The organism is Nostoc cf. commune SO-36, from assembly GCF_023734775.1.
Lineage (GTDB): Bacteria > Cyanobacteriota > Cyanobacteriia > Cyanobacteriales > Nostocaceae > Nostoc > Nostoc commune_A.
In genome coordinates this window covers 4,104,683-4,162,353 of sequence record NZ_AP025732.1, presented here as the reverse complement: position 1 = coordinate 4,162,353, position 57,671 = coordinate 4,104,683, and the positions used below count along the sequence as shown (strand labels likewise).

Below are 57,671 nucleotides of genomic sequence, written 5' to 3'. Positions count from 1 at the left end.
GGCATCCAGGTAATTTTTATCCTGATATTCCCACCAGTGAAATTGCATCAAATCTAACGATTGTACATTCATCCTTCTCAAGGAAATATCGATATTTTCCTCGACGAGCTTTTTCGTCATTTTTCCTGGACGAGGAACCCATTTTGTAAAGGCTTGTACCTGAGATAAAGCATCTTTCCCACGAGTATCAATTAGTTGACAGCGAAACTCACCAATAAAGTCTTCTGCTGGCCCATAATGGTCTGCTAAATCCCAAGTGGTAAAGCCTGCATCTACATATTTGAACATAGTCTCAATGGCGGTTTGGGGATTGATCTGTCCGTGTGCGCCGGAGACTTGCCACATCCCATTTAAGATACGGCAAATGTTTAAATCAGGAGTGAATTGGAGACGGCTAGCTGTGGGTAAGTTCATTTTCAAGTTTAGTAGTGATAAGAGACGCGATTTATCGCGTTTATACAGGAGTTAGGTGTGAGAAGAATGAAGAATTACTGAGTTCGTAAGCATCTGATTACAACATTCCTTTACACCTTCTTAAGAATCATTTATAAGAGCGATAATCAATAACTCTTAAATCTTAGCTCTTAACTCCTAACTTTGAACTCCTAACTCCTAACTTTCTAACGCCAGCCTTTTTCAGCTTGTTCAAGAACGTAAGCAGAAACTTCTTCAATTTGCTGTTCACTGAGGCGATCTTTGTAGGCTGACATATTATTTTTACCATTGGTAACTATAGATGTAACTGCCTCTAGTGAATCCATACCATACTTTTTCAGGGCTTGTTTTTTGAGGTTTTTACCTCGCCTGATTATGTTGCTACCGTTGATATGACAACCAGCACAATGAAAACTAAAGATTTGTTCGCCGTTAACTATATCTGCTGCACTAGCAGACAAGTTAAAAGTACTTGTTAATAACAAAAATGTTACTAATATTAATGTAAATAGGTTTTTCAATTAACTTCTCCCGATTTGGACATACTGATTGCAGGTATAAGTATCAAAACCAATATTATAAGGATTCAAAGTCAGTTGTAAATCCGGCAAAATTTGCACAATCTTCTTGAAATGCTTCTGCATCACTAACATCCTCAATTTTATAAGACATGATGCGCGTACCATCTGGCATTTTTTTGGAACCAATTAATTCACCTTGATATTTCGCTGCGATCGCCTTAAAATCAACACCATAGATTTTCCATGCATCACCCGAACAAGTAATATTTACTCGCCACATATTTTACTCTCAATTACTATCACTAAACATTTATCATCTCACAAATAGGCAACATCTTACACATCACCTCTTTTGGAGTGTAATTTTCTATCTAAAGGAAGTACCGAGCTTTATCGGGCTACGCCATAATGTGGATGTAGGAACATTTCTAGAAACTTTTATCCCAATTAGTTAAATTTTACGAGTTGAAAATGCCTAACAATATCAAACAACAAATTCAAGCAGACTTACAACAAGCCAAAGAAACTGGGCAATTAAGAACTGATCGGATTCGAGAAATTGTGAAATCCGCAGTTTCTCAAGTAGCTTCTGAGTTTAAACAAGGTTCTAGTGAAGTTCGTAGCATTGTCAAAGATGCCGTTTCTGCTGTAATTGACAACTTCCAAGAAAAGGGTAGCGAACTCAAAGATGAAGTGACAGCTTCTATTGAAGGAGCGCTGGAAGGAATTAATAGCCAAAGACACCAAAACATTGCTAGAACTCAGACAGATATCAAGCGCCTACAGGCTCAACTGGATGGTGAAGAAGAACAACTCCAGCAAGAAGTTGATGTAATTTTGGCAGAGATTGAAGAGACGGGTAAGGAAAAACCTGCTAGTACCAAAACTGCCATTGATCTGCTGTCAATGCTATTAAAGATAGTGATGAAGTCGGATTGTTAAAGAAACGTTACGCGCAACTGCAAGCGCAGCTAGCTATTGTCCGAGCTAATATGGCTGCACGCTATGGCGGACGTAATATGGAGGTTCAAGATTATCTAGACGAGGCAAAACACTGGTACGATAAGGCTCGTCCTCAAGCAGAATCTATGGCTGTGCAGGTAGGAGAGAAGCGATCGCAGTTAGAAGATAAACTGGGTGAAGCTGGTACATCTCTAGCTAGAAAAGAGCGCCAAATCAAACAAACATTGAGAGAGTTACTCTTAACGGCAGCTGACTTATTCAAAGATAAGGAACCTGCTACTAAAGAGCGCGAAACTATTCATAAATAGGCTAGACTACTTTTCACAAAAACCCTGATACATATAGAATTTTAGTAGGGACACGGCATTGCCATGTCCCTACTAACGTATTTATATAATTATTAAATACTCAGCTTTCGTAGTGTGTGTTGCCATTGGCTAACGCATCACTTGATAAGCTGAAAAATATCTAAATTACTATAATCGTAGGACTATTGTTATAGCGGTTCTCGACAAGCGTGAGGTACAACTTTGACCTCTCTCCTAAAAGGAGAGAGGCTTTGAATTTCTCCCCCCCTTCCCGCTTCGGGAAGGTCTTATAACTTCTATTTATTTATGGTAGAAACAAAAATGGTGCATTACGGCTTTAGCTGTAATGCACCATACTTAAGATTCCCTAAAATTCATCTTGCGTATTAGTAAATATTTCCTTCTCTATTGAGTTGTTCATCATGCTTGGCAATAACCCAAATAGCATGAATACTACCAGGTAGCCAACCTAGAACTGTGAGCAAGATGTTAATAAATAGAGTTGGGCCAACTCCAACCGTTAGGAAAACGCCTAAAGGAGGCACTAACAAACCTAGAAGATAACGAACTAATTTCATGATTTTGCCGTATTTTTGTGATTTTCTTTAATTACATTCTGCTGAAGATTCCGAATTAGGAAATCCACCTTCGGATATTTATTTGGAGTAGAGATGTAAGAAAACTGGTATTTCTACTCCTTAGAATACTTATCTAGAAGGTAATTCACCTTGGGTTTTTACATCGCCACTGCCGGTTAACAGGTTTTTTTCAACAAAGTAGTTGTTAATGAAGGTGTTAGCAAAAGTTAGAATAACTGGCCCAAGCAGGAAACCAATAATTCCGCGAACTGCGAACCCAGGTACTAGGACTGCTGCTAACCAGAAACACAAACCGTTTACGACGAGCGAAAATGCTCCAAATGATACAAAGTTAAGTGGTAGAGAAAGAGCAGACAAAACTGGTTTAACTGAACCGTTGATTAGACCAATTACTAAAGCAGCAATCATAGCTGCGGGAAAGTTAGCAATATTAACGCCTGGAACAACTAAATCAACAATTAATAGGCTCAAAGCTGTAGCTAGGGCGGTTAATAATGGTGTTAACATTTTTTCTTACCTAATCACTAAAGATTTTTTGTAACTTCTTATATCATCTTCAACTATGTGCAGGGTTTTAACCTCTCTTGCAAGATAGAATTTGCTTCTATCCTTAGGCCGATAATTGAGAAAAATATGCCAGTTTTAATACTGCGTAGGTTTTACTTAAAAAAGCACTCCGAGGTAGGTTGGGAAGCCACTGCGCCCTTGCGGTTCCCCGACTTAAAGCACGTGGCGTTTGAGGAACGAAACCCAACATTTTCAAGCTTTGTCGGGTTTCACTACCTTGAACCCAACCTACAAATCTTCTTAAGCGATTACTATTGCGATCGCTCTGATTTTCCAGACTCAGGCTGATAATAAAGGGCTGATTTATATAAGACTTGTTCTTGATGGGTTTCTAAAGTGCAATCAGACAAAGGATAAGTTACACAAGTAACAACATAACCAGCCTGTATTTCACTTGGGCGTAGAAATTTTTGCTCGCTTTGATCGACTTCACCACTAATAAGTTTAGCAATACACGCAGAACATTCGCCTTGTTTGCACCCAGATGGGAGGCGGATACCAGCATCTTCCGCCATATCTATAATATATTGATCATCTGGGACTGGAATGGTGCGATCTAATCCAAGTGTAGGATTGATAAATTGAACTTGATAAACTACCATCTGCTGTTTCTAATTATTGTTTAACTGCTTTCATCGATAAACTAATCCGCTTCAGTTTCTCGTTGATTTCTAGCACCTGCACTTTGACTACTTGTCCAACTTTGACAACTTTGTTGGGATCGTCTACAAATCTATCAGCAAGTTGGGATATATGCACCAAGCCATCTTGATGTACGCCGATATCGACAAACGCGCCGAAGTTGGCAACATTTGTGATCATTCCCTCTAGTTCCATTCCCACTTTCAAGTCCCTGATTTCCTTAATTCCTTCTCTGAAGGTGGCATACTTAAATTCTGCACGGGGATCTCTACCTGGTTTTTCTAGTTCGCTGAGAATGTCGCGCAGTGTGGGTTCGCCGACGCTATCGGTAACGTATTTCTTCAGATTAGTCTTTTTAAGTTTTTCGGCAATTTGTGTCACCTGATTTAATGGCACATTTAGATCAGATGCGATCGCTTCTACTACAGAATAACTCTCTGGATGCACTGCTGTATTATCTAATGGGTTGTCACCGCCGCGAATCCGCAGAAAACCCGCCGCTTGTTCAAAAGCCTTCGGCCCCAATTTCGGAACTTTCAAAAGTTGGCGGCGATTTTTAAAGGCTCCATTCTGATTGCGATGGGCGACAATATTATTGGCAACTGTTGCCGTAATCCCAGAGACAGAAGTAAGAAGTTCTTTGGAGGCCATGTTCAAGTCTACGCCGACGTAGTTAACGCAGCTTTCTACAGTCTCATCCAATTTCTTTTTCAACAACTTCTGATCGACATCGTGCTGATATTGTCCCACACCAATAGATTTGGGATCGATTTTCACCAGTTCCGCCAGAGGATCTTGCAAACGGCGGCCGATGCTAATTGCACCGCGCACGGTAATATCTAAATCGGGAAACTCTTCTAACGCTACAGTACTGGCAGAATATATAGATGCACCAGACTCATTCACCATCACCTTCACTGGTTTGCGTTCTATGGTTTCCAATACTTGCGTGACAAACTCTTCTGTCTCGCGGGAGGCTGTACCGTTACCAATGGCGATTAACTCAATCTTATACTTTTCAATCAGATTTTTGACAATTTGTGCAGCTTTGGCGCGTTGTTCAGCAGCTTGGTGAGGAAAAACCGCTTGGTATTCCAAAAATTTCCCCGTTTGGTCGAGAACAGCAACTTTACACCCAGTTCTAAATCCAGGGTCTATCGCCAAGGTTGGTTTCATTCCTGCTGGTGCAGATAGCAGCAACTCTCGCAGATTAGTTTCAAATGTCTTGATAGATTCTGTGTCTGCGTAGACTTTAATCTCAGAAATTACCTCTCCCATTAGAGAGACTTTCATCAAACGGTTGAATGCATCCTTCAACATCGCCTGATAAAAATCCCGAATTGTCCGAACTTTGGTTTTAATTTCTTTCGACTCCAGATAGTAAAGTACCGTATCTTCATCAAAAGCAATTTCAAAGCTTAATACTTTCTCCGTTTCACCCCGACACAACGCCAGCATATTGTGGGGTGCAATATTTTTTACCTTAATTTGATAGTTACGGTACATCTCAAATTTGGTTGTCCCTTCAGGATAATCATCTTTGATACGGGAGACAAATACCCCTTCTTCTAGAAGATAATCGCGGATATATGCCCGTAATTCAGCTTTTTCAGCCACTTCTTCGGCTAAAATATCAGCAGCACCTTTAAGTGCTTCTTCTGCTGTTTTTACTCCCTTAGCTTCAGAAATATACTTAGCCGCTTCTTCTTCCAGAGAAGCCGTTGCAGCATTTTTTACATTTAGCGACTTGATGAACTCTGCCAGTAGTTCGAGTCCTTTTTCTCTGGCGATGGTGGCGCGAGTGCGTCGTTTTGGTCGATAGGGTAAGTATAAATCCTCAAGTTCGGTTTTTTGTAAGCAGGATGAGATTTTGGCTTTGAGTTCATCTGTAAGTTTACCTTGTTGAGCGATCGCACTTAAAATTACAGATTTTCGTTCTTCCAGTTCTGTTAAATAAGTATATCGATCAGCCAGTTCACGTAGTTGCACTTCATTCATCTCATCGGTGCGCTCTTTGCGGTAACGTGCAATAAAAGGAATTGTTGCACCCTCCGCCAAAAGTTCCAGCGCGTTTTGCACCTGATGGGGTTTGAGGTTGATTTCAGTTGCCAGTAGTTGAGGAATGTTCAGCATTAAGTGTCTAAAATGAAAATGCTACTTCTAAAGGTAATTATGCTAGATCCTTATCCTGGCATCAGACGAAAATTTTAAGCTAATTTATTAGATGATTGATCTCAAGAGCGCAATTGACGAAATAGACAAAACCCACCTATGGAAGTTTTAAACTCTATCAATCTACGTAAGTGAACGAGAGATTGTATAATATAGCGCAGCTTTAACGAGTTGGCAGAGCGGGAGAAGAATCATTACCGTAAGAGATTGTGTACTTCTAAGCACGCGTAGCATCTCGCAGCCTACTATTAAAGCTTACTAGGCGCATCATCTACCCTAGATGAAAAAGTTATTTACCAAGTTTTTAACGGTTTTACCTATCGCAACAATTAATCAAGTTAGTATAAAATAAAACATTAAATAATTTTATTTTATCTAATATTTATTTCGCTCGACTGTTGTGCCTAAAACTTGATTGGATGTAGAATTACCCACAATTCCAAAAACAATCTTAAATTTGTTTTATAAATACCACATCCTTTAGTTCAGAGCTTAGTAAGATGCCTTTGTTTTTCTTGATACCACTGTGTACTGCTTTAATTACTGCCTACTTATTTAAAAAGAGTACTGATGAAATTGCATATCTTGCAGGTATGTTTACAGCTATTAGCTTGATATTAACTCTAATACTAGCACCTTGGCAGATCCAGTTTGGATTATTAATCATTGTTTTTGTCATTACCAATAAACTTTTGCAGAAAAATGAGTCCAAACAATAGGGAAGCAGTAAAAAAAATTAATAATCCCAACACCCAAAAATTATTTTTTATCAATTTTAGACTGCTGGAGTAACTAAGTTAGCCGTCAAGCTAGTTTTGTCTAAGATATGCGAATTTAGGGATTTTTATAGATAAGAAACGATTCAGACTATTGATTGCTAGCTATCATTTTTACCCTAACCCGTGTAGCTTTTGCTTTACGATGCGCTCATTTTGGCATTGTTGTTCAAGTTTTCACTCTACTTTTATAAATTATTACTCTGCACTTATGTATTCTGATACCAAATCCCTACTTATGCAAGTTTAGTATCGAGAAAGTGCTTCATCAATGTGCAAATCCCCAAAATAAAAATTTATCTTTAATAAGGTTTTGGCTTTATGAAATTTTTGTTTAGCTATCTTATCGGCAAATGAATCTTTAATGTTGAGTTCCTAGTTAAGTAAGTCGGCGGGAAAATTTATAAGTATGTAACGAAAGTTTAACCAAAGGAGTTAAAGTTAAATTTAACACGTTGTGTACTGTAGTTTCCTTTTTCCCCTCTAGCTTGGACACCATCAATTACGGCATAAGCAAGTTCTAGCTCGTCATCAAACATTTTTCCTGCTAGTTCATCTTTTTTCAGGTGTTGCCATTCCAATTCAATTGGGTTCATTTCCGAACAATATTTCGGCAAAAAGAAAATGTACAAACCCATCTGTTCCCACTTTGACCATAATTGCTGCACTTGTTTACATCGATGTATTGGACCGTTGTCCTGTACTATGACTCTGATGCGCCCTATCTTTTGGGCATCAAGGGCTTCAAGCTCCATCATCTGGATATAAGATTTTCTGTCAACACCTCCAATCACCAGACCGTAAATAAAACTGATTATTGGCTGAAGAAACCCAATAATGCTTAATCTACGACCACGACGCTTGCTTTGTTCTAAACGTTTTTGCTCACCTCGTTGGTAATAAGTGTAACTAGGCTCGCTCCATGCACAAAACCCGGATTCGTCCAAATACTTTAGGTCTATTTCTCCAGCAGCAGCAGCTAATTCCAGCATATCTAAGTCCGCTTGCTTTTTTTCCCGTATTACAGGGTCTTGTTTTCCTTTATGACTCTTTCTGGTTCTTTTCCAAATGACCCCCTTTTTTTGAGTACCCGTCTTAATCTGTCGGGACTCAATTTAACTTGGCGATCGCTAGATAGTTTTTGAGCTAGTTGATGACTGTTGTATGTACGAGGTTCTTTTTTGAGGCATTCTTCCAAAAAAACTATGTCTTCTTCTGAGTACTTGGTTTTTCCTCCTCTACCTGGTAATTCCCAAAGCCCTTCTAGACCTAGTTTCTGCCATTTATGTAAGATTTCTCTTACTGTTTGTGGAGTCCAATTAAAATGAGCAGCTATTTTTTCTACGTACCAACCATGTGCATTCAGCCTGATTACCTCTGCTCGGTCTTTCACTTTCTGCGGTGCATCCGTAGTTCTTAGATTTAATAGAGTTTTATCCTGCTCACGAGTCAAAAATACCCTTAAACGAGCGCCCATGTCTTAGCCACCTCGGTAGATACATTCTACGTATTTACTTATCTTTACATACTTTGGTTTTTTCACGCCGACTTACTTATACAAGTTTAGTATCGAGAAAGTGCTCCATCAATATACAAATCTTCAAAATAAAAATTTATCTTTAATAAAGTTTTTGCTTTATAAAGTTTTTGTTTAAGTATATTTTCGGTAAATGAATTTTTGATGAAGTGTGGCGATAAATTTGCAACATGGTTATCTCATGGTATTCTAGTAAGTAATTATATGTAATAGTAAATTTGGAGAAAAATTATAGTTAAAATTACGAGTAACAATTAAGCAAAACAACACAACTTGTCAAACGCAATGTTATCAACCTCAACTCCGAGTTGATCAATCAAAGTTGGTTGACATTAGCAGTTTGTTTCACCAAAAGCTCTGTTTAGACATTCAGTAAAATTCCTTAGTAGTCTGTAAAGCGCATTACCGTAAAGTAATTCATTTATATACGATTTATGCAACCACGCAGACTTCTGCTATTCGTTGTTTTCTTATGTCTAAAAAGAGTACATATATACGCTCAATTTGCGTGCAAGCTTGTCTTAATTCTCAGCAGAGGTTAAAGATATGTCTGTGAGGCTGAGGAGCTCCTATGGTATATAAGTAAATTAATACACTTTCCTGAAGTAACATAGAGAACATTTATTAATCGAGCTAGGTTCTGATGTATAGGTTGACGGCTTGGGAATTCCAGTAATGTCTTTAACAAGATTTTGACAGCAGGATGCAATTGATGAAAGTTAATGTATGGATTAATCAAAAATTATGGTCATCCATTTTTATTCATTTAACTTCATCTGTTGAATATGTGGGTCGAATTCGAGTTGAGCATAAGCGATGTTTACAACAGCCTAGTCCTATGGACACTGCTAAACTTTGTCCAGAGAGAATTTGCGACAAAACCTTCAACTTAACTACATCTGTATCTTTTATAACCTAGATATTGCGATCGCAATATCATAGTTTTTAAGTAAAACTGGCTTGCCAAACAATAAAACTGCTTAAAATAATGAGTACAAAATATTACATAATTTAAAATTATATACTTTGATAATTTTGAATACTACCAGATAAAGCAACCATCCTGAAGTTTTAATAGCATTTAGTTACTAACTCTATGACATAAATTTCAAAGTTTATTTTGATACAAGTCCCTTAACATAGCCTGACTAATTTTATTGTCTATTTTATTGAAATGGAGGTCGAATTGCAGAGAAGGTGTAACCGAGAACCGAAACGTTCAAAACAACAAACTGTTTACTGTCCGGTTCATACCTACTATATAGATTGAGGCAAATGTATTATGAAATCTATGTCACAAATTTCCAACTTTAAAATAATTCCTTATGTCATTCTGTTCATCAGTATTTTGTTTAGTATTTCTGGGCAATTACTGATGAAACATACCATGAGCCATACAAATGAGGGACTATTTACTTGGGAATTTATTCAACAATTAATATTAGCTGTTGGTGTTTATTGCTTGGGTGTAGCCAATTGGATCTTAGCTCTGCGGTCTGTCAAATTGAGTATTGCTTATCCACTTACTAGCCTAAACTACGTTGGCATACTTTTCGGGTCATACTACTTTTTTAATGAGGAAATTACATTAACTCGAATAGCAGGAGTCATGACTATTTTTCTGGGTGTTCTTTTAGTGGTTATTCCACTTAAAAAATCTATCTAAGTTCGTAGTAAATTTCACAAACAAAAACTATTGAAAAATGAACGTTATTACTTGGCTACTTTTAATGATTGTAGTTTTATTAGGAACAACAGCTAACATATCACTAAAATATGCACTTTACGTTTCTAGCGCTACTAAGGAAGCAAGCACATCTATTCTAAATTTGTTATCTTCTCGTTATTTTATGATTTGGTTTATTTGCTATACATTTATGACTCTGTTGTGGCTTTATGTGTTGCGGACAATTCCTCTGAGTCAAGCATTTCCAGTTCTAGGATTAATGTATGCACTTATACCAATTGCTTCTCACTATCTTCTAAAAGAGCAGGTGAGATTTAGCCAGTGGTTAGGAATTTCCATTATCATAACTGGCGTAGTTTTGGTTGTAAACTAATAGCTGTATAGGCAATAATCCAGGTTACTAAATATTAAAAAAAGCCTTTGGCGATAAATATCAAAAACATCCCTACAAAAATCTAAATTGTATGAATATAGGCATTGTCGGCGGGGGTATAACTGGTCTAGTATTAGCCCAACGTCTTTCACACCAAGGACATAAAGTCAGTGTATTCGATAGCAACAAGCAGCTTGGTGGACTTACCACTTATCATGATTATGGATTATTTACTTGGGATCGTTTTTATCATGTTATCCTACCTTCTGATACTCATCTAATAAGTTTTATCAGAGATATTGGTCTTGGAGATAAACTGCGTTGGCATCGAAGTTTAACAGGTTTTTATGATAATCAAAAGTTTTATTCTATCAGTAATAGTATAGAATTTCTGCGCTTTCCTCTGTTTGGACTTATAGGTAAAATCAGATTAGCTTTTACCCTCCTGTATGGTTCACGACTTAATAACTGGCGGCGCTTAGAAAAGATTTTGGTTGAAGATTGGCTATTAAAACTCGGTGGTAAAAATACATACGAAAAACTCTGGAAACCCTTACTTTTATCTAAATTAGGAGAGAACTATAAACGAATATCAGCAGTTTTTATCTGGGCTTATATCAAACGATTATTTTCAGCGCGAGATTCTTCATTAAATAAAGAACAACTTGGTTATGTTTCAGGTGGTTACAAAACGGTTTTTGACCATATAGAAAAATTAATTTACGCGGCTGGAGGTCATATCCACAAAGGCATTGCGGTGGAATATATTGCCCCTCATCCAGAGGGTGGAATGTGGGTAGAATATCAGGGTAAAAAGGAGCATTTTGATAAAGTTATTTTTACTGGGCCAGTAAATATTCTGCAACAGATTGCTGCTAATCAACTAGTGAAAGTTTCAGACACTGGTGAAACAGTAGAATACCTCGGCGTAATCTGTATGGTACTTATTACTCGCAAGTCCCTAATTCCTTATTATGTAGTAAATATTGCCGATAGAAATGTTCCTTTTACCGGAGTAATCGGTATGAGTAACCTAGTTTCTTTACAAGAGACAGCAGGGTATCACATGACATTTTTACCAAAATATATACTTTCTACTGACCCGTTGTTAAAACAGCCAGATGATGAATTACGTCAAGTATTTTTCCAGGGTATACGTTTGATGTTCCCAGAATTAAAACCGGATGATATTGTGGCAGCACACATTAATCGAGCGATTAAAGTACAGCCACTGCAAGTTTTAGATTATTCAAGTATTGTTCCCAAAGTGAGTACTGAAAACAATGATTTTTTTGTTGTAAATACCTCACAGTTGGTCAATGATAGCGTCAACAATAACGCAGTTGTGCGACAGGTTGATGAATTTCTCAAAAAATCAACATTACTGAATTCTTGAAGTTTAGGTAATGGTATTCAATTTAAAAAAATATAGGAGTTACTTATGAGTCTTTTTGTTCTTTTACCCGCATATAACGAACAAGAATCAATTCGCCCCTTGTTCAAAAGATTTCAGACTTTGCAGCAAATCTCTAATATGGAGATAAAACTGATTCTTGTTGACGATGGTAGTAGTGATAAAACTGCTGAGACTGCTTTAGAAGTATCGCAATCACTGGGGATATTACTAAAATTAGTCCAACACCCCAAAAATGCTGGTTTAGGTCAAGCAATTAAAACAGGTTTTACGACTTTTTTAGAAATTTCTAAGGAAGGCGATTTTTTAGCTGCGATGGATTGTGACAACACTCAACCACCAGAATTATTGATAAAGATGTATGACACTATGATAGCTGGTAGCTATGATATTGCGATCGCATCTAGATATCGAAAAGGTTCTAAAGTCATAGGCTTATCAAAATTTAGAGAGATAATGAGCTATGGAGCCAGTTGGCTTTTTAGAATTGCAGCCCGTGTAAGAGGTGTAAGAGACTATACTTGTGGTTACAGACTGTATAACCGTACTTTCCTTAGTAAACTAGATATGTATTACGGGGACAATCTATTCACTGAAAGTGGATTTGCTTGCATGATAGATTTACTACTGAAAGCTAAAGTACTCAAACCAAAAATCGCAGAAATTCCAATGGTTTTGAGATATGATCAAAAGCCTAGTGCTAGCAAAATGAAAATTCTTAAAACTATTAATCGAACTTTAAAGGTATTGTTTAAGAATTTCACATCGCCAGCGCCAACTGCTGCTAATTTAAGTCAGATTTTCAATGAGCAAGAAACAGAAAGAATTCCACTGAAGATAGGAAATCGAAAATAAACCTGAGTCAAGTTGGAAACTCAAGGTTTTAATATGGACGAAGTTTAAATAGAGTTTCTCGCATTTCATTCCTAACTTATGACTCCTTTCGTTGAGAATAGTGCTAAGTAAATACATACAAAATGTATTCTATGTTACACTTAACTCTTCAATAAGTGAAAACTTTAAAAATTTCAGCCCGCAAAGGCGGGCTTTGTTTATTAAACGGGCATAAAACCCCTGTGCCTTGTGCCTAGGGATGTAAGCCCGGTTGATGACGAGTTGATATAGTGCCAAACTTCTAATCTACGGGCGGATTTGCCAAGGCGTTCCTGAAGAGGAGGGAAATCCACACGCTTTTCTAGCAACTGTGGCTTTTGCTCATTTGTTAGACTGAACACACCAGGATTTTTCAGTCAAATCTCTGAACTACGCCAGCAGACGAGGCTACCCATGCTTACAAGTACGCTACTTCTCTCAAATCAACTTCCCACCCTCCAATATTCCTCCACACCAGAGCGTTTCGATGAAACCTGGGAAGCCCCTCTGGCTACCCTGCTGGGACTAGGACGCGCGGCTGGTGCTGACTTCATCGAATTATTTTTAGAACGTCGCAACTATATTAGTTGTCTGGCAGAAGAAGACTCCATCACTAGTATTTCACCCAGTCTGTCTACAGGCGCGGGAGTCAGAGTATTTCGCGGTAAAGCTGACTGCTACGTTAGCACCAATGACCTTTCTTTTTCCGGTTTGAAAGCAGCTTTAGAAAAAGGTCTTTCTATCTTAGGATTGCAACTACCTACTCCTAAATCTTTCATCCCAGAAATCAATCTGGAATTATTGAGAGATTACGCCACTAAAAGAGGTAAAGATGCATGGCTACCAGTGTGTAGCTCCATCCGAGAAATGGGAGAAATCCTTCTTGATGGTACTGCTCATCTGAAGCAAAAAGCTAGCCACATCCAATCGCGCCGTGCTACCTATTTTCGAGATTGGCAAGAAGTTTTAATCGCCGCTAGTGACGGTACTTTTGCTCGTGACATCCGCCTCACGCAATCAGTAGGATTTAACCTATTGTGTGCTGATGGTGCTAATCGTACCTCAATTAGCGATCGCGCCGGCAATACTAGCGATGCCAACTTCTTGAGAACTTGGGATTCTCAGCAAGCTGCCGAAAAAATAGCAGATTCTGCTGGAAAAATGCTCTACGCAGATTATGTGGAATCGGGTACTTACCCCATAATTATGGCCAATCACTTTGGCGGCGTAATCTTTCACGAAGCTTGCGGACACCTGCTAGAAACCACCCAAATAGAACGCAATACCTCTCCCTTTGCTGACAAAAAAGGCGAAAAAATTGCCCACGAAAGTTTGACAGCTTGGGATGAAGGGCGCTCTGAAAATGCCTTCGGGACAATTGACATGGATGACGAAGGTATGCCTGCTCAAAGAACCCTATTGATTGAAAAAGGCGTTCTGAAAAACTTTTTAGCAGATAGAACAGGTTCTACACGCACCGGACACCCCAGAACTGGAAGTGGGCGCCGCCAAAATTATACCTTTGCTGCTGCCAGCCGGATGCGTAATACTTATATTGATTCTGGCGAATATACCATTGATGAATTATTTGCCTCTGTTGATAAAGGCATTTACTGTAAAAAGATGGGTGGTGGTAGCGTTGGTGCTACAGGTCAATTTAACTTTAGTGTTGATGAAGCTTATTTGATTGAAAATGGCAAAATCACCAAACCACTAAAAGGAGCAATTCTCATCGGTGAAGCCAAGGAAATTATGAATAAAATTTCTATGTGTTCCCAAGATTTAGAAATTGCACCAGGTTTCTGTGGCTCAGTCAGTGGCAGTATTTACACCACAGTTGGACAACCCCACATCAAGGTTGATTCTATTACCGTTGGCGGAAGATAACATTATCAACTTCCAGGTTCTACCTGGAAACGCCTTCTTAATTTTATCTAGGAAACAGAAGCTTTCCATTATTACACTCCCAGACTAAAGCAGGGAGCGAGAAAATCCCAAACCCAAAATTGACTATGCCGAATATCAATGAGATTGCAAATTCTGCCAAGGACAATGCTGATAAACTTGGTATTAAGAAATTCGACATTTATGGCTCAACAGTAGATGATACTAATGTGCAAGTAGACCAAGGAGAGCCAAAACAAGTCAAAGCTTCAAATCGTTCTGGTGTTATTGTTCGTGTCTGGAATGAAGATAATACAATGGGTGTCACCAGCACTACAGATGTAGACCCCAAGGGACTGGAATTAGCTTTGAAAACTGCCTACGAAGCTAGTTTTTTTGGTGTTAAAGAAAATGTTCCTGATTTTAGTCCAGACGCTACTACTCCTATCCCAAATAAACCTCAAGATAAAGCACTCCAAGCACCTGTTGCTGAACTTATAGAAAAATTGCTGGTAGCTGAAAAAGAATTACTAGCAGCTCATCCAGCGATTAAAGGTGTACCTTATAACGGTTTATCACAAAGAGATGTTGACAGATTCTATCTCAATAGCGATGGTGCAGTGAGAACTGAATCTCACTCTTTGGCATCAGTTTACCTTTATAGCAAAACTGAGGAAGAAGGAAAGAAACCGCGCAGCGCAGGTGCTTTTAGAATCAACCAGAGTTTAGATAACCTAGATATTAATGGTTGTATCAAGGAAACTGCCGAGAAAACTATCAGTCACTTGAATTATGAAAAAATTCCGACTGGTAAATATCGAGTTGTTTTCTCAGCAGAAGCTTTCTTAAGTCTGTTGGGTGGTTTTTCTAACTTGTTCAATGCCCAAAGTATTTTGGACAATCAAAGTTTATCTACTCCTGATGATTTAGGAAAGCAAATCGCTTCTCCTCTAATTTCAGTTTATGATGATGCATTGCACCCAGCTAACGTAGGTGCAGAAACTTTTGATGGTGAAGGAACTCCTACCCGTCAAATTTCATTGATTGAAAATGGTGTTTTAACAGGATTTCTCCATAGTGCGGGCACTGCTAAAAGATTAAATGCCCAGCCTACGGGTAATGCCAGTATTGGCGCAAAAGTCAGCGTCAGTCCTAATTTTTATCACGTTTTCTCAACAGCAACTCCTGAGCAAGAGTTCAGCTTAGAAACAGCTGAAAATGTGATTCTTATCGATGATTTACAAGCTCTCCATGCTGGAGTTAAATCATTACAAGGTTCTTTTTCTTTGCCGTTTGATGGTTGGCTAGTTAATAAGGGTGTGAAGACAAGTATTGAGTCGGCAACGGTGGCTGGCGATTTCTTAGAACTCTTAAAGTCAATTATTTATGTAGAAAAAGAGGCAGAGTTAACGCCGGGGGGAGTTTGCCCGAAAATCTGGGTTGATGAACTATCGATTACTGGTGAATAAAACTTAAAAAGTGCAGAGTTATGAGTTTAATATAACTCTTAACTCATCACTTGGAAATTTTTACTCACCATTAATATTCACCACCTACGCTGATGGCAGTATTAAATACATCAGCACCGCTTAAATCAATACCAGCTAAAACAGCGCCACCTACGTCAGCATTATATAAATGAGCATCACTCAAATCAGCGTTGGTAAGATTAGCATTATTTAGGGTAGTACCACTGACGAATGCTTCTGTAAGATTAGCAGACTTTAAATTAGCACCAGTTAAATCAGCACCTTCTAAGTTAGCCCCTTCAAGATTGGCTGCTTTTAAATTTGCATTTCTCAGGTCAACCCCTATCAGATGAGCGCCTTTAAGGTTTGCTCCTGTTAAGTTACATCCAAAACACTCTCTAGTTTGCAGTAAGCGGCGGATAGGGGCGGAATTTTCTGCTTTGACGGGAATAGGAGCAGCTAAAGATAGCGTGCTGAGTAAAGCTGCTGCCGTCAAAAAAATTCGTTTCATATTTACCTCCGACACTTCTAGAAGTCGTTAAATTTTTAACTTCCACCATTCCACTGTCCCAAAATTACAGAATTCTGTATTCATGCGATCGGAGGAATATATAATTTCTATGAGACTAGGTATTCTTCCGTAAGCTAGTCCGATAGGAGTAAAATTAAAAGATTCTTAGTAAGAATTTTAGATATATGAGGCTCTGGCTCCAGTCAAACACTGAGTCAAGACTTGTGTTGACACCGTAGGCTTGCGAGGCGGGGAGACAAAGTATAGCTTTGACTCTTTTCTTTTGGGTTCTTGGGTTTTAGTAGATAATCAAGCGGACATGGACTTCCAAAAAGTTCTAAGCCAGGGCAAAAATGTATCAGACTTGAATAAGTAATAAGTATTAGAGGTGGCTGTAATGCCGACGATTCATTTGGTAGATGGTGAAAAAGGTGGGGTAGGGAAATCTCTCTTTACCAGGACAATGATTCAGTATTGCCTGGATAAGAAAATCCCGTTTGTAGCAGTGGACACAGATAGGTCGAATCCAGATGTAGCAGAGGTGTATAAGCAGATATGTAAATATGCTGTGTTTAGTGAGAATGAACGACAGGCAGATAAGGCAGATAGAATATTTGAGTGGGCGATAGAGAAGCCAGTAATTGTGAATTTAGCCGCACAATCGCATAGAGCAGTACAAGGGTGGATTGATTCTAATCAATTACTTGAACTAGCAAGTTCGCAGGGAGTGATGTTTTGGCAAATGGTTTGTCTCGACAGGAGGATACGACAGCATCAACCTGTTTGCTCAGTCAGTAAATACTTATGGTGAGACAATCCCTCATATTCTGGTAAGGAATTTCGGGCTGTGTGATGATTGGGAACATATAGAGTCAGACTCAAACTTTCAGAAAATAGTAAATAAATATAAGATAAAAGTTATAGATTTTCCGAAGTTAGCATATAAAGAAAGAAACATAATTGACCAAAATCGCCTGACCTTTGCGGAGGCGAGAGAGTATAAAGAATTTGGGATAATTGGGAGACAGAGAGTAATGAATTTTCTGAAGCTTGCTTATGCTTCTTTTGAGAAAGTAGGGATTTGGTATGAAAAAGTTGAATAGCTTTGCCCTACAGAGCTTAATCATTCCAATAAATGAAAAATCTATTGGAACTCGGTTTCTACCACTTTGGTTAAAGAAGCCAATATTGACATTATTTCTTGGAAGTCCTTAGTAGCGCAAGGCGGAAGTCAAAAGTCAAGAGTAGAAAGTATTATGGAATAAACTCTTTAGGAATTTTAAATGGTTGCTCTATTTACGCGGTGGCGTACTAGAAGTATTCAAACTTAGATTATACTTAAGCCTTGCCACTACCTAATAGGTACAACAGCGCCATGCGAACGGCAACACCACTAGTAACTTGCGATTGAATAAGACTAAATTCTGGGTCATCCATCAATTCAGAACTAATTTCAACACCACGGTTGACTGGGCCTGGATGCAAAACTTTGACATTAAGTTTACAAAGTTGCAGCTTTGTGCTTGTAATGCCAAATAGCTGATGATATTCTCGCAAGCTTGGCAGTAAATGAGCCATCATCCGTTCTTTTTGCAGGCGCAAAGTCATGACAAAATCGGCATTCTCCAAAGCTGGTTCTAGCTGCCAATGTAGAAAAAGCTGGGGAGTGAGGAAGTCGGAGAATAATTCCTGACTTCTGACTTCTGACTCTTCACAGATATATTCAGCAAATAACTTAGGTAAAAGGGTTGGTGGTGCTGCCAGATGCACTTCAGCACCACTGGCAATTAAACTCCAAATATTTGATCGCGCCACGCGAGAATGGAGAATATCTCCAACAATGGCAATCTTTTTCCCCTTTAAAAGTTCCAGTCGGGGGCTAGCTGGATCAATTAGGGTAGTTATGGTAAATAAATCTAGCAGTGCTTGGGAAGGATGCTCATGTTGACCATCACCAGCATTGAGGACGCTAACTTTTACACCTAAACGATCCATTTCAGCCGCGATCGCATTTGGTACTCCTGCTTCTCGATGGCGGACTACCATAATATCAGTTCCCATCGCCAAATAGGTTTTCGCCGTGTCGAGAATTGTTTCTCCCTTAGTCATAGAGGAAGATGCTGCGGCAAAGTTCAGGGTATCTGCACTTAAGCGTTTCGCCGCGAGTTCAAAACTGCTGCGGGTGCGGGTAGAAGATTCAAAAAATAAATTCGCCACCACCTGTCCCTGCAAGGTTGGTACTTTTTTCGTCCGCCGCGATAGTACCTCTTGAAAACTGGCAGCAGTTTGCAAAACAGTATTATATTCAGCCGCCGTAAAGTCAGCTAGGGAAAGAACGTGATGACGATTCCAGGTAGTAGTAGGCATAGAATTTGGAGAGTGGAAACTGGGGATTGGGGGAGATAAGGGAGAAATAATCAATACCCAATGTCCAATCCTTTTAGGTTGGTAAATGGAAAACGTTTAAAGCTAGAGAAATTAAGCTGAGGAACGTTAAAAACCCAATTGTATCTAGCATTGTAGTCACTAAGGGGCCACTAACTAAAGCAGGGTCAAGCTTCAGCCGTGTCAAAGCCATTGGCAGTAAAGTGCCGAGTGTAACAGCCACAATTGTATTAGTTGCCATTACCATTCCGGCAATTAAAGCTACCCATCGTTCTTGGGGTCGCGCCCAAATTAAGGAAAGCAGGATCATTGTTGTGGCTAAAGCTACGGCTGTACCTAAACCAGCTAGAAGTTCCTTGCGGAGAATTTTTAAGGTATCTTTGGGTGTTACCTCGCCCACATCCTAAGCCGCGAATTGTCACCGTTAATGATTGAATCCCAACAGTACCACCCGTGTTAGAAAAAATCGGCATGATGACTGCTAGAACTGGCACTGCGGCAATTACAGATTGAAAAGGCGCGATCGCACTAGCAGCACCAATATACATTGCCATGATGCCCAACAACCAAGGTAAGCGGTTGCGGATGGTGAGTAAGGGAGAGGATAAAGCTGCTTCATCACCACTGACACCCGCCAGTTTTTGGATATCTTCTGTGGCTTCCTCTTCCAAAATATCCATGACATCATCAATGGTGACGATGCCCACTAATCGGTCTTCTCGGTCAACCACGGGGATAGCGATTAAATCGTAGCGCTGCATGATCCGCGCTACTTCTTCTTGGGGGGTTTCAGTTCTAACTTTGATGACGCGATCGCTAGCGATATCCTTAATAAATACATCGGGAAAGGTAAACAGCAATTGGCGCAGTGAAACTACTCTCACCAGCGTCCGGTTGTCATCTGTGACGTAGGCGTAGTAAATAGACTCCTTGTCTTCATCCTGACGGCGGATTTTGCTTAGGGCTTCACCGACAGTCAAGCCTTGCCGTAATCGCACATATTCGGTTGTCATCACCCGCCCAGCCGTGCCTTCTGGATAGCCGAGAATCGTTGCTGTTGCTTGCCTTTGTTCTGGACTCAGTTCTTGTAATAGCCGTTTGATTACCCCAGCAGGTAGTTCATCAAACAATTCTGCCCGTTCATCGGGACTCATCGCTTCTACAAGCTGCACTACCTGGACATCATGCAGAGAATTAATTAGTTCTTCTTGCACCTCTGTGGGCAGATATTCAAATACATCAATTGCCTGAGCTTTATTGAGTAAACGAAATGCGATCGCGCGTTCTTGTTCAGGCAATTGTGTAATGTAATCTCCCACATCCACAGGTTGCAAGCGATTTAAATCCCATTTCAACTGATTTAAATCGGTAGTATCAGTCAACAAATCACGAATATCTTGTGTGAGCATGAGATATATCTCCTAAGTCTCCCCCGCGCTGGGAGACTTCCTCGCCAGCTCAGAGGAGGTTGATACTGCCATCTGGTGGACTATTGCCCATAAAATTTCAACAATTCAATATCGATATCTAAATTAAGGCATCGCTAGTCATCATCCTAACCCGGAATAGCCCTCTCCGGTAGATACTGAGGATTTTTTGTAATTTTAGTAGCTTTATATTTATCTTTACAGCACTTCCCGGTGTTATGAGGTACAATAGCAACAATTAGTAAACCAGTTTTTTAAATGTTGAGGATTCATTAAGTCGAGTGCAACTGAGATTACTGTATCAACCATTTCTGTTGTAGTTGGAGCAAAACTGCGTAAAAAAGATTTGAGTTGTGACCACCATAACTCGATTGGATTAAAATCAGGAGAGTATGAGGATAAACAAATAACTTTCGCACCTACAGCTTCAATCATTGGTACAATTGATGCTAGTTTATGGGCAGGTAAGTTATCCATGACGACTACTGCTCCTGTCCATAAATTAGGCGCTAAAAACTTCTCAATGAATACATCAAATGCTTGGCTATCCATTGAGTTATTCATCGTCATTAACGCCACTACTTTTTTAATACTAATTGCTCCAATTACTGTGACTTTTGCACCTCTATAAAATGGTTTTTGGTCGTAAGCTCTTGTTCCTTGTTGCGAACGCGCATGAGTTCTTGCCAGACCTAATAAAACTCCTGTCTCATCTAGGAATACTAAGTTATCTGGATCTATATCTCTGACCTGTTCCCAATATTCTACTCTTACTTTTTGAACTCTTTCTGTTGCTGCTTGACTACTCCGCAATGTTTTTTTTTACGATTTAATCCTAATTTTTGTAAGGCACGACACATTGCACTTCGACCTACCCAATTACCAGTTTTGTCGTAACTGCCCAGGTAGGAAAGTCAGGGATATTCCCGTGAAGGGAGGAAAGATGGTAATGTTCAAGAATGAGTCCAGAAGAAAAAGATCAAAAAATAGAAAGGCTAGAGCTAGAGGTTAAGGCACTGCTGGAAAGGATAGCAGAGCTAGAGAGAAGTTTGGGACTAGATAGCCAAACAAGTTCAAAACCACCAGCCAGCGACGGACTCAAAAAGTCAAATCAAATACGGACAAAAAGTTTAAGAGAAAAAGGGAAGCGGCCATCAGGGGGGCAGATAGGTCATCCAGGGCAGACATTAAAACAAGTATTAGAGCCAGAGAAAATAGTAGAACATCCAACACCATGCTCATGTCCTGGATGTGGAAGTGATATTGGGGATGTAGGAATCAAAAAAATCATCAAGCGACAAGTATTTGATATACCAGCCCCACGCATCATCGTCACAGAACACAGAGTGGCAGTCAAAGAATGTCCTTACCAATAATCAGGCAGAACGTGACTTGCGGATGATGAAATGTAAGCAGAAGATTTCCGGTGGTTTTCGCTCCTTCGAGTTTGCGGTTTCATTCGCTAATATCCGTTATGCATCTTTCCACTGCTTCTAAGCAGGGTCTTAACTTACTGGAAGTTATTACTCAGGCGCTACTTGGTAATGTCTCTGTTTTTCTCGCCTCAATTAAGTAGGTAGGCAGTTACAAAGTATTTATATTTTAACCTAGTGTACCTTATAACAGGCGGAAGCGCTGTATTAGCTTACTAGCCTGATTTTTAGGAAATTATTCTGTAATCATAGTTAGTTTTGCTACTGATATAATTTGTGATAACTGGCGATCGCTAATAACTGGAGTTTAGACTAAAGACATGACAAAGTGACTCAGCAATGCTGAGTCACAAGCTTTGCACCCCAAAATTAAAAAATCAAAGGTTTAAGCAGATTGTGGCATTTGTTTTTTTGGCTTTTTAGTGCTTTTTTTGACAGTTGGATAACGAATTCTCCGAATACGAGTTTTACCTTCTGTAAATAGGCATCATAAAATTTCTGCTCATTAACAAATGCTTAATGTTTAGTAATCTAAATTGAGATACTCTTACTTAACTCTCGTTTACTGATTACTAAATCATAAATAGCTTCTAGCTTGACAGTTTGCTTCCGAATATCAAAATTTTCGCAAATAAATTCTCGTCCTTTTATACCCATATTTTTAGCTAAAGCACGGTCAGACAATAGAATATCTAATTTTTCCGCAAGAGCTTGATCATCTTTTTCATCAACTAAAAAGCCAGTTTCTCCATCTAAAACAGCATCAGGAATAGCACTATGCCAGGTAGAAACTATTGGTAAACTAGAAGCGGCAGCTTCCAATATTGAAAGCGGTAAACCTTCACTATCACCGTTTTTTGCTGTTTGACTGGGTAGAGAAAATATTTCCGCACCTCGCATCATTTTTTGAATGACTTCATAAGGTTTTGCGCCCATAAAATTTACTCTATTACTAATACCAAGCTCATCTGCTAGACTCTTTAATTTTTCAGTCATGATGCCACTTCCAATTTGGATAAGTGACACATTTGGATGCTTACTGGCAATCCGGGCAAAGGCTTTTAATAGGGTATCAATTCCTTTCTTTTCAGTATGTCTGCCTACACACAAAATATATCTTTCATCTTTTGATTCGCTTGCTGATGAGGCAAACTTTTCTAAATCTACACCACTATTCAGTTTAATAATTTTATCTTCTGGATAACCATATTCAATCATTTTTTTATACAAGAAACTAGAAAAAGCAATAAATTTAGATGCTTTTTGTTTTAGTTCTTCTTCATGTAAAAGAAATTGATATAATGCTGGATTACCTGACAGCCACATAGATCGACGTGTAACTGTGATATCAAAACCGTAAAATGTAACGAGGAAAGGAATATTTAATTTTTCTGCCAATCGCATTGCGTAAATACCGTCTGGGCCAAAATGTCCATGAATTAATTTTAGACTTCCTAATTCACTCTCGTTTCCAAACATATTTGGTGAAGCAGTAATTACATGAAATAACTGCTTAATATTCCATAAGTCATTATTACTAATAGAAATACCTTCAAAAGGAATCTCTTTTAATATTTTACAAGTAAGAAACAAAGGTTTGTATCTTTGTAAATTATGGGCTTGTTCTCCAATAAAAGTTTCTGATACTCTCGGATAAGCTCGACGATACATCCCAACTGTTTTCATTATGTTACTCCTATTTAAGATTAATATTCCTGTCTATAAAATGGTAATTACCTAATTTCTTCAAAAACAGCACTAATCTGTAGAATCCTGATTGTTAGTTTTTTCAAATTAATATCTAGTCTAAATCTAGGCTTCTAGCTAGATTTTGGCGATGTTTGCGATTTTGCTAGCCTACGGAACTAACAAAATATACTTTGTAAAAGACTAAACAGAGGTATTTAATGTCAATGCACAAAATAATTCATTTGTACAGTCCATAATTTATATTTTTTATCAAACCTTGTTGCCTTGAAGATGGCCTCCCTTTCTTTAGTGCAATTATATGGTGAATATTTTACACAAACACACTATCTTAAAACATATCTACATTAAAATTATATTTATTTATTTAATATTTTTTTTGTAAAAAAATGATTTACTTTATACCAGCATAAGCATAACCTCGGAGTAATGATCTAGTTTAGACTAGCATAAGCTCATCCTTCGAGTTAGGCACTTTTGATTTTTTGACATTATCCTACCACTGAATCAGTGGTAGATTCTTAAGATCACTCTTTAAAGTTCCTCTTTCTACGGCTCGACTTAACTTGGAGGGATTTTTCCACCCACGCAGAGATCGATATTTCCAGAGATGATTAATGTTCCTGTATAGCCTATGGTACGGAATACTATCTCAATGCCCCATTCCCCATAGCCCAAGTGCAGGAAACCCACTCCTTTAAGGAGCCTAATTTTGCAAGTTGTTCTGAACCAAACCATGAAAACATCTACCAAATTGCTAACTCGCCTAGACTATTACTACCAGCAAATCAAAACGATCATCCTGACTCGGCAGAATCCGATTACGGGTTTACTACCTGCAAGCACAGCGATTACAGCCCACGGTGATTACACAGATGCCTGGGTACGAGACAACGTTTACAGCATTTTGGCAGTTTGGGGTTTAGGACTTGCATACCGCAAAATTGACGACGATGAGGGACGCACCTATGAACTAGAACACAGTGTGATCAAACTGATGCGCGGGTTGTTGTTTGCAATGATGCGACAGGCTCATAAAGTAGAGACATTTAAACATACTCAGTCGTTACTAGATGGACTGCATGCTAAATATAATACCGCGACTGGTGACATTGTTGTTGGTGATGATGAATGGGGACATTTGCAACTCGATGCCACATCTATATTTTTGCTGATATTGGCGCAAATGACGGCAGCCGGATTGCCAATAATTTATACCATTGATGAAGTGAATTTCGTCCAAAATTTAGTTTACTACATTGGACGAGCTTACCGCACACCAGATTATGGCATTTGGGAACGTGGTAACAAAATTAATCGTGGTAGTGCAGAGTTAAATGCCAGTTCTGTAGGCATGGCAAAAGCTGCTTTAGAAGCTATTAACGGACTGGATTTGTTTGGTGTGCGGGGTAGTCAAGCATCAGTAATTCATGTGCTACCAGATGAAATCGCCCGCGCCCGAATTACTTTAGAATCCTTATTACCGAGAGAATCTGGTTCCAAAGAAATTGATGCAGCACTATTGAGTATTATTAGTTATCCTGCCTTTGCAGTGGAAGATTTGGAGTTACGCGATCGCACTTTAAACGATATTATCAATAAACTCGCAGGTAAATACGGCTGCAAACGCTTTCTGCGTGATGGACACCAAACCGTTTTAGAAGATCATCAGCGCTTGCACTACGAACCCTGGGAACTCAAGCAATTTGAGCATATTGAATGCGAATGGCCGTTATTTTTCACTTATTTAGTTTTAGATGGATCATTTCGTGGCGAACAAGAACAAGTTAAAAAATATCAAGAGCTTTTAGAGTCATTACTTATAGAACAAGATGGTTTGCGTTTATTGCCAGAACTTTATTATGTTCCCGCAGAAAATATAGAGGCAGAAAAATTAGCACCTCAAACGCAACCACGTTTGCCCAATGAAAATATTCCCTTGGTGTGGGCGCAGAGTTTATATTTTCTGGGTGAAATGTTGAGTGAAGGGTTACTGGCGGTTGGTGATATCGACCCTTTAGGAAGACATTTGTGTGTGGGAAAACAGCGCGAGGCATTGGTACAAATTGCCTTATTAGCAGAAGATGAAGATTTACAAACTAAATTAGAAGTTCACGGAATCGAAGCACAAACGCCCACCCAAGTAGAACCAATTCAAGTGAGAAAAGCTGGAGAATTTTCAGCTATTTATACCCAAATCGGACGTAACGATAAACTCGGTTTAACTGGGCGGCCAGTGCGGCGACTGCGAAGTTTGACAACATCTAGAATCTTTCGGATTAGCAGCGAAACAATTGTATTTTTGCCTTCATTTTCAGACTCTCAACAGTTTTATTTAACCCTTGATTACCATTTTCTGTTAGATCAAATTAGAAGCGAACTTGCTTACATTCAAAAATATTGGAGCGATTTAGGGCGTCCTACTCTGACTTTGATGTTGACACACACCATGTTAGAAAGTGGTTCTGAGGCATTACTGGAATTGATGCAAGAACTGAAAGATGGTATTTGTAACGGTGTGCGGGTGAAATTAGGGCGGCTAAATCAGCTAATGCTAACAGCTGGAATCCAAAGAATTGATTTTCTGCCAAATGCAGAATTCTCGCGATTCGCCAGTTAAAAATGCTAGCCCACATTGCTATTATTTGGCTTATAATCCTGAGAAAAACTGCGCTTAGGGCATACTCAAGAATTTCAGATGGAGTGTGAAACCAATTTCGGGTATTACTTTCTTCTTTGCGTGCTTCAGAGAATATCTACGAGCAAATTGAGCTATTGCAAACTTTAACTCGCTTGCAGGGAATGGAATTTGATACGGGATATGGTGGCCCAGGATAATCGCGTCACCGTAGCTGATTTACTAGATGAAGTTTACACCAAAGCTGGAGATTTAGGCATTTGGGCAGTGGTACGTCGGGCTGCTGGGTTACGGCTTATGGTTGATATCAGCCTATCAGATGCAGTAACGAGTATTTTGGTGCGAGGTAAGCAAATTGCTGTGGGTAAAGCTTACAGTGAAGCGTCCTTGATTAGCGTACCCATGCCTCACGATGAAATTGCCGATAAAATTAATCATTTTTGTCGTGAGGATATCCGCGATCGCGTCCTCACTCAAGAGATTTTAATCTATGTTGGTATCTTAATTCGCTCAGAACCCGGACTATTCCAGGGACTACTAACCCTGAGAGTCGGCTATCTTATCTTATTAATCACCAGCGAACTAGCGCGGGAATTGCATGTCACTCAAGATGAAGCTTACGATTACTTAATGCAACTTTCACCCTTTGAAGTTAAAGTGCGCTTGCGTCAGGTATTAACTGGATATACTGGCATGAGTAATCTGTTGCGCCAGCAAGAATCACTGCACGTCAAACAAAAAGAAAGTGATATTGCTTGGGTGGTATTGCCAGGAATCGCCGAAGGGATAGAAGTTCCGCCGGGTGGTTGGCGGCGGTTTCGCCAAGCTGAAGGTGCGACAGGACGCGTACCAAAAGAATTTTTTAAGCAAGTTTGGTTATTAATGCAACATTGCAAGGGTCTAGTAATTGGCGATAAACTAGAGCGTCGCAATCGTTTAGATAGTGAGATAATGCTGTCGGAAATGACAGCCGGAGAAAGAAATTTTGCTCTCTTGGTTGAGCATTTGCTGAATAAAATTGAAGCTCCAGAATACCGCCAAGTTAATATTGAAGCATTAATCGAATTAGCTGCGATCGCTGGCAATAATCCCAAGCTGCAAATTGAAGAATATATCGTGTTGGATGTGTTAATTGGCCATGCAGTGCGATTGGCGTGGTTAGAGAATCATAGTCAACGCAGCGATCGGTATGATGAGGATAAAGCGAGTGCGTGGCGATCGTTTTACAATACTTCTCCTAGAGATTGCGCTAGTTATATTTTGAAGGCGTTTAGGTTCTTGACGGAATTTGTGAAAGATTTTTAAACGCAAAGGGAAGCGCAAAGGAACGCAGAGGATGAGAGAGAATGAGTTGAGTGGGGTGATTATTGGTTGTGCAATGAGGGTGCATACTGCTTTGGGGCCTGGTTTGTTGGAGTCGGCTTATGAGGAGTGTTTGGATTATGAGTTGAAAAAGGTCGGGTTGAGTGTTGGTAAACAAATTCCATTGCCTTTGGTTTACCAAGATGTGCAATTGGAATGCGTTTATCGATTAGATTTGATGGTCGAAAACCAAATAATTGTAGAGATTAAATCTGTAGAATCCTTCCACCCGATTCACTCCGTCCAACTCCTAACCTATCTCAAACTAGCAAACTGCAAACTAGGACTACTCCTCAACTTTAACGTCCTCCACCTCAAAGAAGGCATCAAACGCGTAGCCAACAACCTCTAACTCCCCCTCTGCGAACCTCTGCGCTTCCCTTTGCGTTCCTCTGCGTTAAAAAAAATATCCCCCACCTCAAATTCCAAAAGCAGGGGTTTTATTAAAACTACTTAACAGAAACAGCATCAACATCAATAGTGCTTCCACTAGAGGTAGAACCTTCAGTACCATTAGGCACTTCAGTACCCAAATCACCCTTACGAGCTTTCCAGCCCTCAATGACTAACCCAGACACCTCAGAAACTAGCAAAGTCAAAAGGAAAACATCATCAATTTGTCCCACAACTGGTATAAAATCTGGGAGAACATCAAATGGGCTAACCAAATAGACTAATGTTCCTAAAATTACCCACCAACGGTACTTGGGGTTACGAAGCACATCGCGATACCAAGCGTAAAGTGATTGGATTGAAAATTTCATATTTTGAACCTCCAGTTATCTTTAATTTTGACAAACTATCCCAAAAACTTCCGGTGTGAATAACCGCCCTAATTAGTCTGGAAGACGCTACTAATAATATGTCAGCAAATACAAACAAGTAGGCAACCGGGAATATTTATAGCGGTTCTCAATTGCATAGAATACAGATCATTTGTAGGGGCACAGCAATGCTGTGCCCTATTGTGTATTGCATCCAAACGAGAAGCGCTATATAACTATATTCAGCATTTAGAGGACAAATATTTGCCTCTTTATCTAGTTTCACAAATAATTAGTTATTCAACATCTACTGTCGAATAACTAATTATTTGTCGTCTTCACTAATTAATGTCGTTTATATAAAATAGCTATAAGTCTTACAGAATAAAGTATATAGCTTTTTTACGCTAAATTTAATACCATTTATTATTTAACTAATTAGCTGTTGTAAATTAAATATATAACATTTTAAGCGTCGTTTTTTCAAAAAACAGCTTTAAAAATTTTCTGGCTATCCATAACTAAATAAGTGTCGTTTTTGTGAAATGAGATAAATATAAAAAATTAAATGTCGCTTTTTGGAATCAAAGAGTATTATATTAAATAGTATGCAAACTAAAACAAGTAACAAATAAGACATATATGTACTAATGTCTTATTGTTTCTCTCTACTTGCGAAGTCATCCTCCTATTCCGGCTTCATTTCGATGCAAGCTAAATCTGTAAACTTGGCTTTTCTTAGAGAGACTTGCTGTATTCCCCAATCAATTAGTTTCAAGCGATGAAGTTTGTTTATGGGTGAAACTCCGAACTCTAATGAGGTTGATGAATCTTTACTTTTGCACGATCGCTCGGATCAGGTTGATAAAACTTCGGAGAGTGCAGATGCAAAAGAAAACAATGTAATTGTTACTGAACTCTCGGCAGAGGCTAAGTTGAGAGTGGAGGTATTACAAAGTCTGATTGGGTCATGCGATCACAAAACCTACGGAATTAAATTAAAGCAAGCCGCAGAAAAACTTGGCAAGACGGTTCGGACAGTACAGCGACTCGTCAAAAAATATCAAGAACAGGGGTTATCAGGCGTTACTGAAGCCGAACGTTCTGACAAAGGTGGCTATCGGATTGATGATGGTTGGCAAGATTTTATCGTCAAAACTTATAAAGAAGGTAACAAGGACGGTAGAAAAATGACCCCGGCTCAAGTCGCAATTCGAGTTCAGGTTAGAGCCGAACAGCTAGGGTTAGTGAAATATCCTTGCCACATGACAGTTTATCGCGTTCTTAATCCGATTATTGAACGTAAAGAACAGAAGCAAAAAGTAAGAAATTAGGATTTACGCATTGACAAGAAATAGTAAATATGTATAACGTGAAAAGCCACATCTTTCGTAAGGGTAAAGCATTGCTAAACCCCTACAGCATGGTCTATTTACGATCAAAGGATAATTAATCAAATCCTGAAACAACCTATTTTCGTTAAGCCACATCATGATTAATTTGTACAGTGCGTAAGTCCTAGTCTCCTGCTTCGTCAACGAAGTAATGGCGAATATTCGCTTTTTCTTTCATACGTAAAACATTTATAGTTTAAATAAATTTACCAGCGTTGGATAAAGCTCCCACCTCTTTTTTTAGTGACAATTCGCTTTAAAATGCTTAAGCATTGATAGTAACAGCACATCAAGTTCTTTTCTCATTCTTCTCTGAAATTATTTCATTGTGTCAGTTTACGCTTGTAGCTCATGGAAGTAGCTAAGACATAACGCTGTGAGTGAATTGGGAGCAAATGCAAGCGACAATGTACTATCCAGCTAGCAAAACCCACTTTGGACAAGGCTTTACAAAGATTGCAACTAAAGTATAATTCTAATCTAAAGAATTATACTTTTCAAGCAAAAAGTATAATTTAAGTAAATTTACTCGCCAATCACTTGTAAAACTTTTGGCGCAATAAATATCTTTCCGTAAGAACCTTCACTAGCCTGCACTAGGATACCTGCATTGACGAGCTTTTCAACGTTCTGTTGTGCAGAGCGATAGCTAACATCCATAATTGTCTGGGCTTGGGTAATTGTGAGAATAGGAGACTCAAACAAGCTGTCTGCAAGACGCAACAATAGGGCTGTGGCACGGGTTTGAGTTAAATCTTGCCTCCATTGCAACTGCAAATCTTGTAACCGTTTCGACCGAACCAAAGCATCTTTAGATTGTTCCGTTACCCCTTGTAGAAAAAATATTAGCCAGTCCCGCCAAGCCCCACAATGACTGATCCTCAGCATTAAATCATAATATTTTTGTCGATGACGTTCAAAAAATGCACTGAGATAAAGTAAGGGTTGGGGTAATAAGTTCCAATGCAAAAGTAATAATGAGATTAGTAATCGCCCAATACGTCCATTGCCATCAATGAAGGGGTGAATAGCTTCAAATTGATAATGAATTAAACCTATCCGAATAAGTGGTGGATAGCCACAGTCACTATTAAGATACTTTTCTAATTCATGAAGACATTTTTCCATTTCTGGCACAGGTGGAGGAATAAATCGAGCGTCGTTGATAGTTAGCCCTTGCACTACAATCCAGTTTTGAAAACGACGGAATTCTCCAGGAGCCGCTTTTTCTCCACGCACACCATCTACTAAACGCTCATGGAGTTCACACATAAAACGTAAGCAGATAGGCAGAGTTGTCAGTCTTTCTAAGCCATATTCTAAAGTACGAACATAATTCAACACTTCTCGTACATCAGATTCTGGTGGAGAAGGATTTAGACCTGGAATGGTTAATTGTCCAGTTTCATAGGCGTAGAGGTTTGTAATATCTGCTTGCGTTCCTTCAATACGTGAAGACAGCACTGCCTCCCGGCGAATAAATGGACGGATGAGAAGATTCGGATTGGGCATAGTACGTCCTAATCCTGCAAGTTCACCCAAGGCTCGGTCAGCATCAGAAAGTGTGCGCCAAATTTCTGTATCCAGTTCTAGCACTGGTGGTAAAGGGTTGGGAACAAAAGCAAAACAAGGCTTTTCTCCTTGTATAATTTGAACTAATCGACCTGTTGGGCTATTTTGAAAGTCTTTTGGCTTCATACCGTATTGCTATTTTCTGTGCCAACTATTTATTAATAAAAAATCTTATCCCTGGTTTTCTTTAAAGTTCCCCTTTAAATGCTTTGTCCAGAATGGAAGGTATACAGCACTTCCGGCAGCTATGAGGTACATCCTCAAAGCTAAAAGCTATGTTAGGAGAGAGGCAATAAGAAAAACTGTATTGCATAATAGCGGGAAGCGCTGTAAGTGCATCAAGTTCTTTGTTCGCTCCTCAGTTTGAGCGTGTTTCACCTCATCCTTGACTACCAGAATCTGATTCTTAATCCGTGCAATATCTTTGGATGGGGAAAAGTCTAAAATTGAATTATGTAAACTTTGGATTTTCTCAGCTAATTCCTTAACTGTCTTTACAAGCTGATTAGCAGTTTCTTCTGCTTTCTTTGCAGCATCCCAATGAGGTGTTGCTTCTTTTATCGCCTGCTTATAAGCTTCCCGAAAGTTATATTTATAAGCCTGTCCATTCTCTTCTCGGTTCTTCCACCATGCCACACATTCAGCAAAATCTTCATCCTGTATCGGCTTAGTTTTCGTATAAGTTTTCCTTCCTTCTGGTAAAGGTAACTCATAGTACCAAATTTCATCCGTTTGTCCAGAACGGTCAAAAAATAACAAATTTGTGGGAATGCCAGTATAAGGTGCAAACACTCCGTTAGGTAAACGGACAATGGTATGCAGATTAAAATCCTTAAGTAAATCTTCCTTCAGCTTGGCGCAAGTATTATCCCCAAATAGCACCCCATTGGGAAATACTACTGCGGTGCGTCCTGGTTTTGGTCTTTGTCTGAGACGACGCATAATCAACTGAAGGAATAACAACGCCGTTTCCTTAGTTTGTCTATCTGGGGGAAAGTTATTTTTTATTCTGTCTTCCTCTTCACCCCCAAAAGGCGGATTTGTCAGAATTACGTCTACCCAATCTTTTTCACCAATCTCCGAAAGGGTAAACCGCAGACTATTACCATCATCAATATCGGGATATTCAAACCCATGTAACAGCAAACTCATGTGCGCTAACATCAAAGGCAAGGATTTTGCCTCACCGCCAATAATGCTTTTTTGCAATATCTGCCAATCTTGGGCACTACAATTCTTTTTCAGGTATTCATACGCCTCCACCAAAAAACCACCTGTTCCGCAAGCAGGGTCAAAAATGGTTTCTCCCAACTTCGGTTCCATCACCTGCACGATAAACCGCACTACCGGACGAGGGGTGTAAAACTCTCCCGAATCTCCCGCCGCGTCTCGCATTTTCTTCAGCATCGACTCATAAAGGGTGCTGAGTAGATTCACCTCTTCTGATTTATCAAAGTGAATATCATTTACCTTATTCAGCACATCCCACAGTAAAGTCCCGCTAATCATACGGTTAGTGACATCTTTGAACACCTTAGCAATGACATCAGCGCGATCGCGTCCGGTTTTGCTTTTGAGATTTCGCAAATAGGCGAGTAACCCTGCACCTTTCGTGCCATCTGGTAAAATTGCCTCATCATTATTGATGAAACTTTTTAGGCGAAGATAACTAATTACATTGGGGAAATTTTTATTTAATAAATCTGCAAATATTCCCAGAATTGGATTCTGCTTTTTCCATTTTATTGCTAATTTATCTGCTACATCTTTAATACAGTTTTCTTTTAAGGAATTTAATTTAACTCTAATATCATCCTTTTCTGTTGCATCATTAAAAGCCTCTTCTACTGCATCTTTTAATATTCCTTCAATTTGTGGCATTAATGTAGATACACTTAAATAATACTTTCCTTCTAAATGGGCTGTAATCGCTTCCTCTAATATAGGGATTCTTTTTTTTACATTGCTATTTTTTTTCTCTATCCAACTTTCTAGAGTTTTTTCAATCCTGGATGACACCATTAATTTATTCAGGAAAATGTCATCCTTTGTTAAACCTTCTTCCAGCCCATCATCCAGAATTTGCAAAATAGTTGTGCATTCAAAAGTTGAAGTTGGTAAAATCCATATAGATGTAAGTGCATTCTCAATAGTATCAGAATCAATTGAATTACTCATTTTAAAAAGTTTTTCCCGAATATTAGAAATTTCATTTTGAAAATATCTGTAAATTTTATCTTTTTGTATAAGTTCTGTTATTTCTAGCACAGATAATTTTTCCGTATTATATGTTTTAGGTATAAAAATTTCCTTTTGAGAATATTTGTATTCACCTTCTTGCATAAATTCTTTTACTTCTTCTTGCACAATTACTTTTACTTGTTCTGTAACATCTTTTTTACTTAATTGTGAGGACTTCGTAATACTTTCTAATAAACTATCTATTGAAGTAATTATGGAATCAAACAATAAGTCATTATCTTGCATTTCACTAAGTTCAGAGTGGATTTGACTTGAAATAGTGTTTATTTGTTCTAAGAAATTTTTTAAATATGTCTTTTTATTTATTTCTTTGTAATACTTCTTGCTTATAATTATTTGTATATATGAAATAATTCTTGATTGAAAATGTTTTAAAGCAAGAATTCTTATTTCATTATCTGAATAATTCAAAATAAACTCCTAATTCATGAAATTAATGTATTTTTATAAAATTAAGCAGAATACAATAAACTTTGCAACTGTTCCACTGCTTCCCTAAGTTGTGTAACTCCACCAAATCGTTGAGCAATCTCGGCTACATTACCATATCGATGAAACTCACTGTTAGCTTTAAATGTAGTTGGAACATTAAACTCCTCAACTCCTTTTTCTGCATACTTGTCCAAAAGTATCTCTAAAATTGCCCTAGCATCTTCCCCATATTGCTCAAAAAAATCAGCCTTGCGACGACGCAACCTTTCAGCCCGTTGCTTGCAAGTCAGCACCAGAGCATCAAAGGCAATATGACATAATAAATCAAAAGGATCAGCTTCGGGAAGCTTAGTAAGTAGGTAGGCACGAAAAAACCAAACTATGTAAAGATAAGTAAATACGGAGAATGCATCTACCGAGGTGACTTAATATATGGGCGCTCGTTTAAGGATATTCTTGACTCGTGAGCAAGACAGAACCCTGTTACAGCTAAGAACTGCGGAAGTACCACAGAAAGTAAAAGATCGAGCAGAAATAATTAGGCTAAATGCACATGGCTGGTATGTAGAAAAAATAGCTGCTCACTTTAATTTGACTCTACAAACGGTAAGAGAGGTTTTACACAACTGGAAAAGCAAAGGTCTAGAAGGACTTTGGGAACTACCGGGTCGAGGAGGAAAGTCAAAATGGCAAGAAGAGGACATCATATTTTTGGAAGAATGCCTGAAAAAAGAACCGCGTACATACAATAGTCTTCAACTCGCACAAAAATTAGAACGCGTAGGCGTAGCCCGCCGCAGGCATCGCTCAATTAAACTGAGTCCCGACAGATTAAGACGGGTACTCAAAAAAAGGGGGTCAATTGGAAGCGAGCAAGGAAGAGTCACAAAGGCAAGCAAAACCCGATAGCACGAGCAAACAAACTCTTCAGTCCTAGATATGTTGGAATTATCTGCTGCGGCTGGAGAAATAGACCTAAAGTATCTAGATGAATCAGGGTTTTGTGTATGGAGCGAACCAGGTTACACCTATTACTTCAAAGGTGAGCAAAAACGCTTAGAGCAAACTAAGCATCGTGGACGGAGATTAAGTATTATCGGCTTTCTTCAACCTTTAATCAGCTTTGTTTACGGTCTGGTTATTGGTGGGATTAGTCGTAAATCGTACATCGAAATGATGGAGATTGAAGCGACTGAAGCTCAAAAAACTGGACGCACTAGGGTAATTGTGCAGGATAACGGATCGATACACCGATGTCTTGAAGTGCAAAAGTTATGGTCAAAGTGGGAAAACATGGGTTTGTACATCTTTTTCTTGCCCGCATACTGCTCCGAGATGAACCCAATTGAATTGGAGTGGCAGCACCTTAAAAAAGACGAACTATGTGGGCAAATATTTGATGACGAGTTAGACCTCGCTTACGCCGTGATGGATGGCGTTAAAGCTAGGGGAGAAAAAGGCAACTACAGTACACAACGTATTAAATTTGACTCTAATTCCTCTGGTTAAATTTTCGTTACATAGTTATAAATTTTCCCGCCCACCTACTTAACTTGTTTTAACTCATCAAAATCAATATCCCTATCCGCCAACAAATCAATAATTTCTGAACGCTGTTCTGGATCTGCCCAGTGTTGCTGTATTTCTATAGTGGAACGATATAGGATGCGAACTTGTTCTCTGGTGTAGTCAATTAATCGAGACAAGCGCAGTTGATTATCTGGATTTAAATCATAAATTTTTTCTTCAACAATCTCTTCGCTTCCCCCGTCAGCGTAATATTTCCGAGGTGGTATGTCATCATCATCTGGAAGTCCCGGAAATCCAGACCTTTCATCGTCTTCCAAGTCGTCTGTTTCTTCTTCTAAATCTGCTGACTCTAATTCCTCTTCATGTTCAGAGAGTATTTGCCCATCATCATCTATCTCTGATTCATTAATAAGGGCGGGTTCCCCGTCAAAATCTCTATCTTCAAACAACACCGTGCTATTGGTGTAGTCGAGTATATTAAAAGACCGTTTACCCCGTTCTTCTCGTACACGGGTTCCCCGCCCAATAATCTGTTTGAAGTCTGTCATTGAACGAATAACACGGGCAAGCACAACATTTTTACAGGTGGGAATATCTACCCCTGTTGTTAGCAATTTATAAGTTACAGCAATAATGTGAGTTTCATCTAAGACATCTTTAAATTTGTAGAGATGTCCCTTACCAACATGACGAGCATCAGAGGTAATGCGAGTGATATAGTCAGGATTTGTTCTGGTGATATCGCTGTTGAGATTGCGTAATTCCTTGATCATTGCCTTAACGTGTTCCTCATCCACGCAAAAGACAATAGTTTTGGCATAGCGATCGCCACTTCTCAAAAAATCAGTGATGTGTTGTGCGATCGCCTTTGTCCGTGCTTCTCTCACCAATTTCTGCTCAAAGTCTGGAGTGAGATAAACTTCATTGGGAATTGTTCTTCCATAGTGGTCAATCTCTCCAGCGTTAGGTCGCCATCCTTGGCGATCGGAACGGGTAGTAATTCGATAAACTCTATAGGGAGCTAAGAAACCATCATCAATCCCTTGTTTGAGGGAATATGTGTAAAGGGGATTGCCAAAGTAGCGATAGGTATCAACATTATCATCGCGTAGGGGTGTTGCTGTAAGTCCTAACTGATACGCAGGTTCAAAATGTTCTAGAATTTGTCGCCAGTTACTTTCATCCCTGGCGCTACCTCGGTGACACTCATCAACAATAATCAAGTCAAAATAATCAGGATTATATTCTCTGTAAAGTCCAAAGCTATATTGTGTATCACCAATAGCTTGATAAATAGCAAAGTAGAGATCACGTCCTTTTTTCGCTTCCCCCTGAATTTTGTAAATTTTCTCTTGATTAAAGGTAGAAAAATCCTTATTCATGGGATCATCTACCAAAATATTCCGATCTGCCAAAAACAGAATTCTAGGAGAACGAGATTCTCCAGAAGTATTCCACTCCAAACTTGACAGTTTCCAAGCTATTTGGAAAGCAACAGTAGTTTTACCCGTTCCCGTTGCCATTGTTAGCAATAGGCGCTTTTGACCTTTGAAAATTGCGGCTAGTGCAGCATTAATAGCATTTCGTTGATGTAGCGCAGTGGTTTATCTGGAATTGGATAAAACGGGGTTAACAGTTTTTCTGCTATGTCTGTTCTAATTTGCTCCTTCGCTTCCCCAGTTAATCGTCGCCAAAGTTCATCAGGACTGGGAAACGATTCCATCACATCAGACTGCTTACCCGTGATGAAATCAAACTCTACAATTCCTTGTCCGTTAGTGGAATAAGCAAACTTCACCCCTAGAAGATTGGCATAGTCTATTGCTTGTTCCAGTCCCTCATCAGGAGTTTTGTGTTTCCTTTTCGCCTCTACTACCGCTAAGGGAAATTCTCCGTTATACAGCAGCAAATAATCTGTAAATTTTCGTTCACCACGAGGTTGACGCTTGTTTTTGGGGCGAATTTTGCCATTAGTGAAGTAATACTGCTCAGTATAATCGTGAGGCTCTTTTTCCCACCCTGCATCTCTTAGTTTTGGCTCAACATACTTACGGCAGGTATTAGCTTCATTGCTCATTGCTTGCTATTTTACTAGTTAGTTTTTTAACTTAACACCTAGTTATGCCTACGCACAAAAAAATAATATTACCCTTGTTATTCAAGATGCAAATAATACCTGAGCGATAATCAGCGATCACACTGCTTTTCTACATACATCGTGGCTCATAATATCTTTAATATAGTCATGAATCGTGACTAAATGTGTTACTCAGATCAAGTAAGGTCATAGACATCATTCGCCCAAGGGCTGAATATGGAATCGACGCGCTCAGTGAAAAGCCCTTGGAGCCCACCTTCCGCACCCCAACTGTCACACATCAACAAAAAGTGGACAGAGTAGTACACAGAAACTAAGTTAGATTCAAAATTTAACAGACTTAATGAGAATAAGTAGTATTAAGTCTGGTGATTTAGCGAGAAGAGAAAGTTGTGTGATGAAGACAGAAGCAAGAGAAAACTTCATAGTTAAAAATAATTGATAACAAAAACATAAATGAGAGAATTGCAACAGAAGTTGTGGAGAATGGTGTTGTAATGTTGAATGCGGAAGACATTTAAATTCAGAACATAGACCATTTAGGAATAGTAGCAGGAATAATAGACGCGATAGGATTGGTAGAAATAATTAATGAATTAATAGGTGAAGAGAAAGGAGAAAAAGTCAGTCCAGGTCATGTAGTTAAAGCTATGATATTGAACGGACTAGGATTTGTATCCAAACCTCTATATATGTTTCCAAAATATTTTGAAACAATAGCTTGTGAACATTTAATAGGAGCAGGAGTAAAACCAGAATATCTCAATGATGATAAATTGGGGAGAGTCATGGATAAACTATTTATAAAAGGACTGGATACAATATTTTTTATCATCGCATTAAAAGCAGCCAAAAAATTTAATGTATCACTGTCAACATCACATCTAGATTCATCCTCAATGCACGTGCATGGGGAATACAATACCAGCTTACCAGAAGTGATATTTGAGAATCAAGAATCAAGAAATACCCAAGACCTAGAAGAGTTAGCGGTAAAATCACCAAAAGAAATTACCATCACTTACGGTTATTCAAGAGATCATAGACCAGATTTAAAACAATTTATCATAGAACTAATATGTTCAGGAGATGGGGATTAGCATCAGGAAACCAATCGGACTCATCATGTTTCGGAAAAATAGCAGTTGAGTATCAAAAACAATTACAAGTTAACAGTCTCATAGTTGCAGACTGCGCCTTATATACAGAATCAAATCTGAAATTGATGTCGGAATTACGCTGGTTATGTCGAGTGCCATTAAGTATCAAAACCGCACAATCACTAATATCAACATTACCAGAATTGGAATTTATCGATAGTAATTTGCCAGGATATAGATTTGTTTCAAAAACAGTTACTTATGGAGAAATAGAACAAAGATGGTTGGTAGTACAAAGCCAAGATAGAAGAGAATCAGACCTGCGTAAACTCTCCCAAAAAATTATCAAGGCAGAGTCAAAAGCTATTCAGGAGTTAAAAAAGTTATCACAAGATAAATTTGCTTGTGAGGCAGATGCAATCAAGACGAAAAACACGTTTCTAATTTGACTCAAGATAGGGATTTTATCCTGAATCTTTTACCAGATGATTGTCTCCGCTATTATCAATTAATCACATAATTTTCCTCTCTATTAATTTAGTATAGCCGTTTACATGAGCTAATCGTTTTGATTTATAGCTCTAATTTCCTGTGTCAAAAATCTAGTTTATTTACTTCAATTCATTATTCTAATTTATGATTTCAGCTTTTAACATCTTCATTTATTTATCTCATCCGAATCTATCTGCCATCAATTGTTATTGCTGCTTATTGAGAATAAGTTTTGATGGCATTTTTGGTGATTCATGGTAGCTCAAATATCTTTTTTGCTTTCAGATGTCTGTTTTTATTCTTACGTACCTTTTTTTTCTCAGTAATTTCCGTTTGTGACACTTGGGATGCGGAAGGTGGGTTACAGGCTAGATCCAGAAATCATCACCAAATATTAGGTGATTAGCAGTAGAGTCAAGACTTCCAAGCCAACTCTATTTCTCAGCAGATGCAGACTCTTGTTTTTTCAACCAATCCTTAATAGCATCTTCCAGCGCTGCGGTCTGGGTTACTTCCAAACGAGCGCAGGCAATCTCAAATGCAATTTTTAACTCTTTAGGGATTCTTCCCCTAACTTCTCGTGTTTCTTCAGTCATCCCAGCACCAAGTCCCTGTCCGGGCTTAATTTTTGCACAGTATATTAACAAAAATATATTTGCGCTATTTAGCGCTTGCGCTATTGCGTGATTAAGCTCATAATTGAATTGGGTTATTGATTACAACAATACTTACGTGCATCTATGAGCGTAATCACGATTCAATGTCGCCTAGTTGCAGATGACGAAACCCTCCGCCATCTTTGGGAATTCATGGCAGAGAAAAATACGCCCTTAGTTAATGAAATATTGGAACGATTAGGAAAACATTCTGAATTCGAGATATGGGTCAAAACTGCAAAAGTTCCCAAAACTGTGATCAAAGAATTGTGTGATTCTCTCAAAACCCAAGAACCATTTATAGGTCAACCAGGTCGTTTTTATACGCCTGCAATCACTTTGGTTACGTATATATACAAATCTTGGTTGGCTTTAAATAGGCGGCGACAGCTTAAAATTGAAGGGAAAGAGCGATGGTTAGAAATGCTCAAAACTGATGTAGAACTTGAGCAAGAAAGTAAATCAAGTTTAGAAAATATCAGAACAAAATCAACTGAAATATTAGCTTCATTTGCAACACATCAAACTCATGAGACAAATCATAAGGTGAGAGGCAGAAGAAGCAGGAAGCCTAAAGATGGAAAAGCTGATAGACCAGATAAAGTTGTAACTATTAAACCAAGCCGTCTATTTGAAGCTTATCGTCAAACAGAAGATGCTCTGACAAGATGTGCCTTAGTCTACCTCCTGAAAAATAATTGTCAGGTAAGTTTTGTTGAAGAAGACCTCGAACAATACACCAAACAAAGACGAAAAAAAGAAAAAGAAATAGAAATTGAACGGCTGAAAATCCAATTAACAAGCCGAGTTCCTAAAGGACGAGATTTAACTGGTGAAAAATGGCTAGAGACCCTAGAACAAGCAGTTCAGCAAGTTACCCACGATGAAAAGGAAGCTAAATCGTGGCAAGCCAACCTTCTAAGAAAATCGAGTTCTATTCCTTTCCCAGTAGTTTATGAAACTACTGAGGACATTAAATGGAAATCAACGATAAGAAAAGACTTTTTGTTTGTTTTAACGGGTTGGGAAAGCTTAAGTTTGAAATATATTGTGACAAAAGACACCTTCATTTATTTCATCGCTTTCTAGAAGACCAAGAAACTAAACGTAAAGGTAAAAAACAACATTCCAGTAGCTTATTTACTTTACGTACTGGACGAATATCTTGGTTAGAGCAAGAAGGTAAAGAAAAACCTTGGAACGTACACCGTTTAGTTCTTTTTTGCTCTCTTGATACTCGCATGTGGACTGTTGAAGGAACTCAACAAGTTATTGAAGAAAAAACAGCAGATATTAAGAATAAGTTAGTAAAAACCGAAGAGAAAGGCAAACTCAAACCTCAACAGAAAGATGATGTCATCCGTAAACAATCTACACTTACTATAATTAATACACCCTTTCCTCGTCCCAGTAAACCCTTATATGAAGGTAAATCGAATATTCTAGTTGGTGTTAGCCTTGGTTTAGAAAAACCTGTAACCATTGCTGTTTTTGATGCAGCTAATAACAAAGTCCTCGTTTATCGCAGCGTTAAGCAGCTACTAGGTGATAATTACAACTTACTTAACCGTCAACGACAGCAAAAACAACGCTCTTCTCACGAACGTCACAAATCTCAAAAACAGTTTGCGCCAAACGATTTTGGCGAATCCGAGTTAGGACAATATTTAGACAGGTTACTAGCCACAAAAATTGTGGAAATTGCAAAAGTATACTCTGCTGGAAGTATTGTTATACCAAAGCTTGGTGATATGCGGGAAATTATTCAAAGCGAAGTTCTCTTCAAAGCTGAGAAAAAAATACCCGGTTTTATCGAAGGTCAAAAGAATTACGCCAAAGAGTACCGACGACAAGTACATAACTGGAGTTATGGAAGATTGATTGAGAATATCCAAAATCAAGCCGCAAAAGTTGGAATCTCTATTGAAACACAACAGCAAGCAATTAGAGGTAGTCCACAAGAGCAAGCAAGGGATTTAGCTTTATTTGCTTATCAATGCAGAATTACTTCATCAATCTAAATAAAATATTGAACCTTGAAAACTTAATATGAAAAATAACAGCGCCGCAATTCATACTGTTTACAGCCTCTGTATTGCGAAAAATCTGGGTTAGTTTGACAGTTGGAAGACTGTTATGCTTTCTGACCCTGGTAACTGCCCGCTCTTGATGCTGCTGTCTAGCTTAACTAGACAGGATATGCCTTTTTTTGTAACTTGGATAAACCAATTATTTTCCGACCTGTTCAGCAACGAAAAAAGAAGTTTATACAAGGATAGCAAAATAGGGAAAGGTGCGCTCCCAGCAATAAAGAGTAAGGCTTTTTGCCCTAGCCGTTTTCGTAACGGTGCGGTTTACCGCAGTGGTGGTTACTGAATCACCCTCTTCGTCGGGGGAACCCTCTCAAATATTTTTTGGCAAGGCAAAGCGTGGGCAAAATACCTGGACTCCCGCCAAAAACTGAAAACCTTTGTCCAGCAGTAAATTCAGAAATCAGACTGTCAGTTAATTTAGTTTTTGAATTTTCAGTTGGACATGCTTCAAAGCAGACTGACAAAAGTGTTTGTGGACAGCTTGCAAAACAAGGGTACTAGACGGGTCGAGTTTCAACAACCATCCCGGCTAGGGTGGGTTGAAAGTCTCCAGGTTCAAGAAAAAGTTCAATTGGCTGGGAAGTTTCAACAACCATCCCGGCTAGGGGTGGGTTGAAAGTTGATACGGTTTTGATGTACTTCATGAAAAAAGAGTTTCAACAACCATCTCGTTAGGTTGGGTTGAACAAATATTTCATGAAGTACAACTTTATTAAGAGGGTTGAAAGGCGCACATTCGTTCGGGATTATCCTGAATATTTGCAGTTAAACCACGTCCATCTTGAAAACTGGAGGTTTTTAAACAGCTTGTTGATATATATAGCCCTTGGTATATAAGCTTTTTAAGCAATATTGTAAACACCACAGGTTTGAACCTGGATGAAGTTTATATTAGACTTTGGGGAAGCTTGATTTTGAACCAGCTCCAAAAAAGACAGTCGGCGACATTAATTTGTTAACGGTTGCAAGAGCAACTTTGATGACATTAATTTGTTAATAGAGATATTAATTCGTTAATCACGACATTAATTTGTTAACGGCGACAAATAATTAGTTATTCGACATCTACCAATCGGGATGACTGGATTCGAACCAGCGGCCCCTTCGTCCCGAACGAAGTGCGCTACCAAGCTGCGCCACATCCCGCCATAAAAATGGCATTGTAAATCAAGAATATCATAACCAGTGGCAAATATCAGAATTACATTTATATGCGATCGCTTCATCAAAGGCTTTGCTTGCTACGATTAAATTTGTATAACTCTAGTGGTAAAAGCGGATTGTGACTGTAAAACCAGACTGGTTGCGGGTGAAAGCACCTCAGCTTGAGCGCATTGGTAACGTTAAAGAAATTTTGCGGGATTTAGCCCTCAATACAGTTTGCGAGGAAGCGTCCTGTCCGAATATTGGTGAATGCTTCAACGCTGGGACTGCCACGTTTTTGATTATGGGCCCCGCTTGTACACGCGCTTGTCCCTACTGTGATATTGATTTTGAGAAAAAACCTAAACCATTAGACCCTACAGAACCTACACGACTAGCGGAAGCTGTTCACCGCCTGAACCTTAATCATGTAGTCATCACTTCTGTAAACCGAGATGACTTACTTGATGGTGGTGCATCTCAGTTTATGGCGTGTATTGATGCTGTTAACTCTGTTTCACCCAACACCACAATTGAGGTGCTAATTCCTGACTTATGCGGTAATTGGAATGCTCTGGAGTTAATTCTACAAGCTGCACCAGAGGTTTTAAACCACAATACCGAAACTGTTCCACGCCTATATCGCCGGGTGCGTCCCCAAGGAAACTACGATCGCACATTAGAATTATTACAGCGCACTCGTCAACTTTCTCCTAGTACATACACTAAATCCGGCATCATGGTTGGACTCGGTGAAACTGATGCCGAAATCCGCCAAGTCATGCAAGACTTGCGAACTGTCGATTGTGACATTTTGACCATTGGGCAATACCTCCAACCCAGTCAAAAACATTTGCAGGTAAACGAATTTGTCAACCCAGAACAATTTGCTGACTGGAAGGCATTCGGGGAAGAAATCGGATTTTTACAAGTTGTTTCTTCGCCATTGACAAGAAGCTCATATCATGCAGAAACAAGTCAGGGAATTAATGAAACGTTATCCACGCTCAAAAGTTAGGAGTTAGGAATTAGGAGTTATGAGTGAGCAGATGTACTCCAACACAAAACTTTCCGTTGCAATTCTTGGTGCAGGTGCTTGGGGTGCATCTCTCGCAAATCTCGCTGCTGCAAATGGTCATCAGGTGCGCGTGTGGTCGCGTCAAGGTTCCCAAATCGAAGCAGTTTTAAAAGATGTCCAAATAGTCCTGTCCGCTATCTCAATGATTGGTGTGAGAGATGTTGCTTCCCAAGTCCAGTCTTTCCCCCTTTCTCCAGAGACAATTTTTGTCACAGCGACGAAAGGCTTAGATCCCCAAACCACCTGCACGCCTTCACAAATTTGGCAACAAATATTCCCTAATCATCCAGTGGTTGTTTTATCTGGGCCAAATTTATCAAAAGAAATTCAAATGCAATTACCAGCAGCCACGGTGGTAGCCAGTAACATTCCCACAGCTGCGGAAGTAGTGCAGTTAGTATTTTCTTCTCATCGTTTCCGGGTATATACCAATCCCGATCCTTTGGGGGTGGAATTGGGAGGAACACTGAAAAATGTGATTGCGATCGCAGCTGGTGTGTGCGATGGTTTACAACTGGGAACCAATGCCAAAGCTGCTTTAGTCACCCGTGGACTTACAGAAATGGTTCGCATCGGCAACAACTGGGGTGCAAAGATGGAAACATTTTATGGTTTATCAGGTCTAGGGGATCTGTTAGCAACTTGCAATAGTCCCTTAAGTCGCAATTACCAGGTCGGCTATCAGCTAGCTGGTGGCAAGTCACTTACAGAAACTCTCGCAAATTTACAAGGAACTGCTGAAGGAGTAAACACTTGCCGGGTTTTGATGCAACGAGCCAAGCAACAAAACATCGCTGTCCCAATTACCGAGCAAGTTTATCGCTTACTGCAAGGCGAAATCACACCCAGACAAGCGCTTGATGAACTGATGCTGCGAGATATCAAGCCAGAGTACAACTACTAGCACCGCAAGGCGGAAGTGAAAAGTTTTGTATATCATGGCTTTTGCAATTTTTAAAATGGTAGCTTGATTTTCGCCGCACTGTACTCGTAGTCTGTAAAAGTTGAAATTGACGGGTTAATAATGTTACCGAAGAGGACGCATCAGTCACTATTTGCGTCACTCAATCTCCGTATAGATAGAATTTTGCAGTTAAGACTAATCACTTCCCTAATATCTATTAGTTCTACTTATACGTAAATAATCCTGAGAAAAAATTGCTAAATCGTCAGGATATTACTTTTGTAGCCATGTAAATGTGACTATGCCAATTATAAAGATGACATTCACTGAAGGATGTTTATACTGTGTTACAAAAGTTACTATCAAAAACCATCTAGGTTGAAATATTAACTAAGTAGTTGAAATATTGAAAGCCTAGCTGCGGATTTAATCGCTATTGGTTGAATCAAAAATTTAGCAGCCGATTAAGTTCAGTAATCCTGTATCGAATAAAACCCTTATAGTTAATTTCTAAAAAAAACTGTAATGGAACCTTCAACCATGTTAGTTCATCGTAAATCACGGGAACAATAGCAACAGTTGAATAGCTGACCGTAATCTAAGCTGACCGAAATCTATTGTTACCTGGAGCCATTGAGACGATCTTTATGCCAGCAACATCTTTTTATGCAGACGCCCCCTACAACACCAAAAAGTCCCGCCAGGCTTTGGACTCGGATCTCACGGTTGATGACAGTGAGTTATCGGTAGATGATCTACAGGAGCTAGAGATTGCTTCTGCTGACAATGCTAACTTTGCTGCTAACACTAACCGTCGGAGTACAGACCTAGTACGTCTATATCTTCAGGAAATTGGTCGGGTTCGCTTGTTAGGGCGGGATGAAGAGGTTTCAGAAGCTCAAAAAGTCCAACGTTACTTGCGGATGCGGATAGTACTTGCTAAGGCCGCCAAGGAAGGGGATGAAGTAATTACACCCTATTTAAGGTTAGTTGAAGTTCAAGAACGCCTAACCTCGGAACTAGGACATCGCCCGTCTTTGGAAAGATGGGCTGCCACTGCTGATATAGTTTTATCCGATCTTAGGCCAACTTTGGCAAATGGTAAACGTCGCTGGGCTGAAATCGCCAAGTTGACGGTAGAAGAGTTGGAACAAGTTCAGTCCCAAGGACTCCAAGCAAAAGAACACATGATTAAGGCAAATCTTCGCCTAGTTGTGTCTGTTGCTAAGAAGTATCAAAATCGTGGTTTGGAATTGTTGGATTTGGTGCAAGAAGGCACACTAGGTTTGGAGCGGGCTGTTGAAAAATTTGACCCCACTAAGGGTTATCGCTTCAGTACTTATGCTTACTGGTGGATTCGTCAGGGTATTACACGGGCGATCGCTACTTCTAGTCGCACGATTCGCCTTCCGGTTCACATTACCGAAAAGTTAAACAAAATTAAAAAGGCTCAACGCAAAATTGCTCAAGAAAAAGGTCGCACTCCAACTCTAGAAGATTTAGCAACTGAGTTAGAGATGACACCGACTCAAGTACGAGAAGTTTTGTTGCGGGTTCCTCGCTCCGTTTCTTTGGAAACCAAGGTAGGTAAGGATAAAGACACTGAGTTAGGCGAATTACTTGAAACTGACAGCATAACTCCAGAAGAGATGTTAATGCGAGAATCTTTACAAAGAGATTTGCATCATCTTCTGTCAGATTTGACGAGCCGGGAGCGCGATGTAATTTTGATGCGCTTTGGTTAGCAGATGGTCATCCTTATTCTTTAGCAGAAATTGGCCGCGCTTTGGATTTATCACGGGAACGAGTCAGACAAATAGAATCCAAGGCTTTGCAAAAGCTACGTCAACCCAAGCGCCGCAACCTCATCCGCGACTATTTGGAGTCTTTAAGTTAGTCATTTGTCATTAGTCATTTGTCATTAGAAACCTATACTTGACAAATGACTATGGACAAAAGGCTGATTTAATCCCAGATTAAAAGCCTTTTGGAGGCTTGTAGCAAATTATTTGCATTTAATTATGCAAAGCTTTTCCCCATACTTTTGCTCAGATATCTTGAAGGTGGGGATCAACTTAGCAATTTAAAATTAACTTAGGCAAAATTCAAAGTCAAGGGATGCAATCGTTACAAGTATCCTAACTATTAGCTGTATGCAAATTAAATGCACTACAGCTTATTGCTTGAATTTTGATCGAGATTTTATGAATTGTTCTTAAATATTTAGTAAGAATTCTCAATAGGCAATGATTGTTGCAAATTGCTCCCAAGATTTGCTATATTCTCAACTAACAAGCTTTGTTGAGAACTATTAGTATGACTGTCTACACAACTACTTCACTCAAGGCAGAACTGAACGAACGAGGCTGGCGATTGACTCCCCAGCGCGAAACAATTTTACACATTTTTCAAGAACTTCCGCAAGGTGAACATCTGAGTGCGGAGGATCTTTATCATCGGCTCGAAACTGATGGTGAAGGGATCAGTCTGTCAACTATTTATCGGACTTTAAAGTTGATGGCAAGGATGGGAATTTTACGGGAACTAGAACTGGGCGAGGGACATAAGCATTATGAAATCAACCAGCCTTATCCCCATCACCACCATCACTTAATTTGTGTTAGATGCAACTCAACCATTGAGTTTAAAAACGACTCAATTTTAAAAATTGGGTCAAAAACCGCTCAAAAAGAAGGTTTTCACCTGCTTGACTGTCAAATGACCATTCATGCAGTGTGTCCCAAGTGCCAACGGGCGCTGATGCCGCTTTAGCACTTGGGTAGATAAAAAACAAAACTACTCAAATTAACCAAATAAATGGAATTTTGAGCAGTTCGTAATTTGTTGTTACTGGAGGCAAGCAACCAGTTGGGGACTGATACTAACAACGCCAAAGCGGATGTTAAAAGCGTCCGCTCTTAAGATCCTTGAGACTGATGCCGTAGAATTCTTGGGCTTGTTTAATCGCTTTTTGGTGTCATCTGCCATCACACCGTTCAGCTTGCCTTTATAAAAACCCCGCTCCCTTAATCGCGTTTGGATTTCTAGGGTATTAAATTCGCTTTTGCTAGCAGTATAACTGAGCTATATAACTTAGCTCGCGTAGTTGGGCCAGCAACACCACTTGCCGCTAAGAAATTAGCTGCCTGAAACCTCTTTACAGCATCGGCAGTATAGGGGCCATAGTAGCCATTTGGCTCTCCCTCTAAATATCCTGCCTGGATCAATTGTTCTTGAACAACTCTAACTGGCTCACCGCGATCGCCTACACGAAGTTTATCTCGATTGACTACCTTTTTGGGAGCTTCTTCTCCATCACCGATGCCTACTCCCGGCAATTTACTCAATGTTGCTGGGCCAACAACTCCATCAACGCTTAATTTGTAAGAATCTTGGAACCGCTTGACAGCTTCTTCGGTAATTGGGCCAAATATTCCTGTGGCGTTTCCGTAATAAAAGCCTGCAATTCTTAACCTTTCTTGCAAAGCTCTCACATTTTCACCTTCATCCCCCTTAGCAATATAGTTGGAATTGCGACGCTGGTTATTTGCTGAACTAGTAGTGCTGGGCTTTTTGGCTTGCGCGCTTACAGCAGTAGTTCTTCTAGCTTGTGTAGCCGTAGTTGTGGGCTTTTTCGCTTGCCAATTTTCTAATTTTTGCAGGGTGTTAGCTCCAACAATGCCATCCACGGGTAAACCAGCAGCTTTTTGGAAGCGCCGCACAGCCTCTTGTGTGGATGCGTCATATACTTGGGTAACAGAGGATTGGTAAAAACCTGCTGTTCTCAACTTTTGTTGTAGATTTCTGACGGAAGGGCCTTGATCGCCTTTTTCTAGTGCCATGACGCTACTGACGGCGCCAAGAATAGATAAAGACAGAGCAAGGGGCAACATATACTTCCAAGCCCTACCAGAAAGCCTTTTCCAGTCTGGTGCAGCTGCTTTGTTAAACAAAGAACTGAGGGAGACCAATTCACTGGGTGTGCTGTCTTCGTAGGTGAAAGCTAGGTGCAAATACGCAAGATTTTCCATATTTGTTTCCTACACCCATTGATTTTTCTTCGATAACTGCTTCAGCTTGAAGTACTAGGTTCCACAAAGCTTCTAATGCTTCCTATATTTACATCCTCCCACAAATTGCGCTTATGTGCTTCTAATAATTTTTCAGCAATATCACGCAGTGCGTAAGGGTTCTTTTGCTGAATAAATTCTACAACAACTGGATCGAGTAAGTAAGCGTCTACTATGCCTTGATACATATAATCTTCAACACATTTAGCTGTAGCATCGTAGGCGAATAAAAAATCTACCGTCGCCGCCATTTCAAAGGCTCCTTTGTATCCGTGGCGCATGACTCCTGCAATCCACTTGGGATTAAACTACGCGAGAACGATACACTCGTGCAATTTCTTCTTTCAGTTGACGAACACGTGGTTTAGCGGGTATAGAATTATCACCAAAATAAGTTTGGGGATTTTTTCCCTGTAGAGAACGCACCGCCGCAGTTAAGCCACCCTGAAATTGGTAATAATCATCAGAATCTAGGAGATCGTGTTCACGATTATCTTGATTGTGCAGCACAACTTGCATTTGCGCCAAGCGTTGCTTGAAGGCTTCGGTATTGGGGATTGGGCATGGGGCATTGGGCATTGGGCATTGGGAATTAGAAAGAATTTCTCCCCCTCTGCTCCCCTGCTCCCCTGCTCCCCTGCTCCCCTGCTCCCCTGCCAAGTTTCACCGAAGAATAGGCGTAAGAACTCCAGTTGATGTAGGCGCGGGCTAAATCTTCGTCATCTGTCCAGTTTTGTGATTCGATTAAACCTTGGAGTCCTGCGCCGTAAGCACCTGGGCGAGAACCAAAGATGCGATAGCGCGATCGCACCACGGCTTCTTCTACACTTAATCCTTGGCTTGTCCACAATTCAGTCTCTTGGCGAACTGTATCCGCTAGGGGATTTTGTTCTGGCGGTTCATCTAAATCTGCTACTGCTGATACTGCTTGATCGAATAAGTCAATTAAGTTGGGAAAAGCATCGCGGAAGAATCCCGAAATTCGCAAGGTGACATCTACACGGGGACGCCCCAAAATCGCCAAGGGCAAAATTTCAAAATCCACTACTCGCCGCGCTGCACCATCCCATACAGGTTGCACTCCAAGTAAAGCCAAGGCTTCGGCTATATCATCACCGCCTGTTCTCATCGTGGCTGTTCCCCACAATGATAAACCTAGTGTTTTGGGATACTCGCCATTTTCTTGAGTGTAATATTCAACCAGGGTTTCAGCAGCTTTTCTGCCGATATCCCAAGCTGTCTCTGTGGGAATGGCGCGAATATCAACAGAATAAAAGTTTTTCCCTGTTGGTAGAACTTCTGGGCGACCACGTGTGGGTGCGCCAGATGGAGCGCTGGGGACGTAACCGCCATCGAGTCCGTGTAATAAGTGGGTGATTTCTTGATCGGTTTTTTGTAAGGCGGGAAGGAGGCGATCGCATATCCAGGTAGAAACACGATTCATCGCATCTGTACAAGAATTCTGACTTCTAAATTCTGACTTCTGAATTCTGAATTCTGAATCCTGATTTATTAGTTGTTCGACTAGGAGGGCGGCGTGTTCTTCTAAGACTTCGACAATATCACCGAGGGTACGGCATTCTGTGCCATTGACTATTGAGTATTCACCACTACTCATTGACAAATCGGCTGTGAGGGGATCGAAATCTAGTCCCCAATCTTGAGCGATCGCACGGGTAATACCTGGAGAATGGCGATTGGGGATGCGAGCGATCGCTACTATTAAATCTCGTAGCTGCCTTCCTTGGGGGCATTGCCCAAAAATATGTAACCCGTCGCGGATTTGGGCTTCTTTCAATTCACAAAGATAACCACCGATGGAATTCAAAATTAAGGATTCAGACTTAAAGATTTCTGTTTCATTTTGGATTCCTAAATCTAGATGGAGATTTTCTTTGATTACCAGTTCGTGGATGCGATCACGAATCACTGGCAAACGCGAAGGATCTAAACTGTCGGCTTCATAATACTCATCAATTAAATTCTCTAACTGTTGCAAAGAACCGTAGAGTTCCGCACGAGTCATCGGCGGCGTTAAGTGATCTATAATCACCGCTTGAGCGCGACGTTTGGCTTGGGAACCTTCACCAGGATCGTTGACAATAAACGGGTACAGGTGGGGAAGTGCGCCGAAGGCTACTTCTGGATAACAATTACTCGATAAAGCCACACTTTTACCCGGTAGCCATTCTAGATTTCCGTGTTTCCCTACATGAACTACAGCATCAGCACCAAAAGTTTCTCTAACCCAATAGTAGAAAGCTAAATAATCATGAGTTGGTTCTAAATCCGGTGCATGATAATTCAAACTTGGGTCATTATCATAACCTCTTGCTGGCTGAATTCCCACAAAGACGTTGCCGAGTTGGATTCCGGGAACGGGGATTGGGCATTGGGCATTGGGCATTGGAGATTGGTTATTCCCATGCCCCATGCCCAATGCCCCATGCCCTATTCCCCACCTTTCACCAATACCTTGCTGAACTGCTGGCGGTAATGAAGCGAAATATTCTTGATATTCTTCCCAACAAACACTTTGGTATACCGGAAGCGATTCTCTACCTTCTGGATCGTTGGTTACGCCATCTGTCAGCCGTTGAATCAACTCATCTCCTTGAGCAGGTGGATTTTCTACTTCATACCCAGCTTGATGTAAAGCTTGCAGGATTTCTACACAACTCGCTGGGGTGTCGAGTCCCACACCATTGGCGAGGCGGCCATTGCGGTTAGGGTAGTTTGCCAGAATCAGAGCAATTCGCCGTTCTTGGGGTGGTTTGGAACGTAGACGCGCCCAGTTTGCTGCTAGTTTAGCAACGAACTCGATGCGATCGCTCACTGGTTCATAAATTACTACATCTGTCTCTAAATGGGGATTACGAGTTTGTACTGCTTTAAAAGACACAGCACGAGTAATAATCCGCCCATCTACTTCTGGTAGCGCCACATTCATCCCAATATCGCGGGGAGAAAGTCCTTGAAACTGTGACTCCCACTGCTCAATTGATCCGCCACTGAGGATTACCTGCAACACAGGCACATCTAATTTTTCCCATAGTTCGGTTTGAGGTGTTTCGCTTTCCAATCGTGCTAGAGAAAAACTGGTGGTATTTAGCAGTACAGCGATTGATTCGCCTTCTTTAGGTTGAAAAAATTCACTCAACTCAACTTGCACATCTGGTTCACGCAATGAAGAAACAAACACTGGCACTGGTTGCAAATTTTTCTGTACCAAAGCTTCGCATAAAGCATCAATTACTTTAGTATTCCCCGCTAAATAATGAGCGCGGTAGAAAAGGATGCCAATTTTGGGTATTGGGCATTGGGCATTGGGCATTGGGCATTGGAAGCCTTGAGGTTCAGAGGTGGATGAACGGAGTTCCGAGGTGGATTCATCCAGTTCAAAGGTGGATGAACGGAGTTCCGAGGTGGATGAACGAGTATCAAAGGTGGATGAATGAGGTTCTGAGGTGGATGAACGAGTATCAAAGGTGGATGAATGAGTATCAAAGGTGGATGAATGAGTATCAAAGGTGGATGAATGAGTATCAAAGGTGGATGAATGAGTATCAAAGGTGGATGAACGAGTATCTGAGGTGGATGAACGAGTATCTGAGGTGGATGAACGAAGTTCTAATTCTCCCCTGCCCCCCTGCTCCCCTGCTCCCCATGCTCCCCCTACTCCCACTCCCCACTCCCCACTCCCCACTCCCCATTCATACAATCCCACACGCGGAATCGGCTGAGGTGGCGCAGGATTATATGCAGTTGATAAGCAATTGTCGGAGATAAATTGCAGAGCATTAACGAAATTTTCTACACCGCCTTCGCTAAAATACTGCCATATCTGGTTAACAATACCCAAGGGCACGGTAGACTGAGAGATTAAATCGGGATCAAAAGCATCATCCCCTGGCATTACAATGAGGGTTCTACCATTTCGTTGGACAATTTCTTGCACTACTTCTAATCCATAACCCCAGTAAGAACGTCCTCCTAATAGGCGCAAAATAATTACTTGGGCAAGTTCCAAAACTTGCTCTCCATAAGTATCTATGCTTAATTGTTGCTGCAATTGTAATAGGTTGGCGACTCTTAATGCCGGAAAGCTTGCGGGTAATTTTGTTACCGCAGCTGCCAAGGTTTGAATGTCAGTATCAGCAGCTGTAATCAATACAAAAGGCGCGGGAGTTTGTTCTAAAAAAATTAATCCCTCTGACTGATTCAATCCACCCGGTGTGCTACTTATACGATGCATAATCCTGTGTTACCGTTTTAAATTGTTGGTTAGTACATAATCAAAACAAACTTTTTTCCCTGCATTTAGCCCCCTCTTACCAAAACGATTGAAAATGCTTAGTTCTCCTGATTTGAGCTTTTCTCGAACCTTGCCTATTGTTGTATTTAATCAGCTTGGGGAATTGTTGGAACGGATGGCTCAAACGCTGGGAAGTGCCACTCTGATACTGACAGAAGCTGTGTTGATGCGGATTTGCATACCTGTAGAATGGCAAAGGCAAAGGTTTACGTTGGTGGTTTCTGAGCAGTTTAGTGCGCTTCTAGTAGGAAACTTTGAGGGGGAGCAGGGAATTTACTGGGCGCTCAATGCTCAGTTAACATTTAATTTAGAGGCGATCGCAAAATTTATCTACGAATTGAGAGACTTGTTTGAGTGCGATTCTTATACTCACCAAAATCTCGAACGCTATCAGCAAATTATTAGACCTAATGATGCTACGCTCCAAAGTCAATTCACACTGTTGTTATTAGAATATCTCCTAACTCAGCCAAACCAAGAAATAATAGCACCTCCAAGCCCAATTGCGCCGGCAGTTTATATCTGTCAGCCAGTAGAAGATGCTTTAAAAAAACAAATTTCCCAAGAGCAATTGTTAAATCAGGTAACAACACAGATCCGCAAAAGCCTTGATTTGCCAGTGATTATGGCAACAGCCATTACACAAGTGCGTGAGTTTCTGGAATTAGACAGATTAGTAATCTATAAATTTGAAGGTTCCCAAGTCAAGGAGAATAACAGGAAACAATCACCTTTGGTATCAGTCAATAATCAACCTCTAGCAAGGGATTACCAACAGTATGGAGGTTATATTGTCTACGAAGCTCTTGCTACAGATGCTATTACATCGGTGTTGAATTACACAGAAAAAAATTGTTTTATCGAAACCTCTCAGTGTTGGGAGAAGTATCGCCAAGGTTTTACTTTAGCTGTGGATGATGTCGAAAAAACTTATGCTTTAGAGGAGTGTTTGTTAAATTTTTTAAGGGAATGCCAAGTTAGAGCTAAGTTCGCTGCACCGATTATGTTTGAGGACAAACTGTGGGGATTGTTGATTGCTCATCAGTGCGATGAACCCCACCAGTGGAATGATAGCGAAAAAAACTTGCTGATGGCGATCGCAGAACAATTAGCGATCGCTATTCACCAAGCTGAGTTAATGCAAACCCTCACCCAAGAAAAACAAACTCTCGAACAACGAGTTATTGAACGCACAACGGCTCTGCGTGATGCTCTCCTCGCCGCAGAAGCTGCTAGCCGAATCAGAAGTGAGTTTCTTGCTACTATGAGTCATGAATTGCTCACGCCTTTAACTTATGTGATTGGGATGTCTTCGACGTTATTACGTTGGCCTTTGGGTGAATTGAGCCAACGACAACGGGGTTATCTGCAAACAATCCACGACAGTGGAGAGCATTTATTAGGAATGATTAATGACATCCTCGATTTATCGCAAATCGAGGCTGGTAAAACAGCTTTAACTATTTCAGAATTTTCTTTGGTGAATGTTGCCGAAAGTGCTATGGAGTCACTGCGAAAAAAAGCAACAAGCGAACAAATTAATCTGATATTTGATTTGCAAATCGATCCTAGGCGCGATCGTTTTACCGCCGATGCCGAACGAGTAGAACAAATTCTTTGGAATCTCTTAACTAATGCAATTAAATTCACCCCTGAAAGTGGCAGCGTTACTTTACGTCTTTGGGTGGAAGATGACACCGCTATTTTTCAAGTAGAAGATACCGGGATTGGCATTCCTGAAGAACAATTACCATTACTGTTTGAGAAATTTCAGCAACTCGATACACCCTATCGCCGCCGCTACGAAGGCACTGGACTTGGACTAGCTTTAACTAAACAACTTGTAGAGCTTCATCGAGGTCGAATAGAAGTAGAATCAACTGTAAGTATTGGTTCAATTTTTACTGTATGGATACCAACTCAGGCAATGAGAGTCGTGAGTTAAGAGTTAAGCAAGAGACGCGATGAATCGCCATCGCCGTCTTTGTGATGATTTATTTTCTCATTTTGAGGCTAGGATAACGAGCATTTTTTCAAAAATTCTCAGCACAGGCTCCTCTCCATTGTCTCTAGTAAAAATACTATAATTTGGGTGAGAATTGATTTCAATCATCCAATATTGGTTATCTCGATCTAAGACGATATCTAAACCAGCATAATCAATATCTAACTCTTCAAAAACTGGTTTAGCAAAATTAGCAATCTCAGACAATATTTGTGGATCATTAATATATTTGGCTTTCGCACCATCCCAGTGTAGAGGGCTGAGGTTGCCTACAAAGGTTGCATTAGTTATATCTTTTTCGTAAAGTAGAACTAACTCTTTATTTAAGAAAACGGCTCTATACTCAGATTTTATATTAATGAACTCTTGAGCGATCGCAACGTAATCATATTTTTTATTATTGATATTAAAAATCTCTTTTAAAGCAGTTTCAATTTCATCTGTATTTTGACATAAAAACACATTATGTCCACTGGAACCAGTATTTCGTTTAACAATTACGGGTGTTTCAAAGTTCTTTTTGATTTCTAGGATAATATCTTCAAAACTTGGGAATTTTAAGTAAATTTTATATTGTAGATCACAGAAAGGTGAAAGAAAACCTACTGTTTGAGGAAGTTTAACTTTTTTCTTTAAAATATGGTAAGTATATTCCTTATCTTTAATAATTTGTGCTACTGCTTGATTTATTATTGGAGTACTGTAATTACAAAAATAATGGTGTTTATCATTGAGTTTTATCTTGACTAAGTTTTCAGCAGGATGAATAACTTCATAGCTAATGTTTAAGTTTTTACAAGCTTGGAGCAATAGCAAAACGTTGTCTAACATAAATACTTGAATTCAAACGTCCAAATTACGAATTATTTTAACTTACTGTCTGCCGCTTAAAAATTACCATTTCAGTCCCAACAACTGGGTTACGAGCTATTAGCCTATCTTGAGAGTCGAAAATTTCTAAATGGGTAAAATCAAGTTCTTGAGAGCGTTGTAATATTTCCGCAGCTAGTTCGTTTTGCTGAGATTCTTTGAGAGTGTACCAATCATCACCAATTTTGACAGTCAAGTTACTTGTACGGAAGTTGGCTTGAATTGACTTTATCAGACCAGAGGCAATGCGATCGCTAATTTCAGCCACCTGATTTTCAATAGCCGCAATCAAAGCTTGTTCTGGCGTTAATTCTATGGCTGGTGTCGGGGTTGGCGTTGGCGTGGGAATTGGTTCGGGTTCCGGTTCCGGCGTTGGTGTAATTTGTACTTCTGGCGGTGGCGTAATTTCCTCTGGTGGCTGTGGTTCAGGTGCGACTGACTCCGGTGGCGTGGCTATCGTTGGTGTCGGTACAGGAACTTCTTCAACTGGGGGAACAGTTGCTACTTCAGTAGGTTTACTAGCAAAAACAGTTGTAGTTGTCCAAACCAGAATTACAGCAATTCCAGTCACAATTCCCGTCAAAGCTGTATCTGATAACTTTGTTGACAAATTTGATGGCAAAAACAGCCGGATTGTCCTTAACAGTCCACCCCATCGCAACTGAAGCTGCTGAAAAAAACCAGGTTTTTCCTCAGAACCAGGTGGGGGTGATGTCTCCAGTTTCTCCACCGTTACTTCTAAAACCCCAATCGTTCCTTGGAGAAGTTGGATAATTTTAGCCTTCCAAAATGGCTGAACTCTCTGGTAAGGTTTTTGGGGAGATTGAGTTACTTGCTCATCCGTTGGTTTTGACTGATTGTCTTGTGACATGGAACTTTCACCAAAAGCAGCGAATCAAAGACAAACAACGTATATTATTACTGATGCTGCCTTCTTTTGCCTTAATGTATCATTTCGTTGCACATTGCTTCGGCTAATTTGACTATTTATTAAATTTGGTGACTTATGAAACTGAAACGCCGTCAATTTTTATTTTTAAGTAGCGTCAGCGCCATTGGTACAGGCTTTTTAAGGTGGATGTTTGCTCATCAAAATCATCAAAGTGCTGATATTAGCGATTCAACAACCGCTATAGCCGCCAACCCAGCCAAAAAAGACTTGTTATTACGTTTTGTGTCTGTTGCCGATACGGGAACTGGGGCTAAAGGA

General features: G+C 39.8%; 33 protein-coding genes, 1 tRNA gene and 12 pseudogenes (2 of these 46 running past the window's edge). 21 read left to right on the top strand and 25 right to left on the bottom strand.

The annotated features are described in order from the left end of the window. From ANSO36C_RS18760 to ANSO36C_RS18750, 3 genes are all read right to left on the bottom strand, one after another. Positions 1-414: the 5' portion of an aldo/keto reductase gene (locus ANSO36C_RS18760; RefSeq protein ID WP_251955761.1), read on the bottom strand. The gene continues 606 nt to the left of window position 1, outside the view; only the first 414 of its 1,020 coding nucleotides appear in the window; its start codon is at positions 412-414; the stop codon falls past the left edge of the window. Positions 415-620: 206 nt separating this feature from the next. After that, positions 621-956, bottom strand: a complete 336-nt coding sequence (petJ, locus tag ANSO36C_RS18755) for a cytochrome c6 PetJ (RefSeq protein WP_251955760.1) — start codon at positions 954-956, stop codon at positions 621-623. 55 nt (positions 957-1,011) lie between these two features. After that, positions 1,012-1,236 carry a hypothetical protein gene (locus tag ANSO36C_RS18750; RefSeq protein WP_251955759.1) on the bottom strand — a complete coding sequence of 75 codons (225 nt, stop codon included), beginning with the start codon at positions 1,234-1,236 and terminating at the stop codon, positions 1,012-1,014. A 191-nt stretch (positions 1,237-1,427) separates the two neighbouring features. On the opposite strand from ANSO36C_RS18750, the pseudogene ANSO36C_RS18745 reads away from it, so the two are divergent. Continuing rightward, a pseudogene (locus ANSO36C_RS18745) lies at positions 1,428-2,227 on the top strand (histidine kinase). 386 nt (positions 2,228-2,613) lie between these two features. Here ANSO36C_RS18745 and ANSO36C_RS18740 read toward each other — a convergent pair. The 5 genes from ANSO36C_RS18740 to ANSO36C_RS18720 form a co-directional block, all read right to left on the bottom strand. Further along, on the bottom strand, positions 2,614-2,805 hold the full coding sequence (locus ANSO36C_RS18740; RefSeq protein ID WP_251955758.1) for a YqaE/Pmp3 family membrane protein: 192 nt from the start codon (positions 2,803-2,805) through the stop codon (positions 2,614-2,616). Positions 2,806-2,934: 129 nt separating this feature from the next. After that, positions 2,935-3,333 carry a phage holin family protein gene (locus tag ANSO36C_RS18735; RefSeq protein ID WP_251955757.1) on the bottom strand — a complete coding sequence of 133 codons (399 nt, stop codon included), beginning with the start codon at positions 3,331-3,333 and terminating at the stop codon, positions 2,935-2,937. 311 nt (positions 3,334-3,644) lie between these two features. Beyond that, positions 3,645-3,995: a 2Fe-2S iron-sulfur cluster-binding protein gene (locus ANSO36C_RS18730; protein ID WP_251955756.1), complete on the bottom strand. Its 351-nt coding sequence runs from the start codon at positions 3,993-3,995 to the stop codon at positions 3,645-3,647. Positions 3,996-4,008: 13 nt separating this feature from the next. Next, a complete protein-coding gene (locus ANSO36C_RS18725) occupies positions 4,009-6,168 on the bottom strand; it encodes a Tex family protein (RefSeq protein ID WP_251955755.1) in 2,160 nt (719 codons plus the stop codon). 1,237 nt (positions 6,169-7,405) lie between these two features. Next, a protein-coding gene (locus ANSO36C_RS18720) for an IS630 family transposase (protein ID WP_251955754.1) occupies positions 7,406-8,460 on the bottom strand; the annotation gives its coding sequence in 2 pieces (ribosomal slippage) (positions 7,406-8,065 and positions 8,068-8,460; 1,053 coding nt in all). Between the two features lie 1,342 nt (positions 8,461-9,802). Between ANSO36C_RS18720 and ANSO36C_RS18715 the strand changes: the two genes are divergently transcribed. The 6 genes from ANSO36C_RS18715 to ANSO36C_RS18690 all read left to right on the top strand — a co-directional run bounded on the left by ANSO36C_RS18715 (position 9,803) and on the right by ANSO36C_RS18690 (position 16,220). After that, positions 9,803-10,186 carry an EamA family transporter gene (locus ANSO36C_RS18715; RefSeq protein ID WP_251955753.1) on the top strand — a complete coding sequence of 128 codons (384 nt, stop codon included), beginning with the start codon at positions 9,803-9,805 and terminating at the stop codon, positions 10,184-10,186. 37 nt (positions 10,187-10,223) lie between these two features. Then, positions 10,224-10,580, top strand: a complete 357-nt coding sequence (locus tag ANSO36C_RS18710; protein WP_251955752.1) for an EamA family transporter — start codon at positions 10,224-10,226, stop codon at positions 10,578-10,580. Between the two features lie 91 nt (positions 10,581-10,671). Then, positions 10,672-11,976 carry an NAD(P)/FAD-dependent oxidoreductase gene (locus ANSO36C_RS18705; RefSeq protein ID WP_251955751.1) on the top strand — a complete coding sequence of 435 codons (1,305 nt, stop codon included), beginning with the start codon at positions 10,672-10,674 and terminating at the stop codon, positions 11,974-11,976. A gap of 45 nt (positions 11,977-12,021) precedes the next feature. After that, positions 12,022-12,849 (top strand): glycosyltransferase family 2 protein, encoded by an 828-nt coding sequence (locus ANSO36C_RS18700; protein ID WP_251955750.1) that lies wholly within the window; start codon positions 12,022-12,024, stop codon positions 12,847-12,849. 432 nt (positions 12,850-13,281) lie between these two features. Then, positions 13,282-14,754: a TldD/PmbA family protein gene (locus tag ANSO36C_RS18695; RefSeq protein WP_251955749.1), complete on the top strand. Its 1,473-nt coding sequence runs from the start codon at positions 13,282-13,284 to the stop codon at positions 14,752-14,754. A 125-nt stretch (positions 14,755-14,879) separates the two neighbouring features. Continuing rightward, entirely contained in the window at positions 14,880-16,220 is a 1,341-nt protein-coding gene (locus ANSO36C_RS18690) for a TldD/PmbA family protein (RefSeq protein ID WP_251955748.1), read from the top strand. Between the two features lie 70 nt (positions 16,221-16,290). Here ANSO36C_RS18690 and ANSO36C_RS18685 read toward each other — a convergent pair whose 3' ends face one another. Beyond that, on the bottom strand, positions 16,291-16,731 hold the full coding sequence (locus ANSO36C_RS18685; protein WP_251955747.1) for a pentapeptide repeat-containing protein: 441 nt from the start codon (positions 16,729-16,731) through the stop codon (positions 16,291-16,293). Between the two features lie 397 nt (positions 16,732-17,128). On the opposite strand from ANSO36C_RS18685, the gene ANSO36C_RS18680 reads away from it, so the two are divergent. Next, positions 17,129-17,542 (top strand): P-loop NTPase family protein, encoded by a 414-nt coding sequence (locus ANSO36C_RS18680; RefSeq protein ID WP_251955746.1) that lies wholly within the window; start codon positions 17,129-17,131, stop codon positions 17,540-17,542. 527 nt (positions 17,543-18,069) lie between these two features. Here the strand turns inward: ANSO36C_RS18680 and ANSO36C_RS18675 are convergent. From ANSO36C_RS18675 to ANSO36C_RS18665, 3 genes and pseudogenes are all read right to left on the bottom strand, one after another. After that, on the bottom strand, positions 18,070-19,098 hold the full coding sequence (locus ANSO36C_RS18675) for an aspartate carbamoyltransferase catalytic subunit (RefSeq protein WP_251955745.1): 1,029 nt from the start codon (positions 19,096-19,098) through the stop codon (positions 18,070-18,072). Between the two features lie 73 nt (positions 19,099-19,171). Next, positions 19,172-20,525 (bottom strand): annotated as a pseudogene (gene mgtE, locus ANSO36C_RS18670) (magnesium transporter). A gap of 234 nt (positions 20,526-20,759) precedes the next feature. Then, positions 20,760-21,356 carry an IS630 family transposase gene (locus ANSO36C_RS18665; RefSeq protein WP_251955744.1) on the bottom strand — a complete coding sequence of 199 codons (597 nt, stop codon included), beginning with the start codon at positions 21,354-21,356 and terminating at the stop codon, positions 20,760-20,762. A gap of 146 nt (positions 21,357-21,502) precedes the next feature. On the opposite strand from ANSO36C_RS18665, the gene ANSO36C_RS18660 reads away from it, so the two are divergent. Further along, positions 21,503-21,919: a DUF6444 domain-containing protein gene (locus ANSO36C_RS18660; protein ID WP_410174617.1), complete on the top strand. Its 417-nt coding sequence runs from the start codon at positions 21,503-21,505 to the stop codon at positions 21,917-21,919. A gap of 588 nt (positions 21,920-22,507) precedes the next feature. On the opposite strand, the gene ANSO36C_RS18650 is transcribed toward ANSO36C_RS18660, so the two are convergent. Next, positions 22,508-23,662, bottom strand: a complete 1,155-nt coding sequence (locus tag ANSO36C_RS18650) for a glycosyltransferase (protein WP_251955743.1) — start codon at positions 23,660-23,662, stop codon at positions 22,508-22,510. A 757-nt stretch (positions 23,663-24,419) separates the two neighbouring features. Here ANSO36C_RS18650 and ANSO36C_RS18645 point away from each other — a divergent pair. Next, positions 24,420-27,626: pseudogene (locus ANSO36C_RS18645) on the top strand (glycoside hydrolase family 15 protein). Positions 27,627-27,657: 31 nt separating this feature from the next. Next, entirely contained in the window at positions 27,658-28,035 is a 378-nt protein-coding gene (locus tag ANSO36C_RS18640) for a GxxExxY protein (protein WP_251955742.1), read from the top strand. A 97-nt stretch (positions 28,036-28,132) separates the two neighbouring features. On the opposite strand, the gene ANSO36C_RS18635 is transcribed toward ANSO36C_RS18640, so the two are convergent. Further along, on the bottom strand, positions 28,133-28,447 hold the full coding sequence (locus ANSO36C_RS18635; protein ID WP_251955741.1) for a YkvA family protein: 315 nt from the start codon (positions 28,445-28,447) through the stop codon (positions 28,133-28,135). Positions 28,448-29,241: 794 nt separating this feature from the next. Here ANSO36C_RS18635 and ANSO36C_RS18630 point away from each other — a divergent pair. Then, complete coding sequence (locus tag ANSO36C_RS18630; RefSeq protein ID WP_251955740.1) at positions 29,242-29,781, top strand: helix-turn-helix domain-containing protein; 540 nt, start codon at positions 29,242-29,244, stop codon at positions 29,779-29,781. Positions 29,782-30,366: 585 nt separating this feature from the next. Here ANSO36C_RS18630 and ANSO36C_RS18625 read toward each other — a convergent pair. From ANSO36C_RS18625 to ANSO36C_RS18615, 3 genes and pseudogenes are all read right to left on the bottom strand, one after another. Beyond that, the gene (locus ANSO36C_RS18625; RefSeq protein WP_251955739.1) at positions 30,367-31,539 is read right to left on the bottom strand and encodes a Fic family protein; all 1,173 of its coding nucleotides are present in this window, start codon (positions 31,537-31,539) and stop codon (positions 30,367-30,369) included. A 147-nt stretch (positions 31,540-31,686) separates the two neighbouring features. Then, complete coding sequence (locus tag ANSO36C_RS18620; RefSeq protein ID WP_251955738.1) at positions 31,687-33,900, bottom strand: HsdM family class I SAM-dependent methyltransferase; 2,214 nt, start codon at positions 33,898-33,900, stop codon at positions 31,687-31,689. 227 nt (positions 33,901-34,127) lie between these two features. Continuing rightward, positions 34,128-34,463 (bottom strand): annotated as a pseudogene (locus ANSO36C_RS18615) (type I restriction-modification enzyme R subunit C-terminal domain-containing protein); the annotation flags it as partial. 76 nt (positions 34,464-34,539) lie between these two features. On the opposite strand from ANSO36C_RS18615, the pseudogene ANSO36C_RS18610 reads away from it, so the two are divergent. After that, positions 34,540-35,451, top strand: a pseudogene (locus ANSO36C_RS18610) (IS630 family transposase); the annotation flags it as partial. A gap of 206 nt (positions 35,452-35,657) precedes the next feature. Here the strand turns inward: ANSO36C_RS18610 and hsdR are convergent. After that, positions 35,658-37,714: pseudogene (hsdR, locus tag ANSO36C_RS18605) on the bottom strand (EcoAI/FtnUII family type I restriction enzme subunit R); the annotation flags it as partial. Positions 37,715-38,256: 542 nt separating this feature from the next. Here hsdR and ANSO36C_RS35295 point away from each other — a divergent pair. Then, a pseudogene (locus ANSO36C_RS35295) lies at positions 38,257-39,260 on the top strand (IS1634 family transposase); the annotation flags it as partial. A 501-nt stretch (positions 39,261-39,761) separates the two neighbouring features. On the opposite strand, the gene ANSO36C_RS18585 reads toward ANSO36C_RS35295, so the two are convergent. Continuing rightward, on the bottom strand, positions 39,762-39,974 hold the full coding sequence (locus tag ANSO36C_RS18585; protein WP_193948155.1) for a hypothetical protein: 213 nt from the start codon (positions 39,972-39,974) through the stop codon (positions 39,762-39,764). Positions 39,975-40,067: 93 nt separating this feature from the next. Between ANSO36C_RS18585 and cas12k the strand changes: the two are divergent. Continuing rightward, positions 40,068-42,004 (top strand): annotated as a pseudogene (gene cas12k / locus ANSO36C_RS34935) (type V CRISPR-associated protein Cas12k). A gap of 569 nt (positions 42,005-42,573) precedes the next feature. Here cas12k and ANSO36C_RS18570 read toward each other — a convergent pair. Continuing rightward, positions 42,574-42,720 (bottom strand): hypothetical protein, encoded by a 147-nt coding sequence (locus ANSO36C_RS18570; RefSeq protein ID WP_251955730.1) that lies wholly within the window; start codon positions 42,718-42,720, stop codon positions 42,574-42,576. 428 nt (positions 42,721-43,148) lie between these two features. Next, a tRNA-Pro gene (locus ANSO36C_RS18565) sits at positions 43,149-43,222 on the bottom strand. 136 nt (positions 43,223-43,358) lie between these two features. Between ANSO36C_RS18565 and lipA the strand changes: the two are divergent. The 4 genes and pseudogenes from lipA (at position 43,359) to ANSO36C_RS18545 (ending at position 47,973) form a co-directional block, all read left to right on the top strand. Further along, positions 43,359-44,244: pseudogene (gene lipA, locus ANSO36C_RS18560) on the top strand (lipoyl synthase). 24 nt (positions 44,245-44,268) lie between these two features. Next, entirely contained in the window at positions 44,269-45,201 is a 933-nt protein-coding gene (locus tag ANSO36C_RS18555) for an NAD(P)H-dependent glycerol-3-phosphate dehydrogenase (RefSeq protein WP_251960369.1), read from the top strand. A gap of 647 nt (positions 45,202-45,848) precedes the next feature. Further along, positions 45,849-47,098: pseudogene (gene sigC / locus ANSO36C_RS18550) on the top strand (RNA polymerase sigma factor SigC). A gap of 419 nt (positions 47,099-47,517) precedes the next feature. After that, positions 47,518-47,973, top strand: a complete 456-nt coding sequence (locus ANSO36C_RS18545; protein ID WP_012407750.1) for a Fur family transcriptional regulator — start codon at positions 47,518-47,520, stop codon at positions 47,971-47,973. A 130-nt stretch (positions 47,974-48,103) separates the two neighbouring features. Here ANSO36C_RS18545 and ANSO36C_RS18540 read toward each other — a convergent pair. Together ANSO36C_RS18540 and cobN are read right to left on the bottom strand one after the other, a co-directional pair. Continuing rightward, a pseudogene (locus tag ANSO36C_RS18540) lies at positions 48,104-49,232 on the bottom strand (peptidoglycan-binding domain-containing protein). Then, a pseudogene (gene cobN / locus ANSO36C_RS18525) lies at positions 49,174-53,526 on the bottom strand (cobaltochelatase subunit CobN). The pseudogenes ANSO36C_RS18540 and cobN overlap by 59 nt, the downstream one beginning before the upstream one ends. 94 nt (positions 53,527-53,620) lie before the next feature. Here cobN and ANSO36C_RS18520 point away from each other — a divergent pair. After that, positions 53,621-55,531, top strand: coding sequence for a GAF domain-containing sensor histidine kinase (locus tag ANSO36C_RS18520; RefSeq protein WP_251955726.1), 1,911 nt, complete (start codon positions 53,621-53,623; stop codon positions 55,529-55,531). A 57-nt stretch (positions 55,532-55,588) separates the two neighbouring features. Here the strand turns inward: ANSO36C_RS18520 and ANSO36C_RS18515 are convergent, their stop codons facing one another. Together ANSO36C_RS18515 and ANSO36C_RS18510 are read right to left on the bottom strand one after the other, a co-directional pair. Next, complete coding sequence (locus ANSO36C_RS18515) at positions 55,589-56,422, bottom strand: ATP-grasp domain-containing protein (RefSeq protein ID WP_251955725.1); 834 nt, start codon at positions 56,420-56,422, stop codon at positions 55,589-55,591. 37 nt (positions 56,423-56,459) lie between these two features. Then, positions 56,460-57,332, bottom strand: a complete 873-nt coding sequence (locus ANSO36C_RS18510; RefSeq protein WP_251955724.1) for a hypothetical protein — start codon at positions 57,330-57,332, stop codon at positions 56,460-56,462. 135 nt (positions 57,333-57,467) lie between these two features. Here ANSO36C_RS18510 and ANSO36C_RS18505 point away from each other — a divergent pair, with 135 nt between their 5' ends. Continuing rightward, positions 57,468-57,671 carry the 5' end (the start) of a metallophosphoesterase family protein gene (locus ANSO36C_RS18505; protein WP_251955723.1) on the top strand. 714 nt of this gene lie beyond the right edge of the window, so only the first 204 of its 918 coding nucleotides appear in the window; the start codon lies at positions 57,468-57,470; its stop codon lies beyond the right edge, outside the window.

Excerpts from the sequence above, each read along its gene's own strand:
- ANSO36C_RS18710 (WP_251955752.1), top strand. The coding sequence starts at position 10,224 with ATGAACGTTATTACTTGGCTACTTTTAATGATTGTAGTTTTATTAGGA.
- ANSO36C_RS18700 (WP_251955750.1), top strand. The coding sequence starts at position 12,022 with ATGAGTCTTTTTGTTCTTTTACCCGCATATAACGAACAAGAATCAATT.
- ANSO36C_RS18680 (WP_251955746.1), top strand. The coding sequence starts at position 17,129 with ATGCCGACGATTCATTTGGTAGATGGTGAAAAAGGTGGGGTAGGGAAA.
- ANSO36C_RS18675 (WP_251955745.1), bottom strand. The coding sequence starts at position 19,098 with ATGCCTACTACTACCTGGAATCGTCATCACGTTCTTTCCCTAGCTGAC.
- ANSO36C_RS18695 (WP_251955749.1), top strand. The coding sequence starts at position 13,282 with ATGCTTACAAGTACGCTACTTCTCTCAAATCAACTTCCCACCCTCCAA.
- ANSO36C_RS18630 (WP_251955740.1), top strand. The coding sequence starts at position 29,242 with ATGGGTGAAACTCCGAACTCTAATGAGGTTGATGAATCTTTACTTTTG.
- ANSO36C_RS18640 (WP_251955742.1), top strand. The coding sequence starts at position 27,658 with ATGAGAGAGAATGAGTTGAGTGGGGTGATTATTGGTTGTGCAATGAGG.
- ANSO36C_RS18570 (WP_251955730.1), bottom strand. The coding sequence starts at position 42,720 with ATGAAGTACATCAAAACCGTATCAACTTTCAACCCACCCCTAGCCGGG.
- ANSO36C_RS18660 (WP_410174617.1), top strand. The coding sequence starts at position 21,503 with ATGAGTCCAGAAGAAAAAGATCAAAAAATAGAAAGGCTAGAGCTAGAG.
- ANSO36C_RS18510 (WP_251955724.1), bottom strand. The coding sequence starts at position 57,332 with ATGTCACAAGACAATCAGTCAAAACCAACGGATGAGCAAGTAACTCAA.
- ANSO36C_RS18740 (WP_251955758.1), bottom strand. The coding sequence starts at position 2,805 with ATGAAATTAGTTCGTTATCTTCTAGGTTTGTTAGTGCCTCCTTTAGGC.
- ANSO36C_RS18690 (WP_251955748.1), top strand. The coding sequence starts at position 14,880 with ATGCCGAATATCAATGAGATTGCAAATTCTGCCAAGGACAATGCTGAT.
- ANSO36C_RS18520 (WP_251955726.1), top strand. The coding sequence starts at position 53,621 with ATGCTTAGTTCTCCTGATTTGAGCTTTTCTCGAACCTTGCCTATTGTT.
- ANSO36C_RS18730 (WP_251955756.1), bottom strand. The coding sequence starts at position 3,995 with ATGGTAGTTTATCAAGTTCAATTTATCAATCCTACACTTGGATTAGAT.
- ANSO36C_RS18545 (WP_012407750.1), top strand. The coding sequence starts at position 47,518 with ATGACTGTCTACACAACTACTTCACTCAAGGCAGAACTGAACGAACGA.
- ANSO36C_RS18555 (WP_251960369.1), top strand. The coding sequence starts at position 44,269 with ATGTACTCCAACACAAAACTTTCCGTTGCAATTCTTGGTGCAGGTGCT.
- ANSO36C_RS18625 (WP_251955739.1), bottom strand. The coding sequence starts at position 31,539 with ATGAAGCCAAAAGACTTTCAAAATAGCCCAACAGGTCGATTAGTTCAA.
- ANSO36C_RS18515 (WP_251955725.1), bottom strand. The coding sequence starts at position 56,422 with ATGTTAGACAACGTTTTGCTATTGCTCCAAGCTTGTAAAAACTTAAAC.
- ANSO36C_RS18715 (WP_251955753.1), top strand. The coding sequence starts at position 9,803 with ATGAAATCTATGTCACAAATTTCCAACTTTAAAATAATTCCTTATGTC.
- ANSO36C_RS18705 (WP_251955751.1), top strand. The coding sequence starts at position 10,672 with ATGAATATAGGCATTGTCGGCGGGGGTATAACTGGTCTAGTATTAGCC.
- ANSO36C_RS18725 (WP_251955755.1), bottom strand. The coding sequence starts at position 6,168 with ATGCTGAACATTCCTCAACTACTGGCAACTGAAATCAACCTCAAACCC.
- ANSO36C_RS18685 (WP_251955747.1), bottom strand. The coding sequence starts at position 16,731 with ATGAAACGAATTTTTTTGACGGCAGCAGCTTTACTCAGCACGCTATCT.
- ANSO36C_RS18650 (WP_251955743.1), bottom strand. The coding sequence starts at position 23,662 with ATGAAAACAGTTGGGATGTATCGTCGAGCTTATCCGAGAGTATCAGAA.
- ANSO36C_RS18635 (WP_251955741.1), bottom strand. The coding sequence starts at position 28,447 with ATGAAATTTTCAATCCAATCACTTTACGCTTGGTATCGCGATGTGCTT.
- ANSO36C_RS18750 (WP_251955759.1), bottom strand. The coding sequence starts at position 1,236 with ATGTGGCGAGTAAATATTACTTGTTCGGGTGATGCATGGAAAATCTAT.
- ANSO36C_RS18620 (WP_251955738.1), bottom strand. The coding sequence starts at position 33,900 with ATGCAAGATAATGACTTATTGTTTGATTCCATAATTACTTCAATAGAT.
- ANSO36C_RS18735 (WP_251955757.1), bottom strand. The coding sequence starts at position 3,333 with ATGTTAACACCATTATTAACCGCCCTAGCTACAGCTTTGAGCCTATTA.